This window comes from Paenibacillus sp. FSL K6-2441 (genome assembly GCF_037964765.1).
GTDB classification, from domain to species: domain Bacteria; phylum Bacillota; class Bacilli; order Paenibacillales; family Paenibacillaceae; genus Fontibacillus; species Fontibacillus phoenicis.
The window spans coordinates 804387-850000 of record NZ_CP150174.1 but is presented as its reverse complement, the minus strand read 5'-3'; the positions used below and the strand labels follow the sequence as shown (position 1 = coordinate 850000).

Genomic DNA, 45614 nt, shown 5'->3' with positions numbered 1-45614 from the left:
GAGGGCCTCGAGGTCTTTCATCAAAAGTGTTTGACTTGCTCATTTAGAAAAAACTGACGAGATCGGATCGAATTTCAAGGCCGGAGTACACCGGTTTGAAATTCATCCTTTAATCTCGATTTATTACTCACTCGTTGTTCAGTTTTCAAAGATCAAATTCGTTATCGTCTTATCGGCGAAAACTCTTATATTATATCAAGTAATTCGTTCGAATGCAAGAACTTTTTTCGACTGTCCGGTTCATGCATCGTCGTAATTACCTCGTCGCTGTGAGCGACTTTTATAATATATCAAACCTCTCAAACAAATACAAATGAAATACTTGGAAATTGCCCCCTGCACTCGAGAATCTACTATTATATAAATATATAAAAAAAGAAAACCTGCAATCCTCAAAGGGACTGCAGGCTTGAGAGGCCGTTAGCTCATCCTTAACCCTGGCTGCCAAGGAAAATGTAACGGAGAATGATCAGAACGAACAATACCCACATTAACCAGTGGATGTCGTATTTCTTTTTGCCAATCAGATTGGCCGCGAAGGCCAGCACCACATAGAACACGACACCGAACGAAATCCCGTTCGCAATATTGTAGGTGAACGGCATCATCGTTACCGTCAAGAACGCAGGGATAGCGATAACCATATCGGAGAAGTCGATCTCTTTGATCGATTGAACCATTAGGACACCAACAATGATCAAGGCTGCAGCCGTTGCAGCACCAGGAATCAAAGCTGCGATCGGAGCCAAGAACAAGGCGGCCAAGAAGCAAATCCCCGTCGTGAGGGCGGTTAAGCCCGTACGTCCACCTTCAGCTACGCCAGCTGCACTTTCAATATAAGCTGTCGTCGTCGAAGTCCCGAGCAGTGCGCCGCCAGTAACAGCCGCTGCGTCAACCAGCATGGCTTTGCCGACGCGTTTTTTGCCTTCTTCTGGATCCTTCATGATTCCTGCACGAGAGGCTGTACCTACCAAAGTACCAAATGTATCAAACAATTCTACGAAAGTGAAAGTCGCAATCGCGGAAATAATACCTGTATGCAAAATACCGTCCCAGTCAAAGCGTGCAAAGTTAATTTGCGTGAAGTCTGGAACCCAAGGCGTTTGCGGATTGGACAAAGTACCGAAGTCCACTACCCCCATCAGCAAAGCGATAACCGTCGTTCCCAGGATCCCCAGCAAAATCGCGCCGCGAACGTTCAGCACCATCAAAACCCCGATCAGCAACAAACCAATCAAAGTAAGCTGTACGTCCGTGTTCTCCAGACTGCCTAAATGAATGACCGTTTCAAAGGAAAGTACATCGGTGAACGTATTCGCCGGAATATCGCTGCCAGCTTCAACGCCGATGGTCATCAGCCCGCTGTTTTTCAGACCGATAATCGTAATGAACAACCCGATCCCGACCGTAATTGCATGCTTCAACGAATCTGGAACGGCATCCAGCAGCATTTGACGAACTTTCGTTAAAGTCAACAGGATGAAGATCAACCCGGAAATGAATACAGCCGTTAAGCCCATTTCCCAAGTAAACGGATGATCCGTTGTCGCAGATGACAGAATGACGGACGCAAAGTACGCGTTCAGACCCATCCCCGGCGCAAGCGCCACAGGAAAGTTAATGAAAAGGCCCATGGCAATCGTGAAAATCCCTGCGGACAGCGCCGTTGCCAAGAATACGGAGTACCAACCCATTTCGATCTGGCCAAACGCCGTCAACGTGTTCGGGTTCACCGTAAGGATGTAGGCCATCGCCATAAACGTGGTCAGGCCCGCCATAATTTCCGTACGTACCGTCGTACCGTTCTGTTTCAGTTTAAAAAACCGATCCATGATAAAATTACTCCCCCTTAAAAATTGACAATCCTGGTTCAAACAACTGGCATCACAGCACCACTTTGCCTGCATTCCCTTCGGAAAACGACAAAAAGCCCGAGGCGACATCCCTCGGGTTACCGTACATCCAGAAGAAACGATCGTTCGGATCAGTCAACAGCCCTAGGCTTTCGTTCAAAGCAAGCTTTCGCAGCAGGAGCATTCATCCGAGCAACATCCCCGAACTTTCCCCAACTCGCTCCAACGATACGTTCGTTTCTTCCTTTCGTAGCCAGATCATTTACGGTGACCTCGTAGAGACTTCCGGGCCAATTCCCGGAATTATACGAAAAGAACTATGCGGTTTTGTCGATATCCAGACAAGCCATGTCAGCAAGGCTTATTACATGATTTATTCTAGGCGGAGGGTCCTAAAATGTCAACAGAAAAAACGAATATTCGATTCAATTCGTGATATTATTGTTCGTAATTTGAATTATTCGTGAAAATTTACACTGATTTCAAAGTAATCAAGAGACCCAAAGCAATAGATACAACAGTAAATTAACCAAAAATGCTCTCCTTTATTTGCCTGAACCGGCATCTAAAGGAGAGCATTTGTGAGTTTGATAACCTATTCCCATTCAATCGTGGCCGGCGGCTTCGACGTAATGTCGTACACGACGCGGTTCACGTTCTCGACTTCGTTGACGATCCGTACGGAAATCTTCTCCAGCACGTCCCACGGAATACGCGCCCAGTCGGCGGTCATGCCGTCGATGGACGTCACGGCACGGATGCCTACTGTGTAGGAGTAAGTACGAGCGTCGCCCATAACCCCTACGCTGCGCATATTCGGCAATGCCGTGAAGTATTGCCAAATCTCACGATCCAGTCCCGCTTTGGCGATTTCTTCGCGCAGGATGTAGTCGGAATCCCGAACGATTTGCAATTTCTCTTCCGTCACTTCGCCTAAGACGCGGATAGCGAGCCCCGGTCCCGGGAACGGTTGTCTCCACACGATTTCCCGAGGCAGACCCAGCTCTTCGCCAACCTTGCGGACCTCGTCTTTGAACAACGTTTTCAGCGGTTCGATCAGCTTGAACTTCATATCTTCCGGCAACCCGCCAACGTTATGGTGGGACTTAATCGTTTGGGCCGTTGTCGTGCCGCTCTCGACAATATCCGTATACAACGTTCCTTGGGCCAGGAATGTAAAGTCATCGAATTTCGCCGACTCTTCGTCGAACACGTAGATAAATTCGTTACCGATGATTTTGCGCTTCTGTTCCGGGTCATCCACGCCAGCCAGCTTCGAGAGGAAACGCTCGCGCGCATCAATCTTGACGACCTTCATGTCGAACTTGCCGACGAAGGTCTCCATGACGCTCTCCGCTTCGCCTTTGCGCAGCAGACCGTGATCGATGAACATGCAGGTTAACTGGTCGCCAATCGCTTTATGAATCAGCATGGCCACCACCGAAGAGTCCACGCCGCCGCTCAACGCGCAAAGCACTTTGCCGTCACCGACTTGGGCGCGAATATCGCGCACCGCGTCTTCGATAAACGTCTCCATGCTCCAGTTGCCTTCGCAACCGCAAATGTCGTAAAGGAAATTGCGGATCATTTCATTCCCATGTACGGAATGCCGCACTTCGGGGTGAAATTGTACGCCATACATCTTCCGGTCCGGATTCGAAAACCCGGCGATAGGCGCATGCTCTGTCGATGCATCAACCACGAAGCCGTCCGGAAGCTGGGTCACGTGGTCCCCGTGGCTCATCCATACCGTCTGCTTCGAATCCAAACCGCGAGTTAATGCCGAATGTTCGGCAAAATCCACGTCCGCTTTGCCGTACTCGCGTTTTGCCGCACGTTCGACCTTACCGCCAAGCTGGTGAGCCATTAACTGCATACCATAACAGATGCCGAAGATCGGCACACCGATGTCGTACACGGCCGGGTCAATGTGCGGTGCATCCTCCGCATAAACGCTGGACGGACCACCCGAAAAAACGATGCCTTTCGGCGCGATTTCCCGCAGGCGTTCTACCGGCGTATTATACGGCAGCAATTCGCTGTACACGCCTAAGTCGCGGATCCTTCTTGCTATTAACTGATTGTATTGTCCTCCGAAGTCAAGGACCACAATCATTTCATTAGGTTTATTCATGACCGAGCCTCCCTCAAATTATGACACCTATTATACGAAACGACAAAAGAGGTCGTCAAGGAAGCCCAAACGCCAATTTCAGCGTCGGCGAGAGGCCAACTTCCGGCATTGTTCTAGGAATTTCACGCTTTCCTGTCGCTCCAGCCGCAGGCCTCCATAGTAGATCCTTTCCCAGGTCCGCACGAACTGCTCAGCACACTCCGCTTGCGCCTGATCTTCGCTGAAAGCGCTCTGGATATATTCCCGGGCTGTCATGGACGCAGGCTTGGGGCCGTAAAGCAATGCCAATTCGTGCCAAACCCGATCCGCCGAAGCCAGCAGCTCGCGGCGTCCAGGAAACGTGCTCCCTGGCCGCAATCGTCCGAAGGCAAGCATCAGTAAGTATCCGCGCAGCCTCAGTTCTCGTGCGAACAGTAAGGCGAAACCAGCAGTTAAAGCCAAAACGGTCCAATCAAACGGGCGCAGCCGCGGGGTCATACGGGTAAGTTTTTCGTAAGCCAATTCAGTAAGTCTCGGTTGCAGGTGCTTGGCCACTTCAACAGCTTTGGCTAACCACGGAAAAGCCGCTACCGTATCTGCTTCACCTAATCTATAATCCGCTAAGGTGCTGACGCTCAAGGCGATGGACTCGCCAAACCCTGGCGTCGGATCAAAGGCAATCCAACCCGTTTCGGGAAAATAAACCTCGACCCACGAATGCGCATCCGCATAGGCTACGGTATATCGGTGCATCTCTGCCGAGCTGGAGCCTGTACCGCTTGCTAGTGAAACGGCCTCCCCCCTGCTCCCCGTTCCTCCGGAGGCGGAAGTCGAAGCTGCAGACGGCGCAGGGTCCCCGGGCGCGAAGCCTTTGACCCAACGAGCCGGAATTCCGCCGCTGCGCAGCAGAATGACCATCGCCGTCGAGAAGTGATCGCAATAGCCGATGCGGTCGACGAACAGGAAGTGGTCAACGAAATCGGCCCCTTCCGGCGGCTGCCGGGAATCCAAGCTGTAAGTATAGCGATGCTCTAAGTAGCTCTCGACCGCAGCGGCCGCATCATAGCGGTTGCTCTCTCCGGCGACAAGCCGCTCGCCCAGCTTCCGCACCCGCTCCGGCAGTGCATCCGGCAGCTGCAGAAAGCGGTCACGGACCTCTGCCGGGTCCGGCCCCTCTTCTTGGCGCAGCTTGTCTGCAGACGCTGTTGACACCGCCGACGTCAGCTCATAGCTGTAAATGCGCTCCGAGGGAGCCGCATAGTCGACGATCAAGGCATCGGCCCAAGCGTCGAACCTAGGTTCAATCTCCACCGGTTCTTCCCCGTCACCAGCGATGATCCGTTCCGCCTGGACCGGAAGCCCGCCGGACAGCAAGGCGACCCTTCCCGTTAACGGGGCTTCAAACGTCACCGTTTGGCGGATCAGCTTGCGCCCGGTGTCGACCTGGGCTGCGGCTGGGATGGCCGCGTCTTCAGCCGCCTCGCCCGTCACACCGCCCGTACGCTCCGCCCCGGCGATCACCGGCGCGCTATCCCCGACCGGCTGAATCCAGCCCCGGCCGGTGTACACGCTTTTGCTCTCGCCGCGCCAGTACGTATTGTACGGGGACAACGCCGTAAAATATGGATCAAGGCGCAGGCGCAGCGGCCCGCCCAGCTTGGAGTCGTCCCGACCGTAGCCGGAGACGTTGACCGCCGCGGCCCGGCCCGCCGTGGCAGGCAACTCGGCTCCGCTCCACTCCGACAAGCTGCGGGCGACCTGCTCCCACGAGATCGCCCGCACCGGCTGCAGCGGCAGCAGCGAGCTGAGCAGCGCTGCGCCCGCCACGCAGGCGAGTACGACGACCCCGCCGGCGAGTCTCCCGGCTCCCCGGCTCGGTCCAGACTCGCCGCGATGGAACGCCGCCGCTTGCAGCGCGAGGCCCAACGCTGCCGAGCGGATGACGCCCAAATACAGCTCCAGGCCAACGGCCGCCTCCAGCGCGAGCAAGTAAATCACCGTGGCGGACAAGAAGAGCAAAATACTTTGGCGCGATAACGCCAGCATTTGTACGGAAACAACCAGCAACGTCCAACCGATCAACAGGAGCAAAGCCCGCGTCTCCATACTGATGGAGAACAGCCGCCCTGTATCCCAAAACACCTCCAAATCAGCAGAGACCGTATGGGCGTAGCCGATAAACCAGCCAATCCCCTCTCCTCTTCCGAACAGATACAACATGGCACCGGCGATAAGCAGCGGCGGCAGCGGCGCATACAGGGCAGTCGGCAGCCGCAGACAGCCAATGAGCAGCAAAGCACCAGTGAGAACGAAAAACAGCGGAAGCAGTTCCGTCTGCCTTTCGGGAATCATCGCGTGCAGCGGATACAACCATTCCCCAAATAAAGCAAACAACAACAGCGTGATTAAGATCCGCAGGCCGATGGAAGGCGCTGAATGTCCGCTGCGTCGGGAGGATGTCATCGGTGCCGACAGACCGCTGGCAGGGATCACTGACGCTTTAGGCGCTGACATGCTTGATCGCCCCTTTCCGCGGAGTTTTCGTCCGATACAGCGTCAGATCCAGCACCGTGACGCCCCTCTCCTGCAGTCGGGCAACCAGCCGCCCCAGATCCGATCCGCCAAGTCCGCCGGCACACCAAACTTCCGTGGCCACGCCCAGCTCAGCCAAATGCAGCACATCGCCCGCTAATTCAGGCGTCAGCTTGCCGGTGATGACGGTGAGGCTTTGCCCTTGGGAGAACACCTCGGACCAATCCCGGCGCAGTATTTCACCCGCAGACAAACCGTTCCCCAAGCGGAGGCCGGCAAGCTGCTCCAGACCGCTCATCAAGCCATCGCGATCGTTCACCTGGCAAGCGCCGTCCATCCCGCCATGGCTGAACCGAAGCTCATCGGCCCCAGAATCGCCGCCTGCTTCGCGCGTTAGCCACGTTGCGGCTGCCGACACCGCCAGCTCGAAGCCGGCGGAGGAAGCATAATCGCCGTCACGTGTGCTCAGCAGCAAATAACGCGGCATCACCCCCTGCTCTTCGGGAATGCGGGAGAGCAACTCGCCTTTTTTCGCCGAGTATTTCCAGTGGATTCGCCGCAACGGGTCCCCTTCAACATAAGGTCTTAACCGGCCCGGAGCTGGAGAGGATGCGACCAACTGAGGCTGCCATGCTCCGCCGCCCTCTTGCTCCGCACGTACCTCTGCCTTCGGGGGATTTCCTGCCAGCGGCAACGGATGAACGACCATCACCTCTGGGGAGGCCGCAAGTCGGCTCCGCTTGAACCAGCCAAACGGATCGCCCCAGGTCAGCTTGACGGACGCTTGCTTATAGACGCCCCGGGGTAAGCCCTGAATCGTATAAGTCATCCGGTAGTCCCGGCGAAATCCAGTAAAAAACAAACTACCGCCCCGGCTCCCCGGGCGGTTCTTCCCATTTTCTGAACCCACGGTGTCATCTGCCAGTTGGTCCTCGATCTGCAGCCAAACCGGCGGCAGACCTCCCTCACAGCGAACCGATAACGTGACCGTGACCGGTTCGCCGGCAACCGGATAGACCGGCTGCCAAGCGCGCTCCACCTTAAAGCGCTTTGGGCCAAACGCTTGGACCAAGATGCCCTGCAGCATCATGAATCCGACCAGCAGCAGCAAGAATAAAGACGACACCCCGCCGCGCCAAGCATACCAACCTCCCAAAGCGCCGGCGAAGGCGACGGCGATCAGCCACGCCCATCCTGCGTGCTTCATGATGAAGCCCCCGCTCTCCGTGCAAAAATCGGCACATCCACCTTAGACAACACCTCTGATAGCGCCTGCTCGCCGCTGACTCCGTCAAGCTTCGCTTCCGTTCGCAACACGATCCGGTGCGTGAGCACAGCGGGCGCGACCGCCTTGACATCGTCCGGCGTGACGAAGGAGCGTCCTCGGTAATACGCCATCGCCTGCGCCGCCCCCATCCAAGCGAGCGTTGCGCGCGGGCTGAAGCCCAGTGCGATTTGCGGATGCCGCCGGGAGACGTCCGCAGCGCCAACCATATAGCGCTTGATGACGTCGTCCACAAATACGCTGCGCACCTGACGCTGCATCAGGGCAATTTCCTCCGGTAACAGCACCGGCTTCAGATCGGCAAGATCAGGCGGATCTTGCATTCTCCCGAGTAAATCCACCTCCTGCTCCGGATTCGGGTACCCGAGCGTCAGCCGCATCAGAAAGCGATCCAACTGCGCCTCCGGCAAGCGATAGGTTCCTTCGTATTCCAGCGGATTTTGCGTCGCCAGCAGCAAGAACGGCTTCGGCAAAGCCCGCGTCTCTCCGTCAATCGTCACTTTCCGTTCTTCCATCGCTTCCAGTAAGGCCGACTGGGTTCGCGGCGCTGCCCGATTGATCTCATCGGCCAATACGACATGGGCGAACACCGGCCCTGGCCGAAACTCAAACTGACCGCTCTGCGCATGGTATACTGTTACGCCGGTGACATCGGACGGCAGCAGGTCCGACGTGAACTGAATGCGGCCAAACGTCCCGCCGATGCAGGCAGCTAACGTACGGACCAGCATCGTTTTGCCCACTCCGGGTACATCCTCCAGCAAAATATGACCGCCGCTCAGCATCGCCACTACCGCGAGCTCGATCTCCGCTTTTTTTCCAACGATCACCCGATCCACCTTGTGGACGAGCCGCTCCAGCAACGTCTGCGCTTGATCGTGATTCATCCTGACTTCCCCTCCATTTCTAAAAACCATGGCCGTAATCTATCAACCAGTATCTCCAGAAACTAGTGGAAATAGACATGGAAGAAAGGGAGAGAAAGTTAAGCGTTTGTCCCAAGAATCTATCAAAACAACTAGATTGCCGAGACCCGTCGCTCCCCAGCAGTTGAAACAACTCCGACAATCGGATGACCTAATGCCTCCAAGAGCGGACGCAGCGGAATCCATAACGCCTGAGCCTTGCGCTCAAACGTCACTTCCCATTCCACATTGGTTCCGTCTTGGCGTACAGCCGTCAGCACCCCGCGCCGGGTATCTGCCACCATGTAGGCGTCCCCCCAGTTGATGAAGGCGCTTTGCGTAGCCTCGCTCCAATAGACTTCTGCCCCTAACCGCTCCATCATTAAACGGACAGGTGCCACATACTGACCGTCACGCAACTCGTATTCCCCGGGCTCAAGGCGCGTTTGCAACCCGCCAGCCTCCACGGTAAGCGGCAGCTCCGGTTCAAACAAAGCCGCATTCGGAACGACGTTGGACGCGATCCATTCGGCGGAAGGCGCGGGACGGTTCTTTTTCTTGCTTATGGAAGGGTCCAGCGAAAATTGTACGGGCTGTTGCTCTGCAGATAAGGTGCCAAACTCGTAACCTAGTTTTTTATAGTAATGAATAATTTCCGGCAGCGCCTTAACCGTCTGTTCATGACCGCCTCCGTCATGCATCAACACAATGATTTGATCCTGCAGCTTCGTGTTCTTGACGTTGGCTATAATCTCACTGGCCGGAACGCCTCTACGCTTGGAATCCCCGCTGTCTACATTCCAGTCAAACACTTTATACCCGCCCTGCTCCATCAGGTTGAAATACGTCTTGTCAAAATGACCATATGTCCCGCCCGGCGCGCGTACCAGCGGTGTACGTGTTCCCGTAATCTCCCGCAGCACCTCTTCCGTCTCCTTGACCTGCTTCCAGAAATGGCCGAAGCTGTCGTACAATGCGTCATAATCATGGTTATACGTATGATTCCCGAGGACATGGCCGCCGTCTGCGATGCGCCGGATCATCTCCGGGTAGCGCTTGGCTTGCTGCCCCAATACGAAGAAGGTCGCGGGCACCTCCTCTTCCCGCAATATCTCCAGCACTTGATCTGTATGCGGGCTTGGCCCGTCGTCAAATGTTAAATAAACCGTTTTGCCTTGCTTGTCTTTGTTGTTCGCTTGCGGCGTTTCAGACTTCTTCGCCTGAGATGCCGCCAAAGCCGCCGATGCGCCAGCCGAGCCAACGGCCGACGTATGGACAGGTTGCACCTTCTCAGCGGCAGGTGTAGCGAGATTTACTGTATGCGTCGCGGATTCCCCCGCGGCTTGTTCTTTCATCGCCAGGGCTTTGACTTCAGGCATGCCCTTGTGCTGGAAGCCAAGCGGCGTGCAGATTGCCGCAATCAGTACTACCGTAAGCAGTAGCAAACGTACCAGCATTTGTCCGGATAACTTTTTTGGTTGTTTCATCGACCTTCTACCTCCGCACTAGGATCAATTTCTTTTCTATGAATCCTTTAGCTTTCTGGTAGATTGTATGAAGGTAGAGATGAAGATAGACGTCATTCGAGAAAATATTGCCGAACCCCCGCCGGCGCAGATATAATATGTTGCAAAACTATCCAAAGGAAGGTGTAATTGCAACATGAAGAATTCAAAATCTAAATTCATTGCCGGCTTCGTTGCAGGCTCCCTTCTATTCGGAGCAACAGGAGTTTATGCCGGCAGCAGCGGAAAGCTGATCGAAGTGTTTTACAACGTCAAAGGGATTACCGTCAACAAAACAGCTCAAAAGTTGAGTGAGGATAACAAACCGTTCCTCTATAACGGGACGACATACGTACCTCTTCGGTTTGTTGCTGAAGCGCTGAAGCTTCCGGTGAAATGGGACGCCTCCACGCAAACCGTATACATAGGCGAGACAGAGGGGAAAACGGATATTTATCCAGAACGCGATATCCAGCATTCGAATGCGCAGACCGCATACTGGAGCAGATATGAATACGTATACAATGCGAACGAACCGATTGAAGATAACTTGGGGAACACGTATACCAGCTTCCTGCGCTTTGAGTTCCCTAGAAATGATAACGGCTCAGACAGTCGCTGGGTCCATATTCAATTTCCGCTTAACGGACAAGCCAAAAAGGTGGTCGGCAAAGTGGGGTTGACCGGAAAATATAGAGATTCTGGGGCTTCGGTGACGCTGCGGATCCTGGTCGATGATCGTGAAGCTTACTCAGAAACTTTCAAACCGGGAGACTTCCCTAAGGATTTAGCGCTTGACGTCGCTCATGCAGCGAAAGTCGAGTTCCGTGCAACAGCCGATCAGGAGAACATCGAACTAGGCCTTTTTGATCTGCATTTTGAAAAATAAGTAAAGGTAAACGCCTCATCCCACTTTAACGTTAGGATGAGGCGTTTTGATCAACTCTCTGGCGAAGACACCTATTTTATTGGCCGGCTTCTCGCAGTGCCTCCAACACTTGTTCCGCGTGCCCTTTGACTCGAACCCCGCGCCATTCACGGAGCAGCTTCCCCTCCTCGTCGATGAGGAACGTCGAACGGACGATGCCTTCGTATTCGCGGCCGTACATTTTTTTCAGCTGCCATACGCCAAACATCCGGCATACCTCATGAGACTCGTCCGATAATAGCGGAAAATTCAGCCCCTGCTTCATGGCGAACCTTGCGTGAGATTTCACCGAATCCCCGCTGATGCCAAGCACCACTGCCCCGTATTCGCCGTACGCCTGGGCAAGGTCGCGGAAATCACAAGCCTCCTGGGTACAAGCTGGGGTAGAGTCTTTGGGATAAAAATAAAGAACGACCTTCCGGCCGCGAAATTGCGATAATGAGATTTCCTCCCCGTTGGCTGCGGGCAATTGAAAATCCGGAACGGGCTGACCGATTTGCACTTGTTGCGTTTGTTCCGACATGCTCCTTCCTCCTCTGGCCTCTCCAACCCTGAAATTGATTGTATTTACAAAAAAAATTATAATGGAAAGACATGTAGTATATCTATAATAGAAACCGAATTTATCGCATGACTTGAAAGGAACGAACCCAATGACGAAACGCACAAAACGGGCGATTCTCTGGTCTGTGATCGGAGTGGTTGTCGCTCTCGCTGCCTTTGCAGCCTACTATTTTACGGCCCTCTATAACCAAGTGGACAATTTTCAAAAAGAAGGAGAACAGTCTCCTTTCTATAACGTGCAGCCAACCGAAACGAAAGTGCCGGAACCGCCCAAATGGGAAGGCAAGGATCGGGTGAACATTCTGCTGATGGGCGTCGATGCGCGCGGTTTGAAGAAAGGGGAAATCCCCCGCTCGGACACCATGCTGGTCGCTTCCCTCGACCCTGTGAGCAAGAAGGCCTACCTCTTCTCGATTTTGCGTGACACGTACACGAAAATTCCGGAGCACGGTTCGGACCGGATCAACACGGCGATTACGCATGGACCCAATACGGCGATGCAAGCAGTCTCCGACCTGCTGGGCATCCCGATACAATATTATGTGTATACCGACTTTCAAGGATTCATTGAGCTGGTGGATGCGGTCGGCGGGGTTGATTTTTATGTGGAAAAAGATATGCACTACACCAGCAAAGCGGATAACCATGAATACGATATCGATCTGAAAAAAGGACAGCAGCACCTCGACGGCAAAACCGCGCTGCAATACGTCCGCTTCCGGCACGACGCCCTGTCCGACTACACCCGGACCGAGCGGCAGCGTAACTTCCTGAAGGCGGTGGCGGAAAAGTTGAAGTCGACGACTTCCATTATGAAGCTGCCTTCGATTCTGGAGAAAATCAATCCTTACATCGACACGAACTTGTCGGTTCAGGATATGTGGAAGCTGGCTACCGTCGGGTATGACACAGAAATGGTCGCCAGCGAACAAATTCCGCCGATGGAACTGCTGGTTGAGAAAACCGTTGGCGGCTCGTCCGTCCTTGGCGTTCGCAGCGAAGATGAATTAAAGCAATACGTGCAGGACGTATTTAACAAAGCTGAGGAAAGCGGGACGGGCAGCGGCAGCGATGCTGACGGTGCCGAGGACAACGGCGGCAGCAACGACGACAGCGGCAGCTCGGGCCGTACCGGGGCGAACGCCGGCAGCAGCGGCGTGAACCTGGAGGCGGCCAGCCCTTGAGGCTGGTAGCCTTTAGTGGCGAAGGACTCCAAACCCTAAGGTTGGTGGAGTCCTTCCTGCAGGCGGGCTCCTGCCCGTGAGGTCGGAGGGCGCAGCTTGAGGCAGGCCTGCCCTGTGGGGGTGGACTTACTCGAGAGGCGGCCTCCTCTCTTTTGGGGTGCTCGGCGGAGGGCTGCAACGGTCTAATAAGATCGGTCGCGGTCACTGGCGGTCGCTGACAGTGCTCACGGTCGGCGGTGAGCTAACTGCCGCTAATTGCACCACACAATTGCCGCTAATTGCATCATCAGCTGGCGCAAATCGCACTACATTCTGGCGCAATTTGCATTATCGACTAGTGCAAATCGCACCACCAGCTGCACAATTTGCATCATTAACTGCCGCAAATCGCACCACCTACTGATGTTTTTTGCACCACTAACTGCTGTTTTTTGCACCACTAACTGCTGTTTTTTGCACCACCACCGCCACGAGATGTAAAAGTGCAGTTCATTTTGGCTAAAAACCGCTATTTTGGGCCTGTCAAATGTAAAAGTATAGTTCATTTCCGCTGAAAAGTCGTTTTTGAGGACATATCCTGCTACGTGAGATGCACTTTTGCAGCTAATCGCACAAAAAAGCCGGTTTTCCAGACAAGTTAAATGTACTTTTGCAGTTGAATTGCCGGATCGCCAGCGCATCAACTAGTTCACACCAGTTATTCAATTCAGAAAGGAAGATAGAGATGAATCGATCGCAATCCGAACGATTGTATGAAGAAGCGTTGCAGCATATTGTAGGCGGCGTCAACAGCCCCTCCCGCTCGTTTAAGGCGGTTGGCGGCGGGGCGCCTGTTTTTATGAAAAAAGCTGAGGGCGCGTATTTTTGGGACGTGGACGGCAATCGCTACGTTGATTATTTGGCGGCTTACGGGCCGATCATTACCGGACATGCCCACCCGCATGTGACGAAGGCCATTCAAGAGGCAGCCGCAAACGGCACGTTGTACGGGACCCCAACCGAGCTGGAGATCCGCTTGGCCCGTATGCTCAAAGAAGCGATCCCTTCGATGGACAAGGTACGCTTTGTCAACTCCGGTACGGAAGCGGTCATGACGACGATCCGCGTCGCGCGCGCGTATACGAAGCGCAACAAAATCATCAAATTTGCCGGGTGTTACCACGGCCATTCCGATCTCGTGCTCGTGGCCGCGGGCTCCGGCCCGTCCACGCTGGGCATCCCTGACAGCGCCGGCATCCCGACCAGCATCGCGCACGAGGTGATCACCGTACCGTTTAACGATGCTTCGGCGCTGAAAGATGCGCTCGACAAGTGGGGCGACGACGTCGCCGCCGTCATGGTCGAGCCGATCGTCGGGAACTTCGGCATGGTGATGCCGAAGCCCGGGTTCTTGGAAGAGCTCTGCCGGCTCGCACGGCAGTACGGCGCCCTCGTCATTTACGACGAGGTCATTACGGCCTTCCGCTTCCACTACGGCTCGGCGCAAACCTACGCCGGCCTCTCCAACCACGAAGCGATCCGGCCGGACCTGACCGCCCTCGGCAAAATCATCGGCGGCGGGCTGCCGATCGGCGCGTACGGCGGCAGCAAAGAGATCATGGAGCAGGTGGCACCGCTGGGTCCGGCCTATCAGGCCGGAACGATGGCGGGCAACCCTGCTTCTATCTCCGCCGGCATCGCCTGCCTTGAGGTGTTGCAAGGCGCTGGGGTCTACGAAGAGATGGACCGCCTCGCCGTGAAGCTGACCGACGGGCTGGCTGACTCGGCCCGCCGCCATGGAGTGCCGCTGACCATCAACCGGATCCGCGGCTCGTTCTCGACGCATTTCTGTGACCATCCGGTCACGAACTATGCGGAGGCGCAAGACACCGACAGCGAAGCGTTCGCTGCCTTTTTCCGCGCCATGCTGAACCGTGGGGTCAACCTCGCCCCGTCGAAGTTCGAAGCTTGGTTCCTGACAACGGCGCACACGGAAGCCGACATCGACTTCACGTTGGAAGCCGCAGAGGCTTCTTTCAAAGAAATTGCCCGATGAAAATAGTAGAGGCTGTCCCAAAAGTAAACTTTTGAACATCCTCAGCAACAAGATAGGATGGTATAAGTAAAAAACCAAGGAGCTAAGCGAGAACAGACCGCTTAGCTCCTTGGTTTTTGGCGTCCGCCGCTGCTTTCTTGAGCAGATTGTGGGCAAGGGAAAGCCACCCGACTTCAAAGCTTGCTTTTGGTAAGCCTCGAAGCAGGAATCGTTTGAAGTCCCAATTGTTTTTCATATCCCCGAACACAGGCTCCGGCTCAATCATCCGTCTGACGGCCAAAGCATAGGCGTACGTCATAGTTAAATAATCGTCGCTTTTTCCAGAATCTTTTACGTATGAAAAACAAGCAGTTGAAAGTAATCTGTATGAAATGAAATCAGAATTCATAGAAATAGTGGAACTTCCGTCTGGTATTTTTACAAATAACTCATATGGTAAAATATTTGTGATTGGATTCAATGACGCAATAACTCCGATTAATTTATTCGCGTAAACATTTATTAGTGCCTGACCAACATTGACCTGTGTTTTTGTACCATTAATCAAATACAATGTGTTGTTAGAACTATAAAGATTAGTGTTATACCCTACGGCCTGAGCATACAGTTCTTGGATATCATATGTCTTTCCACTCCGGGTATGTGTATATCTAAGCTCATACCATCTGACATTACTATTACTAGGAGGAACTGAAACGTTAGGTGTTACTAAATTTTTTGATATCTTTTCTTGCACTTCAATTGGAGTAAGCTCTCTAACACCCAAGGAAGAAAGTTTTTTCCTCAGGGTGCCTTCAGCATTCGAACTAAGTTTCGAAGAATTTTGAGGATTTAGCTTTTCCAAGCTTATCTTCGTTAATTCCTCCATTGTTTTGATAATTTCCATTTTAGTCTGTGGGCTAATAGAATCATGCCCCAGACTATCATCTTGATCATTCGCTGCATATCCTGGCCCTGAAATGAACAAGGTAATTACTAAAGTCAAGGCGCATAATAATGTTCTTTTAAACATAGCATCTCAACCTCTCTATTTATTCTTGTTAATTTGGCCAAACTTGTTTCATTGTCTACTACCTAAATTTACCATGGTAAATGTAAACAATTATATTTTTTATATAATTTCCGATAAACTGCCAAAGGATGTCGTGACCATGCTGCAAACGCTAAACCGACAACTGAACAAATTAATGCCATTAATTACCCCTACTGGCATATTGATCGGCGTCCTTTGCGGGAGTCGTCTAGCCTCCTATACCTACCTGTCTCCGTGGCTGTTTGCCTTCATGACCTTTGCCGGGAGCATTAGTCTCAGCTTCAAAGATTTCCTTAATGTGCTGAAAAAACCACTCCCCCTGGTGCTCTGCCTGTTCATCCTCCACCTGGCCATGCCACTGATGGCGATGGGAATGGGGCATTTGGCGTTCCCCGGGGATGCTTATACGATCACCGGCTTTATCCTCGCTGCGGCGATTCCAACCGGGGTGAGCAGCTTCGTCTGGGTCAGCATCTACAAGGGCAACATTGCCTTGACCTTGTCGATCATCCTGATCGACACGCTGCTGGCTCCCTTTGTTGTTCCCGGCATCCTGGCGCTGTTGGTTGGCACCAGCGTCCGGCTTGACGCCGTGGCGATGATGACCAGCCTGTTCTGGATGATCGTCGTCCCATCGCTGGTGGGCATGGTGCTGAACCAGTGGACCCAAGGCAAGGTGATCACCACTTGGGGGCCTTGGCTGAACCCGTTTTCGAAGCTTGCCATGGCTTCGGTCGTGGCGATTAACGGCGCGGTTGTCGCCCCTTACCTGACCGACTTCAGCCCGCGGCTGCTGGGGCTCGCCGCCATCATCGTTCTGCTCGCGGCCATCGGCTACGCGCTGGGCTGTGGCTTGTCCCGGCTGATCAGCCTGAACGAAGCCGACAAAGTCGCGCTCGTCTTCAACGGCGGCATGCGCAACATCAGTGCCGGCGCCGTGCTGGCTGTCACCTACTTCCCCGCTCCGGTGGCTGTGCCGGTCGTGCTGGGCATGGTGTTCCAGCAAGTGATGGCCTCCCTCGTCGGCCTCGTACTCGGCCGGCAAGCCCGCGCGCATCAGCCAACGGACAAAACAGCAACGTCGGCATGATTTAGATTTAGAGAGCTCGGCAGGGCGCGCCGTCCCTCTCCGCTCCAGTCCCTTATAACGGAACCAGATGACCTTATTCGCTCATTTCCCGGCCATTTCCCATCCTAACGGAACCAGATGACGCTATTGGGCTGAAATCCGTGCTGAACTCCACTCCAGACCGCAAATAACGTCTCTCCGGTCCGTTAGATTTCAACACGCGCCGAAAACCGCAAAATAAGGTCTCTCAGGTCCGTTAGCGGCCTACGCCTGGCATTAGCACTAGCCTCCTCCGCCACCATCGTCACTCTCCAATCGTACTCCCTACCTCCACCACTCCCGCCCCCTCCAACGCAAAAAAAGCCTCCCCCGGTCAACCTGACCCAAGGGGAGACTCCCTGCCAACTCACGAATTATTGCGCTTGAATTTTGTCAAAGAAATTCTCTTGCACGTACTTCGCTGCGACATCCAGCTGCTGCTTGGAGTCCGTGCCCTTCTTCGAGAACGATTCCTGGACGACGTTGGACATCGTGGCGTAGTAGTCCTGCGTGCCGAATTGCGCTTCCGGCTTGCCTTCCAGCAGGCCGAAGAGCTGCGGATCGTATTTGTACACGTTGTCGTATTTTTCGTAAATGGCTTTCACTTTGCTGGCATACTCGGAATCTTCGCTGAAATACTCCAGCGGTGTCGGCACATAATACTTGCCTTCCGCTTTGCGGGCTTGAATCGTATCTTCAACGGCTTTCAAGGCATCGTCGGTGAAGTAATCAAACGTAATATAGCGGAACGCCATTTCTTGTTCGTCTTTCGTGGCATTCGGGTTAATGACGAGGTAGTTGCCGCCGAGCACCCCGTAATGCTTGCCGCCTTTCTCTGCAGCAGGCATCGGATAAGCGATCACATCCTCCGGCTTCATGCCGCCTTCATTCAGCGCCGCTTGAATGACGTCAAATGCACCGGCGATCACCATCGCCGTCCGGCCTTGTTGGAAGGAGCTGACGGCATCGCCCCAACCCAGCGCCCAGTCTTGCGGGATCGCGTTAGCTTCCCATCTCAGCTTCTTATAGAAATCCAGCGCCTTCACCCCAGCCTCGGAGTTGAAGACGGCGGTCACTTTGCCGTTTTCGGTCTTTTCAATATCGCCGCCGGCTTCAAACAGGAAGTTGGTCCAGTTCCAGCCTGCTTCGTTCCCTTTCCCCATCGGTGCGATCCCCGAAATCCCTTTCTTCGGATCGGCAACCCCTTTGGCTACGTTGTACATATCGTCCCAAGTCCAGTCGAACGGAGGAGCAGCGATGCCCTTCTCGTCCAGCAGCTTCTTGTTAACGACCGTCGAGGTAACGTAACCGTTTTGGGTGATCCCGTACACTCGGCCGTTAACGATAAATTGATTTTGCAGCACCGGGTTAATTTCGTCTTTATACTCCCAGTTGTTCCACAGATCCGTGATGTCAGCAACCCAGCCGCGTTCCACCAGGAATTGGGCTTCCGTTGCCCACGTATTGTAGAAGGTTGGGGCTTCGTTGGAAGCCATTTTTACGCCGATTTCGTTAACGCTGTATTGCCAGTCATCCTTAATGATCGTCACGTTCGGGTATTTGGCTTGGAAGCGGGCGATTTTATCGTCCTCCTGTTGGCGAAGCGTCGTTTCGTCCGGCAACGGATAGTGGATCTTGATCGTGACCTTGCGCTGCGTGATATCATCGGCTTCTCCCGAATTCGCATCCGCATTGCTTCCTCCGTTGTTCCCCGTGGCCGCCGTGTTTCCGCCGCCGTTATTTTGGGCTTCCTTGTTCCCGCCTCCGCCGCAGGCCGCGAGCAGCGAACCAAGCAACATCAGACACATCAACACTGCTGAAAACTTGCGCATTGAAACTCCCCTTTTCATAAGTTAGGTAATCTTGCATTTTTATCATAAAAGAGAAACATTTAGCATTCGATGTGTGATCTTATGACTTTCGTGTGCAGGCCTACGATTCTGTAAACGCTGCCACCCATCCGCCTATCCCTTAACTGCAGACAAGCTCACGCTGCGCATGATAAACTTCTGGAACCCCAGGAACACGAAGATCGGCGGAATCATCACCATAAACAAAATACTGAACTTAATGCTGCTATCCATGTTCCGCGCGTTAATTACATATTTGTAGATCGCGGTCGCCAGCGTATATTTGTCTTCCGTGTGCATTACCAGCGATGGCCAGAACCAGTCATTCCACGCCGTGGAGAAAATAAAGATCGCCAGCGTCGCGAAGATCGGCACGGACAGCGGCACCGCAATCCGCAAGTAACTGGTCCACTCCGAAGCTCCGTCAATCCGGGCCGCTTCGAAGATCTCCGGGTGGATGCCGTCGAAGAAATTTTTCATCAGCAGAAAATAATACGCGTTCGCTCCCGCCGGCAGCCAGAACGCCCAATAGGTGTTCAGCAGCCCCAGCTCCTTCAGGTTGACGAAGTTCGGGATCATATAACTGGAGGCCGGGATAAACAACGTCAGCAGGATAAAAAAGTAGATCGCCCGGCTATACGGCACCCGGATCCGTGAAATGCTGAACGAAGCGAGACCCAGCACCAAAATGGTCATCAGCAGGTTGCCGCCGAAGATAAGCAGAGTATTTTTCAAAAACATCGGCAAATCGATGTAATTCCAGGCTTTCGGGAAATTGTCCCAATGCCATTCCTGCGGAAAAAATCGCGGCGGAAACGAGTTGACCTCCTGGTTGCTCTTCAGCCCGTTAAACATCGTCATTGCGATCGGATACAGCATCGTAAACGTCATCACCGCAATGCACAAGACCATAAATCCGTATACCACTTTATTCAGCGGCTTCTGCAGATCGGAGGGCGACAGGATGCCTCTTTCTTTCATATCAGTACTCCTCCTTGTTCAGCTTGTATTGCAACACGCCCAGCACGCTTAGCACGATGAACATCAGAACACCCAGCGCGGTCCCGGCCCCGTAATCGAGCTGGGTAAAGGCGTATTTGACTGTCAGGAGGGCGTAAGTTAACGTCGCCTTGTTTGGCCCGCCGTCCAGCAAAGCTAACTGCGATTGGTACGCCTGGGAAGTGCCGATCAGCTGTAAAATCAGCATCAACACGATCAGATTCCGCATCGATGGCAGCGTGATGTATTTGATCCGGGCCCAGACGCCGGCTCCATCGATTTCCGCCGCTTCGTACCAGTCCCGCGGAATGCTCAGCACTCCGGCCAGGTAAATCAGCATCGCTGAACCAAACTGCTGCCACGTCTCCATAAAGACGATCGAGACCATCGACCACCTGCCGTCGGAAATAAAGGACACCGGATCGGCTCCAAACCATCCGAGCAAGGCGTTGATCGGCCCCACCGGATCGTACATCCAGCGCCACATCCCATAGAGGACGACGCCCGGCACGACAAACGGCAGGTACGCGGCAATCCGCGCAAATCCCTGGAACCAGCGCAGCTCGGAAATGGCGATTGACGCCGCGATCGGTACCCAAAAGCCGATAACCAAGCAGAGGAGCATATAATACAAGGTGTTGCGAACCGACAGAAGTACGTCGGGGTTATGAAACACCTTCACGTAATTGTCCAGTCCGACAAATGTGTTACCTTTGACGAAATCAATGTTATAGAAGCTGTAAACCATCCCTTTGATGATCGGGACCCATAAGAACACGATAAATATGGCGATCGCCGGTACCAGAAATAGATACCCCCACATGTACTGCTTCCAGTTCGACCCCCGCCGCGGCTTCCGCGAAGCGGAGGCGGACGTTTTAACCGTGTTCTGCTGCATGTTCCCCGGTGAAATCACGGGTTCCCCCATCGTTCTCCCTCTTTTCTACGTAGTGTCTCTTCTCATTGTAGAAAAGCAGCCGGACGGCGAACATGTCTAAAACTATGTGAACTATGGTCGTTCTTACTTCATCGTTATTTCTTCAGTTCCGTGGGACTGACGCCAAAGTATTTCTTAAAAATCTTGCTAAAATGCTCCGGCGACTCATAACCCACGCGTTCAGCGATCTCGTAACGGCGCAGGTCCGTGTTCAGAATCAGCGCTTTGCTCTCTTCCATCCGCAGCTTGATCACGTATTCCCACAGGTTGTAGCCGGTATTTTTCTTGAACAGATAGCTCAAGTAATTGGGGCTGACATGATTGTTGCGGGCCACCTCGTGGATGGTCAGCCCCTTCTGCCGGTAATTCTCCTCGATATACTTCTTGGCGCTCTCCACGATCCGGTTATTCTGCTTCGTCAGCTCCTCCGTGGAAGGATCCTGGGTATAGTTGTGCCAGTTAAAATCGCCATAATAAAACACATGGTGATCCCCGTGTTCTCCTCCCCACAGCATCGCTTTGTCCGCCTGACGGCTTAGCAAGCTCAGAAACCCCGTACCTTTGAGAATCTGGCTGATCCCCACCGTGCACCGCAAGCCAAGGTATTTATGGATGTGATGATGCAGGCTGCGGCCTAGCATTTCGAGCTGGTTGATTTTATTGAGATTGGGTTCGGCGTACTCCGTTTCATTCCACTGCAAGATGAGGGCGATCTCCAGACTCTGGGTATAAAAAGATGCCGCGCGCCACTCCTGATGCAGCAGCTCGTTCACGATATTCAGCGCCGCGTAGCGGAACAGGCAGGCATCCCGATCCTGGTCCACGGATAGCTGCTTGTCAGCGGGGATGGCCAGCTTGATTTTGATCACGGAAAAATACGGCCCCGTCAGCCCCAATCGCTCAGCTTCCGCAAACCTCTGCTCTTCGTCCCCTTCGGCGGGATCACTTAACAGGCGGTTCAACCGTTCGCCGTATTCCGGAAGCGGCTCCTCCATGCGGAAATGTTCAGCGCCCCGGGACAACAGCTCCTCGCTCTGCGGCATCGGTTTATCCATCTTGAGCAGCGCGTTGCGCACCGAATCCAGGAACTGCTCACTGTTCAGCGGCTTAATCAAATAGTCCTTGGCGCCAAGCCGGATCGCCATCTGGGCGTATTGGAACGTTTCATGCGCGGAGATGATGATCGTCTGTACCCATGGCTTGATCAGCTTCGCCTGCTGCATCAGCTCGATCCCGTTCATTTCTCCCATCTGGATGTCAGTGACGAGCAGATCTACTTCCTCCATTCGGACATAATCCAGCGCTTCGTGCCCGTTATACGCGGTGTAGATCTGGCCGATATCCAGTCCTGAAGCGGTTAAAAGTCCCGATAATCCTTTGCAGATCAACGGTTCGTCGTCGACGACCAATACGTTGTACATCGTGGTTCCCCCTGTTCGTTTTATTCGTTCCGGTTCACGGTGAGCGGCAGGGTAATGGTGACGATGGTTCCGCCTTCAGGGCGGCCCATGTATTTCAAACCGTACTCCGGCCCAAAATGCAGCCGAAGCCGCTGATGAATATTGCGGATGCCGTAACCAAACGATGGGCTTGGCGTTTCGTCATTCAGCAGCTTGTCGATGGCGTCGAAGTCGACCGGCTTATACCCGTTGTCGGCGATCCTAATGTATACACAACCCTGCGCTTCGTCCGCTTCGGCGCGAATCATGATTTCGCCATCTTCTCCCATATGTTTAACGCCATGAATGATAGCGTTCTCAATAAGCGGCTGCAGCGTGATTTTTGGAATGATGGTGGAATGCAGTTCCGATGGAATGTCCCAGATCACGCGGAAACCATACTCATAACGATGCTCCTGCAACTTGATGTAAGCCGAAGCATGCTCCAGCTCTTCCTCCAGCGTGATCAGCTCCCGGCCGCGGCTCAGGCTGATTTTCATCAGCTTGGACAGCTCCTTGATCATTTCGGCGGAGGCGGTGTTTCCTTCCATCGCGCTTTTCCAATAAATACTCTCCAGCGTGTTGTACAGCAAATGCGGGTTAATCTGCTGATACAAAATTTGCAGCTGGGCTTCCTTCTGCTTGATGTCCATCTGATATTTATAATGAATCAGTCCATTGAGGCGGCGAGCCATCTCGTAGATTGTAGAAATGAGCACGCTGACCTCGTCGTTTCTTTCCCGGTACGGCGTCTCCGGCACCACATTGCCCGGCTCGTAACGGCGGACGAAATAAACCAATTTTTGAATCGGGGTCATCAGCGACCGCCAGAAATATAAGATTAACACCAGCCCCACCACAAAATAAGCGATGGAAATGAGCTGAATAATCCGTTTGATTTCGTTTTGCTGTTGCAGCATGGCCTTGATGGGCACTTTGTACACCAGCTTTTGCTGCAGAACGTAATTATAATTAATCACATAGATGAAATCCTCGGTGATGAGATCCTTCACCCCGATCAGCGAATCGCCTAAATCCGCCTCTGGCGGTAAATCCAATATCGAACCAGTTGGCGTTGGCGTCAGGCTTGGTGTGGAGGTCAGAATCCGGTTGTTCCAATCGGTAAAATACAGCTCACCCTCCGGAATGGAGACGGTTTGCAGCGATTCGCCGATGCGCCCGTCAACATTGGACACAACCAGTACGCCGATCGTACCGTTTTTGTAAATGCTGTTGATCGCCCGAATATAAGCGAGCGTTTTTTGATTTGGCAGGCCTTGGCCGGAGGGAGACAGGTGCTCAATGAGGCGCAGGTAACCGTTTCCTTTTTGCGCGACGGCTTCATCAAACCATTCCGGCTTCTCGTTCTCGAGAAAAAAATAGACGCCCGCCTTTCGCGCATCCGGATAATATGGGGCAAAGAAATACGCGTTGTCCGGATCGTAGACGTATAGCGAATAATACACCGGCTCCCGCTGATCGGTTTCCTGCGAGTAATTGAGCAGCAGGTTCTCCAGCCTCTCGTAGTTTTTGACCCGATCTAGGACGGTCTCTGAGCTTTCACCGCTGGGGTTCAGCTGCTGGAGCAGCGGATGCTGGAATACGGTTGACGTAACCTTGTTAATCGCCTCGATATCCCGGGTAATGAGCCGGAAATTCTGCTTATTCAGCTCGATATAGGCGTTGGTGACATTTCGCTTCAATACTTGATCCGCTTTATAGTTGCCGTAGGCGTTCAGAATAAATAACGGAATGACCATCACAATAAAGAGGAGGATCATCTGCTGTTTAACGTTCAAATTGGCTAGCGGGTTCTTGAGTTTTAGCTTCAATGGTGTTGCACCTCCGGCAATTTAACTATAGCAATTCTAAAAACCGGCAAGTATGCGCGTTTCTACGAAGATCGTGGCGGTTCCACCTGTTCTCGCGGATGGGCGGGCCCCTGCCTATTTCTTAGTGTAGGGGATTTTGGGATTCTTGCCAGTTAAAAAAAACAAAAAGTCCCCCGGAAATTTCCGGGGGACTTTATTGGGTTTCGTGCAAAGCGATCAAACGTGCCAGCTACACCAGTTCATGCAGCCCGCTGACGACCCGATCGGCTTCAGCCAGGATGTCTGGGCTGCCGATGCCGACGACGCGGCAGCCTGCGGCTTTGCCCGCCTGCACGCCCGCCTCTGCGTCCTCAAACACGACGCATTCAGACGGCGGCAACGCCAGCGCCGAGCAAGCCGCGAGGAACACCTCCGGGTCCGGCTTCGCCTTGGACACCTTGGTGCCGTCGATCACCGCGTCGAACAGCTCCGCGATGCCCAGCCGGGATAAGATGAACCCGGCGTTTTTGCTCGCCGACCCAAGCGCGACCTTGACGCCCCGCTCGCGCAGCTGCAGCAAATACTCCTTCGCCCCCGGCAAAATTTCCGAAGGCTCCAGCTTGGAAATATACTCGACATATTCGCGGTTCTTCTCTGCCGCCATCCGCTCGCGTTCTTCCTCCGTGGCTTCCACACCGCCCACCTCAAGCAGGATGCGCAGCGATTCCATGCGGCTGACACCTTTCAGCCGCTCATTGTCGGCTTCGGTAAACTCGAAACCTAGCCGTCGCGCCAGCGCCCGCCAGGCGAGATAGTGGTATTTGGCTGTATCAACGATCACGCCATCGAGGTCGAAGATCGCACCTTTCATTGTTTCTAACATGATGGATTCTCCTTTAATCTTTCGTTTGCACTCCTAACGGACCGTATCATACGGGGATCCGAACCTCCTGGCCCGGCGCTACCGCCAGCTCTCCTTCTCCTACGGTAAACCGCAGGCCAGCTGGATTATCGCCATGAGCCGTGATGACCACCTCTTCCCGGCTGACACGGATCCGATAAGAGCCGCCGCCTAAGCGTACCGGGAATTCGATCGCCTGCCAGGCTGATGGCAACGCCGGACGAAGCACCGCCTTGTCTCCGTCATACCGTAAGCCGGCAAATCCCAACACCGCCGCCATCCACGCCCCGCCGTTGGCAGCGGGATGCGTGCCGCCGATGTACAAGTCACCGACGTATTGCTTGGCATCGCCGGTTAGGTCAATCGTCGCCGTCCGCATAAAGTAAGGGTAACCCCAGTCCGGTGATCCCGTATCCGCTGCCACCAGTGCATAGATGCAAGCACTGAGGCTCGATCCGTGCTCGGTGCGCGGCTCGTAGTAAGCCCAGTTCGCTTTTTTGATTGCTGGATCGTAATCGTCCTTAAACAGGTGCAGCATCAGCACTACATCGGCTTGCTTGAGGATTTGCGTTGTCGTCGCAAGTCCGTTTCCCCCGCCGAGATATTCGTGGGGATGCAGCATTCGCGATTTCAGTTGCGGCAGCGCAACGTCCTCCAGCGCGTAATAGCGGTCAAACTGCTCAATCAACCCGCTTTGGGCATCCGGCTCTGGAACGTACAACCGTTCATACATGTCGCGAATGTGCTCCGGCTGTATATGGCTGCCTGCCAGCAGCTGCTCATACCGCTCGGAGTTGCCGCGCTTTAGAATCTCCATGGCATCCAGAGCGATGCGCAGACATTCCTTCACCAACCGGTTCGTGAACGCGTTGTTATTCACCCGCTCATGATATTCGTCCGGCCCCGTAACGTCGAGGATTTCGTAACGCTGCTTCCGAGGGTTGAAATACCCATACGAATAAAAGAACTTCGCACACTCCCACGCGACCTCCGCCCCGCCATCCAAAAGCAGACGGTCATCGCCTGTAAACGCGTAAACCTGCCAGATCCCGTACGCCACGTCCGCGCTGATATGCACTTGCTTATCGCGGAAATAGGTTCGCATCGGACGGCCGGTGAACACGTCATTGACGTTAAACAAGGTGCAGGCATCCTCCCCTGTTTCCTGGCTCTCCCAGGCATAAAATGCGCCTTCATAGCCGTACTCTGCGGCTTTGCGCTTCGCTCCGCCCAGCGTATGCACCCGGTACATCATCAGGTTCCGTGCCACCTCTGGCTGGGTATACAGGAAGAACGGCAGCATAAACATCTCCGTATCCCAGAACACCGCGCCCTTGTATACCTGGCCGGACAACCCGCGAGCCGGAATGGACACTTTCTCCGAGCGTTCCGGTGCAATGATATGGAGCTGGTACATACTATAGCGCAATGCCAGCTGGGCTTCGTCATCGCCTACAACGATAATGTCGGAGGCGCTCCACTTGCGCTCCCAATATTCGGCGTGCTCGCTCAGCAGCCGATCGTAACCAAGCTGCCGCGCTTCCCGGGCCGACTGGATCGCTGCCGCCTGAACCTGGTTAGCCGTTTCCCCTTCCAGTCCGGCCACCACGGCGACAGCTTTTACGAGCACGACCGGTTCCCCGGCCCGGCAACGCACGTGGATCCGGCGGCGGATGGATAGATCCTCGCGTAAAACTTCATGCTCCCCGCCGCTCGCAACCTCTGCCGCTTCCACTACGGTAATCGGCAAGCCGAGCTCCTGCGTCGAAGCGGTAAGTGACACGACCTCCCAGGTTGCGTCATCCCCTGCCGCATGCGCTCCGCTCTCCATCCGCACAAGATGCGGGCCATTGATGTCCCAGACGTCGCCATTAATGCCGGTGACGATCGTCAGCTCGCTATCCTGGCTGCTCTCCACGGTGAAGCGGCATACGATCAGCTCCGTGCGCGCCGCACTGCAAAACCGCTCCGAAGTGATCGTGACCTCTGCGCCATCCCCTGTGCGAAAAACCGACCGCCGGCGGTGTACCGCCTGACGCAGGTTCAGCGACTGCTCGTGAGCCACAAGCTCTGGTCTGCTTCGATCGCGCTCTCCGCCTGCACTCTCGCTCTTCACTGCGCTATCCCCTGTGGCCACATTTCCGGCCTCCAACACGCTTAGCCGCGTGCCGTTCCAAAAAACATTCGTCTCCAGCCCGTTAGGGGCATTCACCGGCTCACGCCACTTGCTCCCAACTTGGTCGTACAGGCCGGCGACGATCGTTGCGGTCAGCTCACTTTTGCTGAACTCCTCCAACGTCCCCCGGTAACCAAGAACCCCGTTCCCGATCATAAACTTATTGCCGTGATGTGCGATCCGCTCCGGGTCAAACCCGCTTTCTCTAACGATCCAGCTCATTGAACGACCGCCTTTCGGAGCGGCAACCGAATCCCGGCTTCATCGATGTTGACCAGGTTGCCATACACCAAAATTTCCGCCACGCCGCCGGACACCGCACGGATGCTAACCTGATTCTGGTCCACTTCAACTTGCAGTTTCGTGCCGCGATACGTCACCATAAACCGGTAACTTTCCCACCGTTCAGGGATACTTGGATTCAGCGCAAGCAACTCCCCATCGGACCGCATCCCGCCGAACCCGTACACAATGTTCATCCAAGCTGCCGCAATTGACGTGGTATGCAAGCCTTCCCGCGTATTGCGGTTATAGTTGTCCAGGTCTAACCGGGTCGCAAATTCAAAGAACTTATACGCCTCATCCGAACGTCCGATTTCCGCCGCCAAAATCGAGTGGATCGACGGCGACAGCGACGATTCGTGAATGCAGCGGGGCTCGTAATAATCGTAGTTAGCGCGTTTTTCCTCGAGCGAGTATTCGCTGCTGTACAGGAACATGAACATCAGCACATCCGGCTGCTTAATCATGTCGTAACGGTAGAGTCGATCATACGACCAATGCGAATACAGCGGGAACTCCGTGACCGGAATGGTGTGAATATCCAGATGCGGCAGGTCAAAAAAGCCATCATGCTCTTCAAAAATCCCCGTCCGTTCATCCCGCGGAATTTTCATATGCTGCGCCTTGTTCTGCCAATCCTTCTGCTCTTCCTCCGTCAGGCCAAGCCGTGCTGCCAGCTCGTCATAAGCGGCGAAAGCCTCGCTCCGCATCGCTTCCAGCACCTCCAGCGTATATTCGAACAACTTCTTGGCCATCAGGTTGATATAACAGTTGTTGTTCACCATCAGCTGGAATTCATCCGGGCCCATGACGCCGAAATAGCCGTATTTGCCCGACTGTTGCCCCCACTGGCCGCGTGACGCGTAAAAACGGCTGATTTGGATCAGCATTTCCGCGCCTTTTTCGTACAGAAACGCCTTGTCACCCGTAATTTTCACATAATGGCGCAACCCGTACGCTACCGCCGTGCCGACATGCAGCTGCAGATTGGAGTGCTGCCACAGATCGCAGCTTTCCGTTCCGTCGATGGTAGCAATCGGATAAAACGCTCCTTCACAGTCCAGCTCCTTGGCCCGCTTCAACGCCTCAGGAAGCGTCCGATAACGGAATTCGAGCAAGCTCCGCGCTGCCTTCGGATTGTTAAAAATATAAAACGGCAAGCAATACGACTCCGTATCCCAGAAAGCCAGCCCCCGATAAGCCTCGCCGGTCAGCCCCTTTGCACCGATGTTAAAGCCGGGGTTATCCCCGTGGTAAGTCTGATACAGTTGAAAAATACAAAAGCGGATCCCCTGCTGATTCTCCGGATCGCCTTCGATCGCGATGTCCGATTCCGCCCACACCTGGTTCCAATACGCCCGTTGGTCGGCCGCCGCCGCATCAAACCCCGCCTGGGTGTGCCGAGCTGTCAGCTCGATCCCTCGCAGCCAAAGGTCATCGTCCGGCGTGGTACGGTCTTTCTCAGCCACGTTCACAACGAGTTTATCCAGCGTGCTGCGCTTGCCCTGTTCCAGCTTCAAGGTCAGTGCCCGGCCGATGTAACAGCTTTCCTGCACTAACTCGTCCGTAACGGCGTCCGGTGCAACTACGCGGAATCCGGAAAACAACCGGTTCCCCGTGTTCACCGTCTCCCCTAGAATCCCCGCGATCCCGGTTCCTTCGATATCTTTTGCTTCCCCCTGTTTCAGCTCCTTCCAATAACACCGTTGCTGATCCTCATGGATCACCTTCAGGTTCAGGCCGGTTTGCACTTGAATCGAACCAGTGAAGTTGAGCGGCGTCAACGTCATCCGCTGTGCCCCAAGATGGGACACCTTCATACTGACGAGGCGTTCAAACGTAATCTGGACGTCTTTCCCGCTGGCGGTATGCCACACGAACTCCCGGGTATAGATTCCTGTGCGAAAATCCAGCTCCCGCCGAAAGTTGCTGAACCGGCTCACCGCCAGATCCAGCGTTTCCCCATCCAATGTAATCCGCGTATGAAGCCAATCCACCGCGTTCACCATAAAGCGCAGCGATTTAATAATCCCCTTGTAATGAGCCGTCACCGGGCTCTCCTCAAACAGCCCATTGAAATAGCTGCCCAGCAGCGTATCTCCGCTATACCCTTCCTCCGGGTAGCCTCTGACCCCCATATATTCATTCCCCAGTGAAAAAATCGACTCGCTGACCCGGTTACGCCCCGGATCAAAACCTACCTCCACGACCTTCCAGGGGTCGACCTGTAAATATTTGTCCGCGATTTTCGGCATGTTCCGCCATCTCCTTTTATGTGTATCCCTAAAATAAACCTCTCCCACTTAGCTTAGCGGAACGCCCTTTGCGGCCAAATGTCCAGGACTAAGGAGCTTATGTGTGATCATACGGATTTGGCATCCCTTTCGTTCACTCCCCCTGACTCATCGGGATAATATCGAGAGAAGCCGGCAGCCATATACATCTGGGGGGCTGGCGCCAGCCGCAACACAAAAAAACCGGAGCGTTCTCCACGCTCCGGCGATTTGTCGGCCAACTATTTTAATATTAAAGTTCGTTGATAAATACCGTCTTCATTTTGCTGCTGTATTGAACATCCAGCCCAAGCCCCTGCACGAGCAAAGCGAGCGGAACATAGGTTTTGTTCTCTTTGCCGACCTTTTGCAGGAAAGCTGGAGTTGCGGTCGTCGCCGGCGTTCCATCTACTTTGATTTGCTTCGCGCCAATCGGGATCACAACCGTCCGGCTGCCATAGGTAACCGTCGCAGTGGAGGTGCGGGAATCCCATTTGCTTTGCGCTCCAATCGCATCAGTGATGTCCTTAATGGCCACGAACGTCTGCCCGTTCTTCAAGATCGGTGGATACGGCGTGTTTAACTCCTTGCCCTTAACCACAACGGATATCGGGGCTCCACCGGTCTTGGCGGTTGTCGTCCGATAGCTGCCCCAAACCGATTCAGCGAAAATCTTGGCGATTTCCTCATATCCGGCTTGGTTCGGATGGATATCCGTGTCGGAGAAAATATGCGTCAGCGAAATTTCCCGCCCCGTAAAAGCCACTGCTACATGGGCTGCTTTTACCGGCTTCGCATCACCTGCGTGATCAGCAACAATGCCATCCACGATAGCGGTAAACTTACCGGCGAGCTGCTGCAGCTCATCGTAAATCGCTGCGCCGGCCAGCTTCGGCACCGGCTGATATTGGTCCGCAATCACGATTTGCGCCGAAGGATTCAACTCCAGCAAGATGCGGACGATCTCGCGCAGGTTGTCACCATAACGCGTCAACACCTCATCGCCTTGGGCGCGGAGCTGATCGAGCGAGATGTTTTTCACATCAGGAAGCAGTTTCAGCAGGTCGTTCCCGCCGATCGTAATCGTGATCAAATCAGCCTTCTGCAGATCAGCCTTCGCTTGGGCGATCCCCGCCGCAAAGGAAGCAATGCGCGGATCGGGCACGTTCGCTTGAATGTCTGCAGCAGCCGCCGGCACACCCTTCTGGATCGCGGTAACGTAATTTTTTAAGCCTTCGCTGGTCAGACCCAGAATGCCGTAATTGACGGCAGACGTCCGCTCATGAAACAGCCCTTGTTCTCTAAGACGTTCGACGAAGCCGTAGGGGACGCTCTGCTCGGTCATGCCCGGTTCGTACCCGGCTGTAATGGAATCGCCCAGCGCAACGATAAGGTAGTCGTCGACAGCCTCCGCAGCTTGGGCTGGTTTTGCGGCGATGCCGCTGAACAAGATTAGAACGAGGGCGAGCGCTCCCGCCAAAACGAAAGCCTTGTTCATCCGATGATGCTTCAAGCTTTTCAACTCCTTGGATAAAGAAATAAGTATAATAGCGCGAAAAACCTGAGGTTTTTCGCTGTTGGCCTCAGGTCTCGTTGATGCATCTTACACCGGCTTATGCTGCGTACTCTGCGTTATTCCGGTTTTTTCTCCGCGCGCCCGGTCCTTTTCAAATACTCATCATAACGGCCATCGACTTCCTTGGCCATCTTCCGATAATTCAGCGTCTCCTCCACGATCGGGTCCAACGTGGTCTGAATTCGGATTTCGTACTTCGGTGACAATCTTCTGCGTTCCTCCTCACGGCGTTCTTTCTCATTGCCGTATTCCCCTTCCGTCAGCATCTCGCTGAGCTCGCGTTCCAATTCCTTGCTATCGCTCATCCTGGACACTCCTTCCGGTAAATATGGATTAAACATTTGCTGTCGCCAAACTCGTTTTACAGGCCCGTCGCATCGGCAGCCCGGATAACACTCAGCAGCTCGTCATGGATTTTGCCATTGCTGGCAACCAAATGACGTACGCCGATGTGATAAGGGTTACCTGCGGTATCTGTCACTATTCCTCCCGATTCCTTCACGATCAGTGCGCCGGCGGCGACGTCCCAGGCGTTCAGTCCAACCTCATAATATCCGCTTAGCCGACCAGCAGCAACATACGCCAGATGCAAAGCGGCTGAACCCGCGGCGCGCAGGCTGCGCACTTCACCGGACAACGCGTTCAGTCCACGCATGTTTACCGGCAAGGCAAAATCCCGGTCCGGGTTAAACCCTACCGCAACGACGCTGCCGGACAAAGTCGCATCGGCGGACACCTTCGACGGCTGCCCGTGGATGTAGGCGCCTTTGCCTTTCTCCGCCACAAACATCTCGTCGCGTATAGGGTCATAAATCACGCCGATAATGACCTCACCTTTATATGCCAGCGCAATCGATACGCAAAAAAACGGAAATCCGTGCACGAAATTGGTCGTTCCGTCCACCGGGTCGACGATCCACAAATACTCCGATTCGCTCCCCTGCTTCAGCGCTGCAGCAGATGCCGCCGCTCCCGGGGCTACCCCTTCCTCGCCAAGGATCTCATGATCTGGAAAATGCGTCAAGATCAGCTTGCGAATCATCGCTTCCGCACCCTTATCCACATCCGTTACCAAATCATGTGGCGATTGCTTCGTATTCAGATCACGGTAGTCCCCCAGCCGGCTCTTGATCCATTCTCCCGCTTTTGCAGCACAGTTGATCGCTACGGCCGTCGGACTCTTACTGCCTACCACATATGGAACTTTCGGATTCGATTCCAATCGATTCACTCTACTTTCATCTTATACTGATAATTTGCTTCCTAAAAACTATACGTCCTTAAATTTGCAAAGTTGCGTCCTTTCGCCTGCCCGCCTTGGAATTCAAACGAAAGCCACTTTACTTTATATGCAAAAAGTCCGTGTCCAATAGCAGGGAATGTGTCCCCTCCGGAAACGAACTTTTTGCTGACTAACCGCATGCGGTCTTTACGTTATGCACCTACGATATTATACCCGCCGTCTACAAAAATTACCTCCCCGGTAATTCCGCGGGACAGATGGCTGATCAGGAACATCGCCGTGTCACCAACTTCAGCGGTGTCCGTCGTTTTGCGCAGCGGAGCTTTCTCCTCAACTTGCTTGAGGATGGAGTTGAAATCGCTGATCCCCTTCGCGGCCAGCGTACGGATCGGCCCAGCCGAAATCGCATTGACGCGGATGTTCTTCGGCCCGAGGTCGTTAGCCAGGTAACGTACCGATGCTTCCAGTCCGGCCTTAGCTACGCCCATCACGTTATAGTTGCGCATCACGCGCTCCGATCCCATGTACGTCATCGTCATAATGCTGCCGCCTTCCGTCATGAGCGGAGACAGGCGCTTCGATACGGCTACCAGCGAATAGACACTGATGTCGTTAGCCAACGCAAAACCTTCGCGGGACGTGTCCATAAACTCACCCGCCAGATCCTCGCCTTTGGCAAACGCAATGCTGTGAACCAGACCATGCAGAACGCCAAATTCGGACCGCAGTGCGTCGGCCAGTCGATCGATCTCCTCATCCACCGTCACGTTGCACGGCAGGATCAGTGAACCTGGAATCGTTTCGGCCAGCTTGCGAACCCGGCCCTCTACGCGTTCGCTCTCATATGTAAAAGCCAGACGGGCGCCTTGTTCTGCCAAGCTTTGCGCAATCGCCCACGCGATGCTGCGCTCGTTGGCAACCCCCATCACGATCACATTTTTCCCCGCTAACAAATTACCCATGAATATCCTCCTCTTTTAAGTACACCTTCATTTTGTACAACTTACCGTATTTCCCTTCATTTTTCAAGAGAGCCGGCGTTCAGCGACGGCTTGTCCTCAGAATTACGGTTGGATGCGCACGCTCGCTCCATCCAAAATTTCCACGCCTTCCTCCCGATACCGCGCTAAATCCTCCATTAACGCAGATAGCGCCCCGTCCTTGAGCTTCGCCTCCAGCATCACATCCACCCGCTCGGTGATCGGGGCGATACTGCGCAGAAACTCAAGCAAAGGAAGGACGATAACGTGATCGGCGTGTCCGCGCGGATCGCTGCTCCAGGGTCTCGAGGTCGTTAAACGTCTGGATCTCCGAAGAACATTTCGTGCGCCAGAGCGGTCTGCACGGCAGACTCCTCCTCCGTCAGCGGACGGATCAGTTCCAGCTCAACCGAAGTAACTTCCTCTCCATTGAAGTTGATCTCGGCAACACAAGCGGTGATCTTCACGATCGCCACCGCCTTGTTATCCGGTGAATATGCGATGACCTTCTGTCCTGTCGGGAACACGCGCAGCCCTTCTTTGAGCATTTTGCCCTTGCCGTATTCCAACAGTTCGTAAAGCTCCTGCTCTTTCTTGAACTTACACACTGAGTTGAATTCCGTTTGAAACCCCACCGTTACCCCTTCCTTTCATTCAGCCGGCCGTCCGGGCGGCAATCGCCGCCGCTGACTAAATGCCGCTTTCGAATTCCAACGCCTGCCGGGCTTCATAGCGCTCCAGCGCCAATTCAATCAAGCGATCCAGCAGCACCTCATAAGCCACTCCGGTTTCGCGCCACAAGAGCGGATACATGCTAAACGGCGTGAAGCCTGGCATCGTGTTCACTTCGTTAATCCAAATTTTATGATCCGACTTCCGCACAAAAAAATCAGCCCGGCACAGCCCGCTGCCGGCAATCGCTTTAAACGCCTTAACCGCCAGTTCCCGGATGCGCTCAGCCAATTCGGTATCGATCGGCGCAGGAATCAGCATCTGCGATTTTCCATCCAAATATTTGGCTTGATAATCGTAGTATTCGCCTGAGGAGACGATTTCTCCTGGTACTGAGGCCAGCGGCTCATCGTTGCCGAGCACCCCGACCTCCACTTCGCGGGCGTCCACAAATTCCTCAACGATCACTTTCAAATCATAACGGAAGGCCAGCGCCACGGAGGACAGCAGCTCCTCACGGTTTCGCGCTTTGGATATCCCTACGCTGGAGCCAAGGTTCGCCGGTTTGACAAAGCACGGATAGCCAAGCTTCTCCTCGATGCTCTGGATCAGCGTGTGGCTTGAGCGCTCCCACTCGGATGCGGTGAAATAGCAGTACGCACATTGCTCGAGTCCGGCCTCGGCGAACAGCTTCTTCATGATGACCTTATCCATCCCGGCCGCGGAAGCCAGTACGCCTGCTCCGACGTATGGCAAATCTGCCATTTCGAACAGCCCTTGAATCGTGCCGTCTTCGCCGTTGGTGCCGTGCAGCAGCGGGAACACTACGTCAATTTCCGATTGGCCCGTCGACAGCTTGCTGAACAACAGCCCCATCGCAGCAGCCGTATCGCCCTTGCTCTCCTCAAGCTTCAGCTCCTCCAGTGCGGCAAACGGCGCGTGCAGCTTCTCGCCCACCTTCCATTTGCCCTGCTTATCGATATAAAAAGGAAGTAACTCGTACTTGTCAAAATTAAACGCCTTAGATACGGCGAAGGCCGTCTGCAGCGAAACCTCATGCTCTCCTGATTTACCCCCGTAGATGAGGCCTACGGTAATTCTGTCCTGTCCCATGAGCAACCTCTTTCCTTAAATATGTAGTTCAATGAACCTTCATTGAACTCAACTCTAGAAGCGGTCCGCGATATGATAAAAACGATACACCGTCTTTTCGGTCCAGGCGTAGGAATCCCGGTAATCCCAATAACGGTGCTTGCTTGGCGTCGTATGGGCGTTAACCAGCGGCATGCCGCCAGCGTCGAACGCGGTCACGATCGTATTGTGTTGAAACGTGCCGTTGCCGTCCCAGTCGTAGGCGATCACATCGCCAAGCTGGAGTTGCTCCGGACGCTCGAGCAGTTCGGCGCGAAGTCCGGTTCGGCTCTGGCCGAGATAGCGCGCTAACGCATTGGCCACTGACCAGCTGTAGCTCCACAGCTCCCGTCCGCCGACATAACCTTTGTACCACCAGCCCGATTCTCTTTTTCCAGTATAGTTTATTGGGGCTCCGCCTGCAAAGAGGCACTGGGAGATATAGTTCGTGCAATCCACCTCAAAGGCGGCGAATTCCGGATTAAAGCTGTCCCACCACCGATCAGCGTATATCACGGCTTCCTCGCGACGGTAAGCGATGCTGCGTGCGCCGCCTATCCCGAGAACTTCGTGGTTCAAAAACGGCCGCGGCACAGCTCCCTTGCTCCCCGCCGCTTCCTCTTCATTATGATCAGGGAGCACCATCACCGGATGCCGCTCAGGCACCGGCTGTTCCACCTTGCTGACGATCCAGCCGGAACCGTCGCGCGCCAAGGTTAGGCGCTGCTTTTCGATTCGCTCCTCCTGATGGCAGGCTCCGCCTTTTTCATAGTATATTTTGCGGGACAGCTGCAGATCGACCTCGATCTCGCCCTCGCGCTTCTCGATCTCACGCACCAGCTTGGCCCGGGTCTCGCAGCGCAGCGGCGAGGCTCCCCGAAGGCGATACCAGCTCTCCAGTCTGCGCTTCCGCTCACCCCGCCGCATTAGATAATCCACATCGGTTACGACCGTGCCTCCGCTAGGCGTGCGATAGTCCACTTCGTCCTGGTTCTGTTCGTTTACATAAACCGATAACGTCTTCTTCCATTCCTCCGCCATACGTCCACGCCTCCTTTTCACTATTAGCCATTATATGAACGCCTGGGAGGGAGTATGTTTTACACCTGGCCGGCCTAGGCTTGAAAGCCCATTCAACCGCACCGATACAGCCCAAACGAGCCTAAATCAGGTACAAAAAGTACTTTACTCCCCACGGTAGGAAAGGTATACTTAAATCAGGAATTTTTGAAATAATGTTTCATCTAGTGAAACTACAATCAAGGAGGTTCATTCATGTCAGCGAACGATTTTTTTTCCGCTGCCCGTACGCTGGAGGTCGGCGGCAAGAGCTACCGCTACTATGACCTGCAAGCTCTTGAGCAGCAAGGTCTGGGGAAGATTTCCAGACTTCCGTTCTCCATTAAAGTATTGCTTGAAGCCGCTGTCCGCCAATATGACGGAAGAGCGATCACCCAAGAACATGTGAAGCAAATCGCCGGTTGGAGCGAGGGCCGCGATGAGAATAAAGAGATTCCTTTTATCCCCGCTCGTATCGTATTGCAGGATTTCACCGGTGTACCGGTCGTCGTCGACCTCGCCGCGATGCGCGACACCGTGAAGAAAGCCGGCGGGGATCCGAAACAAATCAACCCGCTCGTGCCGGTTGACCTCGTCATCGACCACTCCGTCATGGTCGACGCGTTTGGTTCCCCAGATGCGCTTGAGTACAACATGAAGGTTGAGTTTGAGCGCAACGAAGAACGTTATCGCTTCCTGCGCTGGGCGCAAACCGCCTTCAACAACTTCCGCGCCGTACCTCCGGCTACCGGGATTGTTCACCAGGTCAACCTGGAGTATCTGGCATCTGTGGCCGCTACGAAGACCGTAAACGGCGAAACGTTCGTTTACCCAGATTCGCTCGTAGGCACCGACTCCCATACGACGATGATCAACGGTCTTGGCGTCGTTGGCTGGGGCGTTGGCGGGATCGAGGCCGAAGCGGGCATGCTGGGGCAGCCGCTCTATTTTGTCGCTCCGGAAGTTATCGGGTTTAAGCTCACCGGCAGCCTGGCTGAGGGCGCTACGGCCACCGACTTGGCGCTGACCGTTACGCAAATGCTGCGGAAGAAAGGCGTTGTCGGCAAATTCGTGGAATTCTATGGCCCAGGCCTGACCAACATCAGCCTTGCCGATCGCGCGACCGTGGCAAACATGGCCCCGGAATACGGTGCAACGATCGGTTACTTCCCGGTAGATAAGGAAACGCTCGCTTATCTGCGCAGCACCGGCCGCTCCGAAGAGCAAATCGCGCTGGTTGAAGCCTATTACAAAGCGCAAGGCATGTTCCGCACGGACGATACGCCGGATCCGGTATTTACCGATCTGATCGAGCTGGATCTTGGCTCCGTCGTACCAAGCTTGGCCGGACCAAAGCGTCCGCAGGACCGCATCGAGCTTACTGCGATGAAAGAGAGCTTCAACTCCATCATCCGCACGCCGGTTGAGAAAGGCGGTTACGGCCTGACCGAAGAGAAGATCGAGCAGTCCGTACCGGTGAAGCATCCGGACGGTTCAACCAGCGAACTGAAAACTGGCGCCGTCGTTATCGCGGCGATTACGAGCTGTACCAACACCTCCAACCCAAGCGTTATGGTCGGCGCTGGCCTGCTGGCGAAGAAAGCCGTTGAACGCGGTCTGACCAAGCCGGGTTACGTGAAGAGCAGCTTGACCCCAGGCTCCCTCGTGGTAACGGAGTATCTGCAAAAAGCCGGCTTAATCGAGCCGCTCGAAGCACTTGGCTTCCACGTTGCCGGTTACGGGTGCGCAACCTGTATCGGGAACTCCGGTCCATTGCCGGACGAAGTCAGCGCAGCGATCGCCGATAACGATCTGACGGTTGCAGCGGTACTTTCGGGGAACCGGAACTTTGAAGGCCGCGTCCATGCACAGGTGAAAGCGAACTATCTGGCTTCTCCGCCGCTGGTCGTTGCTTACGCGCTCGCGGGTACGGTGAATATCGACCTGCAAAACGATCCGATCGGCTACGACCGCGACAACAAGCCGGTTTACCTGAAGGACATCTGGCCTTCTTCCCAAGAAATTAAGGAAGTGATCGGCCAATCGATGAGTCCGGAGATGTTCCGCAGCAAATACGAGAATGTCTTCACGCAAAACGAACGCTGGAATTCCATCCCGGTTCCGCAAGGCGAGCTGTACGAGTGGGATGAGAAATCGACCTATATCCAAAATCCGCCGTTCTTTGAGAAGATTGGCGAAGGCTTGTCCGACATTGCAGACATCCGCGGTGCACGTGTGCTGGCCTTGCTCGGCGATTCGGTAACGACCGACCATATCTCTCCGGCGGGCAACATTTCGCCAAGCAGTCCGGCGGGCAAATATTTGACAGAGCATGGAGTTGAACGCAAAGACTTCAACTCCTACGGGTCCCGCCGCGGTAACCACGAGGTCATGATGCGCGGCACGTTCGCCAACATCCGCATCCGCAACCAAGTGGCGCCAGGTACGGAAGGCGGCGTAACGAAATACCTGCCGACGGACGAAGTGATGTCGATCTACGACGCTTCGATGAAATATCAAGCTGAAGGCCAAAACCTCGTTGTCATTGCCGGCAAAGAATACGGTACCGGAAGCTCCCGTGACTGGGCAGCGAAAGGCACGTACCTGCTGGGTGTCAAAGCGGTTATCGCGGAGAGCTTCGAACGGATCCACCGCAGTAACCTTGTCGGCATGGGTGTACTGCCGCTGCAATTTAAGGAAGGCTTAAGCTGGAAAACGCTAGGCATCGACGGCACCGAAACGTTTGATATCGAAGGCCTGAGCAACGACGTGAAGCCGGGTCAAGAATTAACCGTAACGGCAACCCGCCAGGATGGCAGCACGTTCCAGTTCACGGTGATTGCCCGCCTCGACAGCATGGTCGATGTGGATTACTATCACAACGGCGGCATCCTGCAAACCGTATTGCGTCAAATGATCGCAGCAAACGCGTAAATCAACGCTTCAAATCAAAAACGAGTTCTCTTCACGGTGTGTGAAGGGAACTCGTTTTTTTCATCTTATGGCCATGCTTTTAGCTTACATGTGTAGCAATCTCCCGGGTATTACCGAAATAACGCAGCGTCCACTCCTCCGAATCGCCAAACGCATGTGTGGAGCAGCGCACCATAAATCCGAAATCCTTCAGCGTTTCCGGGCGAAGCGCGAGGTTCGGGTTCCTGATCTCATCGCTCGGTAAAGCGAGAAACTCCATTGCGTACTGCGATTTGTCAAACTGGGCGCCAAGATGCTCCATGGTATGTTGACCGGCATCCGAATCCGCCGGAACTTTAAATCGGCAGGCTTGAATCCCCTGCTCGCGCATGTCCGTTGCCGCCGCCTCCAGCAAAGTTCGGAAAATACCTTGGCGGCGCTGCTGCGGATGCACCATGGCATTGATGATCGCCTCCACCCCATCCGCTGAATACCAGCTGAAGTATCCGGTCAAACGCCCCTCCGTCTGATCCGACACCTATAACTCCCCCATTCATGGTCAGGATCATCTAATCATGATTTCAGGTACCCGTCAATCAATCGCTCCTGCAGCACTTTACACCACACAAACTATCTGTTATAGTTAATGTATAACAGTTAGAACAAAAAGGAGATGCCTGTCCGTGATCATTCAGTTGGATTTACAATCGGAGGTCCCGATTTATACACAACTGGTTAATCAAATTATCGAAGGGATTGCCAGCGGACGGCTTCAACTGGGCGAACCCTTGCCCTCCGTACGCAGCTTGTCTTCCGATATCGGCGTTAACCTGCATACGGTGAACAAAGCCTATACGATTCTGAAGCAGGAAGGTTACATCCAAGTCCACCGCCAAAAAGGCGTTGTCGTCGATCCGGTGGCCATGCCGCCGATTACGCCGGAATTTCGCGAGAAACAGCGGCGCGAGCTGCGTCCGATCGTGGCCGAAGCCATCTGCCGCGGGATGGAGAAGGAAGAACTGCTTCGGATTGTAGAGCAAATCCACCAAGAGATTTCTCGAAAGGAGTAAACCGAAATGCAGCTACTATCTACATTTCTCTTATTGTTGATGTTTTTGCCCTTGCTGGCGTCCTTAGCCTTGATGCCTTATTTAACTCGGGAGACGGTAAGCTTCGGCGTATCCGTTAGCGAGGAGCAATACTGGAGCGAACCGGTGCGGCGGCTGCGCAGGCTGTATGCCTCCATCAGCGGAACCATCTATTCACTCCTGCTGATTGCCTGCTTCGTGAGCCTGTGGAACAAGAATGGCAATGAGCAGGGTATCCTGTTTGCCATTTATCTCGGAGTGGTCCTCGTGATCTCCACGGGACTCCATCTAGCGTTTTACTTCCGGATGAAAAAACTCCGCCCGTCCCTGCCCGCCGCTCCGGACTCTCCGGCCTTGATTGCGGTGGACACCGGGTTTCGCCGGCAAAGGCTGGCATTATCCGGCAAGTGGTTTCTGATCCACGCCGTCATCATTGTCGTAAGTGCAGCCCTGACCCTGAGCCAATACGCGTCTATCCCTGATACGGTCGCAATGAAGTTCGATTTTTCGGGTCAAGTGGTCAGCAGTGCCGCTAAATCTTATCGCATCGTGTTGTTTCCTAACGTGATGCAGATCATCTTAACGTTGCTGTTCTGGTTTGTGAATTGGTCGATCCATCACAGCAAACAACAGCTCCGGACCTCCGATCCAGAGCGCTCGCTCCGTCAAAACGCCGCGTTCCGCCGGAGATGGTCCGTCTTCACAGTAGCCTCATCCTTGGCGTTGATCCTGATGTTTTCGTTCATTCAAGTTAACATGATTCGTCCCATGGATATCAGCGTGATCACGATGGTTAGCCTGGCCGTCCCTGTATTTATTGTCTTATTTGCCATGGTGCTGACCTTTACGACAGGCCAAGGCGGCAGCCGAATCGGACGCGGGCGTGTCCCCGGCAATGCAAGCGCCGCGCCGGTTAACGATGACCGTTACTGGAAGCTGGGAGCGATTTACTTTAATCCGCAGGACCCAACTCTTTTTGTGGAGAAAAGAACCGGGATCGGCTGGACGATGAACTTCGCAAATCCGATATCATGGCTCACCCTGCTGGGCATTCTGGTCGTCATCGCCTGGTCTGCCTGGCTTACTAAATAGATGAAGTTCATTTGATATTTAAGGAGGAAAATGAAATGACCCAACGATCCCAACTATTCAAGCATGCCGCCGCTGTTGCACTCACCCTTAGTCTGGCACTTCCGCCAGCATCCGCTCTGGCATCTCAGCAAAGCGCCACTGCGCTCATCCCTGTACGGAAAGCGGCCGAAGACTTTGGCGCGCAAGTCGATTGGCTGCCGGAAAGCCGCAGCATCCTCATCACCAAGGACGGACATAAGCTGGAGCTGACCCTCGATTCGTCGGAAGCGTTGGTGGACGGGAAACGTACTATTTTAGGGGAGCCTGTACGTATAACGAACGGCCGGGCGCTGGTCGATGCCAAATGGCTGGTTGAGGTGTTTGGGGAAAATGAATCGGCGCAGACGGATGCGGAAGCTGCGGACTCCGCCGACTTGTTCCTGAAAGCGCTGCTTGCCGGTAACGGCGCCGAAGCGGCGAAATACGTCAGCGCCTCTGCATCTTCTTACCTTCCGGCTTCCCTGCTGAACCAGCTATGGGCCAATTATGAAGCGGTGTTCGGCAAAGTGGTTGGCACTCCATCCAAGAGTGAAACGTCCAATACCGTCCACCGCAACGTAACGTACGCCTTTCAAACGGCCGCAGTTCCTGTGAACTTAACGCTGCGGCTGAATGCCGCCGGTGAGATCGACGATATGTATATCGCTGCCGCTGCCAGCTCGGCCTACCAAAAGCCTGCCTACGAAGATGCCGCCGCTTATACTGAGCGGGAAGTCACCGTTGGGGAAGGCGCCATGGCCTTGCCGGGCACCTTAACGCTGCCTGTGGGCAACGGCCCGTTCCCTGCCGTTGTGCTGGTGCACGGCTCCGGAACCAACGATCGGGACGAGGCGATCGGCAGCGCCAAGCCGTTCCGTGACCTGGCGGTGGGCCTGGCTGCGCAAGGCATCGCCGTTCTGCGGTACGACAAAGTCACGTACGAGCATACCTTTAAAGTGGCCGCCGATTCGAAGTTTACGCTGAAAAAAGAGACGGTCGACGATGCCCTGAAGGCGGTCGCGTTATTGAAACAGACACCGGAGATCGATGCCTCCCGCATCTTTGTCGCCGGCCATAGCCAAGGCGGTTATGCGATGCCGTTGATCATCGCAGGCGATACCAGCGGCGACATCGCCGGGACAATCTTGCTATCCGGACCAAGCGGTAAATTCGCCGATGTGTTGGTTGAGCAGCAAGCGGAGCTCGTCAGCCGTGTGAAGGAGCTCGGCCTGGACCCGGCGCCTTACGAGCAGCAAGCTGCGGTGTATACGTCGATCGCCGCGATGGTCAACGACCCGCAGTATACGGTTGACCATATGCCGGAGCAATTCCCGACCCAACCGGCGTACTGGTGGTTTGAGCAGAAAAACTACGTGCCGGCCGAGCTCGCCAAGCAGCAGTCCGTTCCGATGCTGATCCTGCAAGGCGAGAACGATTGGCAAGTGACGATGAAGCAATTTGAAGGCTGGAAAACCGCGCTGCAAAACCGCAAAGACGTCGCGTTTAAATCGTATCCGCAGGTCAACCACCTGCTGGCCAAAGTGGATGGCCTCTCGATCGGCGCCGAGTACGCCCAACCGTCCAACGTCTCCAAGGAGATCATCGACGATATTGCAGCTTGGGTTCAGGGGATCAAGTAAGCCGCGTTGCACTTATTATGGCGTATATTGGGCCTAATAAGGCCATATATTACCGCTATTCGCGGCGAAGCTTATCTCCGTGAATATATAGCGGTAAAAAGTGGCCTTATTGCTGGCTGCTTCGCCTGTTGTGGCGTTTATCGAGCCCAATAAGGCCAAAGATTACCGCTATTCGCAGCGAAGCTTAATCTCCGTGAGTATATAGCGGTAAAAAGTGGCCTTATGGTGGGCTGGTTCGCCTTTTGTGGCGTTTTTCGAGCCCAATAAGGCCATATATTACCGCTATTCGCAGCAAAGCTTAATCTCCGTGAGTATATAGCGGTAAAAAGCACTAGCGTTGCATTAACTTTTCAAACGATATTTCAAATCAACAATTTACTAAATTTGCAAATTATAGGCTGGTTTTCATGTACAAAAATAAAGAAATCCCCTAATGTTGAGTTGATCCAAAGGTTATCCATCAACCTCTCAACAAAAGGAGATTTCTATGGATAACAGTACAAATTTAAGTGTCATATGTCAATGTCTACAAATGTTAAATATTAATTCTTCCCGAGATAGCGTTTTGGATTATCGTGCTCGCAAGCTTTTTGTCGGTTCTTCCCTACTGCTGTTCATTGAAGCCCAGTTACAGCAACGAGAGTCTTATGCTGAAATGTCCGAGCATCTTGAAGCCAATGAAGATTTTCAAGCGATACTTGGTGGACTTGAAAGCATAAGCCCATCCCAACTCTCGCGGAAAATGAAGAAGCTTCCCCTAGAGAACCTTCACCTGCTTTTCATGCAAGTAACGAGACAAATCCAACAACTAACGGAGAGTAAGCCAGGAATCACGACTAAGATCGGAAAGCTCGCGATCATGGATTCTACTCAAATCACCTTGCCAGCGATTCTTTCCAAATGGGCTTACTGCTCTGCATCCAATCACGGCGTGAAAATGCACACTTCACTTCTAGTCGTCGACGCGAAGACGATGGTTCCAGATAAAATCATCGCCTCAACCAAAGATGTCGCAGACCACGAAGTTGCCCCAAACTTTACGGTCGATAAAGAAGTGACCTATGTGATGGACCGAGGCTATCAGGTGCACAAGCATTTTCAAGCCTGGGTGGACCAAGGGATGAAGTTTGTGGCTCGGGTTAAGGATAATACCCGATTGACGATCCTCAAGGAACGGGCTCTTCCCAAGCGGGGAGATTTCATTCGGGATGCGGATGTAACTCTGCCAGGGCAGCAAATGAAGTTGCGACTCATTGAGTTTCAGGATCAGCAAGGTCGTTTATATCGCCTTGTGACAAGTCGCATGGATTTGTCCGTGCACCAAATTGCAGATGTATATCGGCATCGTTGGCAAATCGAGCTATTCTTTAAATGGATTAAGCAACACCTCCGTTTAGTGAAGCCTCATGGGTACACCGCAGAAGCCATCTGGAACCAGATGTATATCGCGTTGATATCCTATGCTCTGTGCCTGTTGCTACGCCTGAAGCTAGAGTGCAAGCAAACCGTTTGGCAGTTACTTCGATTGATTCGACTCTATGCCGATCGGTCATGGACTAGGCTGCATGAAGCCTTATTCAAAAAGCCCACACGGAGCTCAAAAGGACGAACGAAGCGAAACGGTCGGCCCCCCAAGCAGGCGAACAAATCGATGAAGCCACGAATCATTGTAGAAGTATTGAACTAAATACTTAAATTTTAAAAAATGGGTAACGTGCGGGTCTAATCCCCTCTAAACTTTTTCAAATTTAAGCAAAGTGCGTCTGTAAAATATATACTAATCCGGTTTGTATATACTATATCGTTGTTCTGTATTTGTCTGAATCAAAGCAGAAAGAAGTCTTAATGCAACGCTAGTGGGTAAAAAGTGGCCTTATTGCTGGAAGCTTCGCCTGTTGTGGCGTTTATCGAGCCCAATAAGGCCAAAGATTACCGCTATTCGCGGCGAAGCTTATCTCCGTGAGTATATAGCGGTAAAAAGTGGCCTTATTGCTGGAAGCTTCGCCTGTTGTGGCGTTTATCGAGCCCAATAAGGCCAAAGATTACCGCTATTCGCGGCGAAGCTTATCTCCGTGAGTATATAGCGGTAAAAAGTGGCCTTATTGCTAGCTGCTTCGCCTGTTGTGGCGTTTTTCGAGCCCAATAAGGCCATATATTACCGCTATTTGCGGCGAAGCTTCGTCCTTGTGCTCTTATAGCGGTAAAAAGTGGCCTTATCGCGGGCTGCTACGCCTGCCGGGGCGTTCATCGAGCCCAATAAGGCCAAAGATTACCGCTATTTGCGGCGAAGCTTCATCCCCGTGAGTATATAGCGGTAAAAAGTGGCCTTATTGCTGGAAGCTTCGCCTGTTGTGGCACTGGCGTTGCATAAAGAATTAAAAAAAGGAACAATGTTGCATTTTTAATAAAATAAAGCACATTTTTTCAAGCCCTATTGAAGCCATTTCGGAGTTATCGTGATTCCAATAACAACGCAAAAAGCGCCTGCG

34 protein-coding genes, 1 pseudogene and 1 riboswitch are annotated in these 45614 nt (G+C 53.8%); of the genes and pseudogenes, 9 read left to right on the top strand and 26 right to left on the bottom strand.

Annotated elements, in window-relative coordinates; all coding sequences use genetic code 11:
* Nucleotides 1-431 precede the first annotated feature (431 nt).
* The 7 genes from NSQ80_RS03600 to NSQ80_RS03570 form a co-directional block, all read right to left on the bottom strand.
* Nucleotides 432-1832 (bottom strand): NCS2 family permease, encoded by a 1401-nt coding sequence (locus tag NSQ80_RS03600; RefSeq protein WP_339301379.1) that lies wholly within the window; start codon nt 1830-1832, stop codon nt 432-434.
* A 52-nt stretch (nt 1833-1884) separates the two neighbouring features.
* Nucleotides 1885-2037: a hypothetical protein gene (locus NSQ80_RS03595; RefSeq protein WP_157268850.1), complete on the bottom strand. Its 153-nt coding sequence runs from the start codon at nt 2035-2037 to the stop codon at nt 1885-1887.
* A gap of 46 nt (nt 2038-2083) precedes the next feature.
* Nucleotides 2084-2184, bottom strand: a riboswitch (purine riboswitch).
* 264 nt (nt 2185-2448) lie between these two features.
* Nucleotides 2449-3987, bottom strand: a complete 1539-nt coding sequence (gene guaA / locus NSQ80_RS03590) for a glutamine-hydrolyzing GMP synthase (protein WP_339301376.1) — start codon at nt 3985-3987, stop codon at nt 2449-2451.
* Nucleotides 3988-4065: 78 nt separating this feature from the next.
* Nucleotides 4066-6480 (bottom strand): transglutaminase domain-containing protein, encoded by a 2415-nt coding sequence (locus tag NSQ80_RS03585; protein WP_339301375.1) that lies wholly within the window; start codon nt 6478-6480, stop codon nt 4066-4068.
* The gene (locus NSQ80_RS03580; RefSeq protein ID WP_339301373.1) at nt 6467-7705 is read right to left on the bottom strand and encodes a DUF58 domain-containing protein; all 1239 of its coding nucleotides are present in this window, start codon (nt 7703-7705) and stop codon (nt 6467-6469) included. Before NSQ80_RS03580 ends, NSQ80_RS03585 begins: the two co-directional genes overlap by 14 nt.
* On the bottom strand, nt 7702-8670 hold the full coding sequence (locus NSQ80_RS03575) for a MoxR family ATPase (RefSeq protein WP_028540068.1): 969 nt from the start codon (nt 8668-8670) through the stop codon (nt 7702-7704). Before NSQ80_RS03575 ends, NSQ80_RS03580 begins: the two co-directional genes overlap by 4 nt.
* Nucleotides 8671-8801: 131 nt before the next feature.
* The gene (locus NSQ80_RS03570) at nt 8802-10175 is read right to left on the bottom strand and encodes a polysaccharide deacetylase family protein (protein ID WP_339301371.1); all 1374 of its coding nucleotides are present in this window, start codon (nt 10173-10175) and stop codon (nt 8802-8804) included.
* A 175-nt stretch (nt 10176-10350) separates the two neighbouring features.
* On the opposite strand from NSQ80_RS03570, the gene NSQ80_RS03565 reads away from it, so the two are divergent.
* Nucleotides 10351-11082, top strand: a complete 732-nt coding sequence (locus tag NSQ80_RS03565) for a stalk domain-containing protein (RefSeq protein ID WP_009226956.1) — start codon at nt 10351-10353, stop codon at nt 11080-11082.
* Between the two features lie 76 nt (nt 11083-11158).
* Here NSQ80_RS03565 and bcp read toward each other — a convergent pair whose 3' ends face one another.
* Nucleotides 11159-11644: a thioredoxin-dependent thiol peroxidase gene (bcp, locus tag NSQ80_RS03560; protein WP_339301369.1), complete on the bottom strand. Its 486-nt coding sequence runs from the start codon at nt 11642-11644 to the stop codon at nt 11159-11161.
* A gap of 130 nt (nt 11645-11774) precedes the next feature.
* Between bcp and NSQ80_RS03555 the strand changes: the two genes are divergently transcribed.
* Together NSQ80_RS03555 and NSQ80_RS03550 are read left to right on the top strand one after the other, a co-directional pair.
* Nucleotides 11775-12869: an LCP family protein gene (locus tag NSQ80_RS03555; RefSeq protein ID WP_323079021.1), complete on the top strand. Its 1095-nt coding sequence runs from the start codon at nt 11775-11777 to the stop codon at nt 12867-12869.
* A 724-nt stretch (nt 12870-13593) separates the two neighbouring features.
* Complete coding sequence (locus tag NSQ80_RS03550; RefSeq protein WP_009226953.1) at nt 13594-14904, top strand: glutamate-1-semialdehyde 2,1-aminomutase; 1311 nt, start codon at nt 13594-13596, stop codon at nt 14902-14904.
* Between the two features lie 82 nt (nt 14905-14986).
* Here NSQ80_RS03550 and NSQ80_RS03545 read toward each other — a convergent pair whose 3' ends face one another.
* On the bottom strand, nt 14987-15916 hold the full coding sequence (locus tag NSQ80_RS03545) for a transposase (protein ID WP_009226952.1): 930 nt from the start codon (nt 15914-15916) through the stop codon (nt 14987-14989).
* Between the two features lie 139 nt (nt 15917-16055).
* On the opposite strand from NSQ80_RS03545, the gene NSQ80_RS03540 reads away from it, so the two are divergent.
* Nucleotides 16056-17027: a bile acid:sodium symporter family protein gene (locus NSQ80_RS03540; RefSeq protein ID WP_339302156.1), complete on the top strand. Its 972-nt coding sequence runs from the start codon at nt 16056-16058 to the stop codon at nt 17025-17027.
* A 392-nt stretch (nt 17028-17419) separates the two neighbouring features.
* Here the strand turns inward: NSQ80_RS03540 and NSQ80_RS03535 are convergent, their stop codons facing one another.
* The 16 genes and pseudogenes from NSQ80_RS03535 to NSQ80_RS03460 form a co-directional block, all read right to left on the bottom strand.
* On the bottom strand, nt 17420-18877 hold the full coding sequence (locus tag NSQ80_RS03535) for an extracellular solute-binding protein (protein ID WP_339301365.1): 1458 nt from the start codon (nt 18875-18877) through the stop codon (nt 17420-17422).
* 132 nt (nt 18878-19009) lie between these two features.
* Complete coding sequence (locus tag NSQ80_RS03530) at nt 19010-19876, bottom strand: carbohydrate ABC transporter permease (protein WP_009226949.1); 867 nt, start codon at nt 19874-19876, stop codon at nt 19010-19012.
* Nucleotide 19877: 1 nt separating this feature from the next.
* Entirely contained in the window at nt 19878-20822 is a 945-nt protein-coding gene (locus NSQ80_RS03525) for a sugar ABC transporter permease (protein ID WP_009226948.1), read from the bottom strand.
* A 104-nt stretch (nt 20823-20926) separates the two neighbouring features.
* Complete coding sequence (locus NSQ80_RS03520; protein WP_009226947.1) at nt 20927-22252, bottom strand: response regulator; 1326 nt, start codon at nt 22250-22252, stop codon at nt 20927-20929.
* Nucleotides 22253-22272: 20 nt separating this feature from the next.
* On the bottom strand, nt 22273-24102 hold the full coding sequence (locus NSQ80_RS03515) for a histidine kinase (RefSeq protein WP_323079014.1): 1830 nt from the start codon (nt 24100-24102) through the stop codon (nt 22273-22275).
* A gap of 229 nt (nt 24103-24331) precedes the next feature.
* Nucleotides 24332-24964: a beta-phosphoglucomutase gene (gene pgmB / locus NSQ80_RS03510; protein WP_323079012.1), complete on the bottom strand. Its 633-nt coding sequence runs from the start codon at nt 24962-24964 to the stop codon at nt 24332-24334.
* Between the two features lie 46 nt (nt 24965-25010).
* Nucleotides 25011-27380, bottom strand: coding sequence for a glycosyl hydrolase family 65 protein (locus NSQ80_RS03505; RefSeq protein ID WP_339301361.1), 2370 nt, complete (start codon nt 27378-27380; stop codon nt 25011-25013).
* Nucleotides 27377-29695, bottom strand: a complete 2319-nt coding sequence (locus tag NSQ80_RS03500; protein ID WP_339301359.1) for a glycosyl hydrolase family 65 protein — start codon at nt 29693-29695, stop codon at nt 27377-27379. Before NSQ80_RS03500 ends, NSQ80_RS03505 begins: the two co-directional genes overlap by 4 nt.
* 271 nt (nt 29696-29966) lie before the next feature.
* Nucleotides 29967-31226, bottom strand: coding sequence for a stalk domain-containing protein (locus NSQ80_RS03495; RefSeq protein WP_260071326.1), 1260 nt, complete (start codon nt 31224-31226; stop codon nt 29967-29969).
* Between the two features lie 119 nt (nt 31227-31345).
* Nucleotides 31346-31594 carry a hypothetical protein gene (locus NSQ80_RS03490; RefSeq protein ID WP_198136241.1) on the bottom strand — a complete coding sequence of 83 codons (249 nt, stop codon included), beginning with the start codon at nt 31592-31594 and terminating at the stop codon, nt 31346-31348.
* A gap of 56 nt (nt 31595-31650) precedes the next feature.
* Nucleotides 31651-32520 carry an inositol monophosphatase family protein gene (locus tag NSQ80_RS03485; protein ID WP_260071325.1) on the bottom strand — a complete coding sequence of 290 codons (870 nt, stop codon included), beginning with the start codon at nt 32518-32520 and terminating at the stop codon, nt 31651-31653.
* A gap of 203 nt (nt 32521-32723) precedes the next feature.
* Complete coding sequence (gene fabI / locus NSQ80_RS03480; protein WP_009226939.1) at nt 32724-33494, bottom strand: enoyl-ACP reductase FabI; 771 nt, start codon at nt 33492-33494, stop codon at nt 32724-32726.
* 102 nt (nt 33495-33596) lie between these two features.
* Nucleotides 33597-33803 (bottom strand): annotated as a pseudogene (locus NSQ80_RS03475) (UV damage endonuclease UvsE); the annotation flags it as partial.
* A 23-nt stretch (nt 33804-33826) separates the two neighbouring features.
* Entirely contained in the window at nt 33827-34147 is a 321-nt protein-coding gene (locus NSQ80_RS03470; protein WP_009226937.1) for a hypothetical protein, read from the bottom strand.
* 55 nt (nt 34148-34202) lie between these two features.
* Nucleotides 34203-35297 carry a D-alanine--D-alanine ligase gene (locus tag NSQ80_RS03465; protein ID WP_036646606.1) on the bottom strand — a complete coding sequence of 365 codons (1095 nt, stop codon included), beginning with the start codon at nt 35295-35297 and terminating at the stop codon, nt 34203-34205.
* Nucleotides 35298-35351: 54 nt separating this feature from the next.
* Nucleotides 35352-36356: an amidase domain-containing protein gene (locus tag NSQ80_RS03460; RefSeq protein WP_339301354.1), complete on the bottom strand. Its 1005-nt coding sequence runs from the start codon at nt 36354-36356 to the stop codon at nt 35352-35354.
* Between the two features lie 234 nt (nt 36357-36590).
* On the opposite strand from NSQ80_RS03460, the gene acnA reads away from it, so the two are divergent.
* Nucleotides 36591-39308, top strand: a complete 2718-nt coding sequence (acnA, locus tag NSQ80_RS03455; RefSeq protein WP_009226934.1) for an aconitate hydratase AcnA — start codon at nt 36591-36593, stop codon at nt 39306-39308.
* A 79-nt stretch (nt 39309-39387) separates the two neighbouring features.
* Here acnA and NSQ80_RS03450 read toward each other — a convergent pair whose 3' ends face one another.
* Nucleotides 39388-39825, bottom strand: a complete 438-nt coding sequence (locus tag NSQ80_RS03450; protein ID WP_339301352.1) for a GNAT family N-acetyltransferase — start codon at nt 39823-39825, stop codon at nt 39388-39390.
* 145 nt (nt 39826-39970) lie between these two features.
* Here NSQ80_RS03450 and NSQ80_RS03445 point away from each other — a divergent pair, with 145 nt between their 5' ends.
* From NSQ80_RS03445 to NSQ80_RS03430, 4 genes are all read left to right on the top strand, one after another.
* Complete coding sequence (locus NSQ80_RS03445; protein WP_339301350.1) at nt 39971-40357, top strand: GntR family transcriptional regulator; 387 nt, start codon at nt 39971-39973, stop codon at nt 40355-40357.
* Between the two features lie 6 nt (nt 40358-40363).
* A complete protein-coding gene (locus tag NSQ80_RS03440) occupies nt 40364-41467 on the top strand; it encodes a DUF5808 domain-containing protein (protein WP_339301348.1) in 1104 nt (367 codons plus the stop codon).
* A gap of 35 nt (nt 41468-41502) precedes the next feature.
* Nucleotides 41503-43125 (top strand): alpha/beta fold hydrolase, encoded by a 1623-nt coding sequence (locus NSQ80_RS03435; protein ID WP_339301346.1) that lies wholly within the window; start codon nt 41503-41505, stop codon nt 43123-43125.
* A gap of 487 nt (nt 43126-43612) precedes the next feature.
* The gene (locus tag NSQ80_RS03430; protein WP_339299006.1) at nt 43613-44812 is read left to right on the top strand and encodes an IS4 family transposase; all 1200 of its coding nucleotides are present in this window, start codon (nt 43613-43615) and stop codon (nt 44810-44812) included.
* The last annotated feature ends 802 nt before the right edge of the window (nt 44813-45614 follow it).

Excerpts from the sequence above, each read along its gene's own strand:
- NSQ80_RS03520 (WP_009226947.1), bottom strand. The coding sequence starts at position 22,252 with ATGTACAACGTATTGGTCGTCGACGACGAACCGTTGATCTGCAAAGGA.
- NSQ80_RS03600 (WP_339301379.1), bottom strand. The coding sequence starts at position 1,832 with ATGGATCGGTTTTTTAAACTGAAACAGAACGGTACGACGGTACGTACG.
- NSQ80_RS03595 (WP_157268850.1), bottom strand. The coding sequence starts at position 2,037 with ATGCTCCTGCTGCGAAAGCTTGCTTTGAACGAAAGCCTAGGGCTGTTG.
- NSQ80_RS03550 (WP_009226953.1), top strand. The coding sequence starts at position 13,594 with ATGAATCGATCGCAATCCGAACGATTGTATGAAGAAGCGTTGCAGCAT.
- NSQ80_RS03435 (WP_339301346.1), top strand. The coding sequence starts at position 41,503 with ATGACCCAACGATCCCAACTATTCAAGCATGCCGCCGCTGTTGCACTC.
- NSQ80_RS03540 (WP_339302156.1), top strand. The coding sequence starts at position 16,056 with ATGCTGCAAACGCTAAACCGACAACTGAACAAATTAATGCCATTAATT.
- NSQ80_RS03545 (WP_009226952.1), bottom strand. The coding sequence starts at position 15,916 with ATGTTTAAAAGAACATTATTATGCGCCTTGACTTTAGTAATTACCTTG.
- bcp (WP_339301369.1), bottom strand. The coding sequence starts at position 11,644 with ATGTCGGAACAAACGCAACAAGTGCAAATCGGTCAGCCCGTTCCGGAT.
- NSQ80_RS03535 (WP_339301365.1), bottom strand. The coding sequence starts at position 18,877 with ATGCGCAAGTTTTCAGCAGTGTTGATGTGTCTGATGTTGCTTGGTTCG.
- NSQ80_RS03465 (WP_036646606.1), bottom strand. The coding sequence starts at position 35,297 with ATGGGACAGGACAGAATTACCGTAGGCCTCATCTACGGGGGTAAATCA.
- pgmB (WP_323079012.1), bottom strand. The coding sequence starts at position 24,964 with ATGTTAGAAACAATGAAAGGTGCGATCTTCGACCTCGATGGCGTGATC.
- NSQ80_RS03530 (WP_009226949.1), bottom strand. The coding sequence starts at position 19,876 with ATGAAAGAAAGAGGCATCCTGTCGCCCTCCGATCTGCAGAAGCCGCTG.
- NSQ80_RS03570 (WP_339301371.1), bottom strand. The coding sequence starts at position 10,175 with ATGAAACAACCAAAAAAGTTATCCGGACAAATGCTGGTACGTTTGCTA.
- acnA (WP_009226934.1), top strand. The coding sequence starts at position 36,591 with ATGTCAGCGAACGATTTTTTTTCCGCTGCCCGTACGCTGGAGGTCGGC.
- NSQ80_RS03490 (WP_198136241.1), bottom strand. The coding sequence starts at position 31,594 with ATGAGCGATAGCAAGGAATTGGAACGCGAGCTCAGCGAGATGCTGACG.
- NSQ80_RS03460 (WP_339301354.1), bottom strand. The coding sequence starts at position 36,356 with ATGGCGGAGGAATGGAAGAAGACGTTATCGGTTTATGTAAACGAACAG.
- NSQ80_RS03500 (WP_339301359.1), bottom strand. The coding sequence starts at position 29,695 with ATGCCGAAAATCGCGGACAAATATTTACAGGTCGACCCCTGGAAGGTC.
- NSQ80_RS03555 (WP_323079021.1), top strand. The coding sequence starts at position 11,775 with ATGACGAAACGCACAAAACGGGCGATTCTCTGGTCTGTGATCGGAGTG.
- NSQ80_RS03440 (WP_339301348.1), top strand. The coding sequence starts at position 40,364 with ATGCAGCTACTATCTACATTTCTCTTATTGTTGATGTTTTTGCCCTTG.
- NSQ80_RS03430 (WP_339299006.1), top strand. The coding sequence starts at position 43,613 with ATGGATAACAGTACAAATTTAAGTGTCATATGTCAATGTCTACAAATG.
- NSQ80_RS03525 (WP_009226948.1), bottom strand. The coding sequence starts at position 20,822 with ATGGGGGAACCCGTGATTTCACCGGGGAACATGCAGCAGAACACGGTT.
- NSQ80_RS03575 (WP_028540068.1), bottom strand. The coding sequence starts at position 8,670 with ATGAATCACGATCAAGCGCAGACGTTGCTGGAGCGGCTCGTCCACAAG.
- NSQ80_RS03565 (WP_009226956.1), top strand. The coding sequence starts at position 10,351 with ATGAAGAATTCAAAATCTAAATTCATTGCCGGCTTCGTTGCAGGCTCC.
- NSQ80_RS03585 (WP_339301375.1), bottom strand. The coding sequence starts at position 6,480 with ATGTCAGCGCCTAAAGCGTCAGTGATCCCTGCCAGCGGTCTGTCGGCA.
- guaA (WP_339301376.1), bottom strand. The coding sequence starts at position 3,987 with ATGAATAAACCTAATGAAATGATTGTGGTCCTTGACTTCGGAGGACAA.
- fabI (WP_009226939.1), bottom strand. The coding sequence starts at position 33,494 with ATGGGTAATTTGTTAGCGGGGAAAAATGTGATCGTGATGGGGGTTGCC.
- NSQ80_RS03580 (WP_339301373.1), bottom strand. The coding sequence starts at position 7,705 with ATGAAGCACGCAGGATGGGCGTGGCTGATCGCCGTCGCCTTCGCCGGC.
- NSQ80_RS03505 (WP_339301361.1), bottom strand. The coding sequence starts at position 27,380 with ATGAGCTGGATCGTTAGAGAAAGCGGGTTTGACCCGGAGCGGATCGCA.